Below are 56633 nucleotides of genomic sequence, written 5' to 3'. Positions count from 1 at the left end.
CGGTCCGGCCGGTCGTGTGCCTGCTGCGTCAGTCGTGCACCTAGGGCGATAGGGGCGGGAGTGGCGGCGGCGTGGTCGGACCGGACGTTGCGGGTCGGCGGGCATGCGGGCGGCCGGAGAGCACCCACAACCGGCAGTGGTGCGCTTTCTCGGCAAGCGGCTCAGTGGCGGAAAATGCGTCGATAAATGCGCTCGCGATTATCTCCGAATGCCCTGAATGCTCCCGTCGAGGCGGCCAGAATATGAGTGAGGGAAGCCGAAAACGGGGGGACTGAACATGACGTCTAGGCGGCGATTGACGCTGTTGGCGGTAACTGTCGCGGCCGCACCGCTCGTGTTGGGCGGGTGCACCATCGGTCGGGACCCGGTGGCCGGTCCGGCCAAGCGGCACGCCGCGCCGCCGGAACTCACCGTCACGCCGGGCGACAAGACCCGCGAGATCCCGGTCAGCGCCGAGGTCGGCACGGTGGTCAAGGGCGGACGGGTCACCGCTGTCCGACTCACCGACGACAAGGGCGCGCAGGTTAAGGCGGAGCCGCGTGAGGATGGCTCGGGTTGGGTGCCGAGCGCGCCGCTGCAGCCCCGGCGCACGTACACCGCGGAGGTGACGGCGACCGGCGACTCGGGTGCGACGACGACGCGGACCACCACGTTCACCACGATGGCCACGTCGACGAAGCCGCAGGTGACCAGCACGCTCTATTTCGTCGGCAACCGGACGTACGGTACTGCCATGCCGGTAACGGTGGCGTTCGACCCGGCAATTCCGAAAGAGGCCAGGGCGGATGTGCAGCGCCGGTTGTTCGTGAAGACGAATCCGCCGCAGCCGGGCACCTGGTCGTGGCTGGACGACGGGAGTCAGGTCTATTACCGGGCACCCGATTTCTGGCGACCCGGGACGACGATCAGCGTCCGGGCCGGTCTGCAGGGACTGCCGATCGGTAAGAAACTGATGGGGGACGCCGAGCGGACCGCCACCTCGAAGATCGGCAAGCAGGTCTCCTTGGAGATCGACAACGCCACGAAGCAGATGTCGGTGCTGCGCGACGGCAAGCTGGTCCGCCGGATCCCGGTCAGCCTGGGCAAGCCGAGTACGCCGAGTTCCAGCGGCAAGATGGTGATCATGGAGAAGCACGAGCGGACCACCTTCGACACCCGGGGTGAGCCGAACGGCGGCTACGTGGTCGACGTCGACGACGCCCAGCGGCTCACCTGGGGCGGCGAGTTCATCCACTCGGCGCCCTGGTCGGAGGGCGAGCAGGGCTACACCAACACCTCGCACGGCTGCGCGAACGTCTCCGCCACCGCCGCCGACTGGTTGATGGGCGTGACCCAGGTCGGCGACCTGGTCACCGTCAAGGGCACCGAGGTCGAGTTGCAGCCCGGCAACGGCTGGACGGCGTGGAACGTGAGCTGGGACGAGTTCGTCCGGGGCAGCGCGTTGCCGGTGCCTCCGGGGCTCAAGCCCGCGCCGGCCGCCCCGGCGCATCCGGGGGCGGTCGCCGGCGGGTCGCCCGCCCCGGCGCCCTCGGTGAGCGGCCGCTGACAGACACCCTTCGGGCCGGTCCACCCACGCGGTGGGCCGGCCCGCTCGCCTTCGCGGGGGCGGGGACCGCCGCCGTCGGGGCCGGCCGCCGCCCGGGGGCGTCGGGCGCGGGCCAGGCTCGTCACCCCAGGGGTACGCGGGCCACGCCGGACCCGGTGAGGCTGCCCAACCAGAGGTGGTCGCCGTGCTGTCGTACCCCGGTGATCATCGAGTAGTGCCCGGCCGGGCCGTGCAGCGTACGACGGACCGTGCCCTCGCCGTCGACGAGCGCGACCAGCCCGTAGCGGCGTGGCTGCGGCTGCATGGCGTCGGGCAGCAGCGCGGCGAGCTGGCGCAGCCGTGGGTGCGGCAGCAGCCGTTCGGCGAGGGGCACGCGGGGGCTGGGCAGGGCGATCCAGTACGTGCCGTCGCCCACGGCGCAGAGATTGTCCGGGTACGCGGGCAGGTCGGCGAGCACCCGCACCCCGCCGCTCAGCTCGACGCGCAGCAGCCGGTGGGTGGTGGTCTCCACCAGCATCAGCGCCGACTCGTCGGGCGTCAGGGCGATGCCGTTGGGAAAGTACAGCCCCTCGGCCACGACCTCGGTGCGCCCACTGCCCGGGTGGTGGGCCAGCACCCGGCCGTTGGGGCGGTGCTCCAGCAGGTCCCGTTTCCAGTGCGAGACCGGAAACCGGTCCGACGAGTCGGTGAAGTAGACGGTGCCGTCGCGGGCCACCGTCGCGTTGTTGGCCAGGTGCACGGGCGGCGCCGTCCCGGTCAGCTCGCGGACCGTTCCGTCCGGCGTGACCCTTAGCAACCCGCGGTACGCGTCGCAGACGACCAGGGCCTCCCCGGACGGGTCCAGCTCGATGCCGAGCGGCCGGCCGCCGGTCTCGGCCAGCAGCCGTCCCCGGGTGCCGGCCGGCGCGTCGACCGGCCACCACCAGAGGTTGCCGTCCTCGTCGCCGCTGACGACCCGACCGGACGGGTCCACGAGCACGTCCTCGGGCCCGACGGCGCCGTCGGGAAGGGGCAGGAGGTCGACCTGGTCGAGGCGGCGATCGGTGGCCGCCCACACGCCGCGAAGCGGAGGCGGAACGGTGGCCGGTTCGCGGACGGGCCGGATCAACCGTGGCGGCCGGGGGCGGGGGATCACCATCGCCCCATTCTCCGACGCTGATGCGGGGCGTGCCCGGTACGGCGCGCCACCTGGTCGTCCGGCCGACCCCGACGCCCCTGGCCTCCACCCTCGGGCGGATGAGGGGAAGTCTGGGGGATGACCCTGGACGTACCCGGAATCACTCCCCGGACGGGCGAAACTGTCGGTGGTGGGGGCTAGATTTCAGGGCATGGAAGAGCGCAGCGACCGGATCGACGTGCAGGTCAGCGTGGGTGACCAGGCGGTCCAGGTGCGGGTGGCCGGCGAGGTCGACATCGCCACCGTGGCCGTGTTCCGGTCCGCGCTGTGGTCCGCGCCGGCGCGTCCGGTCGTCCAGCTCGAGCTGTCCGGGCTCCGGTTGCTCTCCGCCGCCGGGGTGCGGGCCCTGCTGGCCGCGCATCTGCGCGTCCGGGCCCGGGGCGGCGAGCTGGTCGTGGTCGATCCGACGCCGGTGGTGGCCCGCGTGTTGCGCGCCACCGGCCTGCACCGGGTGATGCCGATCCTCGAGCCCGCCCGGGTGGTCGAGGCCGCCCGTCGTGCGGCGCCGGCCGATCTGGCCGTGCCCGTCCGCCGTCCGCCGGCCGCGCCCGGTGACCTGGTGCTGGCGGCCTGACCCTGACAGGGCCGAGGGCCGGGGACGCTGAGTCCTGTGGAGCGACGCTGACCTTCTGTGGCCGGGTCTGACGTGCGAAGGGGCCGCCCGGCGTCGAGCCGGACGACCCCCGCGAGGTGTCGGTCAGCGCACGCCGAGCAGGTCGACGATGAAGATCAGCGTCTCGCCCGGCTTGATGACGCCGGCGGCGCCACGGTCGCCGTACCCCAGGTGCGGCGGGATGGTGAGACGCCGCCGGCCGCCGACGCGCATGCCGGCCACGCCCTGGTCCCAGCCGGCGATGACCTGACCGCCGCCGAGCGGGAACTCGAACGCCTCGCCCCGGTTCCACGACGAGTCGAACTCGCCGCCCGTGGAGTGCGACACGCCGACGTAGTGGACGCTCACCAACTGGCCGGGCTCGGCCTGCGGGCCGTCGCCGACGGTGATGTCCTCGATCACGAGGTCGGCCGGCGGCGCACCCTCGATCGGACCCACCTCGGGCTTGCCCGATCGGGCGCCTGCTGCCTGGTTCATGCGGGATCTCCTGCCGTGTTGCGGTGATGTGTCCGGTCACCGTCGATCCTGCCGGATCGCCGACGGCCGATGTACGCCACACCCGTGAACCGACTGCGGATGATCGACACGGTTCCCCACGGGCCCACGGGCGCACGCGCACGTTCGCGGGCGTCACCCCGGAGGGTGACGCCCGCGTCGGAGGGGCTCACCGGAGCCAGGGCGCCTGCCGGACGATCGGCAGCTTCGCCCACACCTTCCCGAGGCCCCAGGTGTCGCCGGCGTTGACCAGCGCCAGGGCGGCCAGCACCGCGGCGTAGATCAGGTGGTCGTCCATGAAGAGGTTGTTCTCCGGGGGCAGGACGGCGGTCCACATGAGGACCAGCAGCAGTCCGCCGGCTACGGCCGCGACCCGCATGCCGACACCGAGCAGGAGCGCGACGCCGATCCCGGCGAGGCCGACCATGAACAGCCAGTCCGCCCAGGCGGCGCCGGCGATGTTCGTGTACATGTCCTTGAACGGACCGGCGACCCCGAAGGTGAGGAAGCCCTTGGTGGGGCTGCCCCCGTTGATCCAGGCGTTCTTCGACTCGGTCTCGTGGCCGAGGCCGAACAGCTTGTCGAGGAATGCCCAGAGGAAGATCCAGCCGAGCGCCATCCGGGTGCCCGCCAGGACGTACCGGGCGGCCTTTGCTCGGGTGGTGTCGGTCGCCGCAGCGGGGGTCCCGGCGGTGGTCCGGTCGATCGTCGTGGTCATGGTGTCCACGTCCCTTCTCAGCCTCGCACCGCGCTTCCCGGTGGCACCTCCAGTGGACGCCCTCGGCCCCTCGGGGCGGCAGGGCCGACCGGACCGCACCGGCCCGGGACCTTGGACCCCTGACGGCTGGGCCGGGTGGCACCGCGGCGGGGTGGTCGGCCGTCGGGCCGCGCGCTGACCCGTACGGACGCTCGGCTCACGGCCGGTCCGGCTCGATCCGGGCCGTCACGTCGAGGTGCGCGGGTGCGCAGCCGGCCGTCGTGGCGAACCGGCGGACGGCGGCGTGGACGTGCTCGCGGACCCGCGCGGCGGGGGCGTCGCTGCTCAGGTCCACCTGGACCCACACGTCGGGTCGCGGTGGCGGGCCGGTGAGCACGACCCGGGCGCGGCGTACCCCGGCCGCCCGGACCAGGTCCCGTTCCAGGGCGCGTACGAGCACCTCGGTGGCGAGCCGGGTGCGACCGGGACGGTTCCCGGCGTGGCTCAGCATGCCCCGCAGGGGCCGGTCGGGTCGGCGTACCGTCCGGTGCAGCAGGCGCTGGCCGGCGACGGCGGTCAGCAGCCCGGCCACCGCGGCGGCCAGGGTGCTCCAGGGCGTCGCCAGCCGCCACGCGTCGACCAGGCCGCCGCCGAGCAGGACCGGGTCGCCGCCCGACAGCGCGCCGGCGCCGATCGTCAGCGCGGTCGCCCCACCGGCCACCAGCAGCAGCGCGACGATCGTCCACAGCAGGCGATGTGCGGCGTCGGTCATGCCGGTCCCCGGGAGGGCAGCAGTCGGATCTCGACTCGGTCGACGCGCGGGCGGGCGAGCCGGCGCAGCTCCTGGCGCACGGCGAACTCGACCTCGGCGCGGGCCGCGGGGTCGCCGGTGGCGTGCAGCCGGGGGCGCCACCGGTCGCCGTGCCGTCGGACGCGCACTCTCGTCCGGCGTACGCCCGGCACGGTGTCCACCGCCTCGGTCAGTCGACGTTCCACACACCGTCGGCGCAGGTGCCAGCCGTCGCGTTCGTCGACCCGCAGCCGGACCGGCGTCCACCGACGCAGTTGAGCGGCCAGGACGACGAGGCCCAGCAGGACGGCCGCACCGGCCGCCACCCGCACGCCCGGATCGGCCCAGCGGGTGCTGGTCAGCGCCTCGTGCCAGCCGGGGCGGACGAGCAGCGGCGTCGGTACACCGAGCGTCACCAGCAGCGCCTGCGCGGCCAGCAGGGCGCCGCCGGCGAGCAGGACCACACCGAGCAGGAATGAGGCCGCCCGGTTGACGGTCGCCATGGTCAGCTCTCCCCGCGTGGTCGAGGGGCGGAGAGTGGCCTCGTCCGAGCCGGGCACCACGAGATCCCGCACCGTGATCGTCACCGCGACGACGGTGTGGCCGGTGTCGGCGTACACCCGGTCGGCGACCGCGCGCCGGACCGCGTCGGCGACGGCGGGCAGGTGGTGTCCGTACTCGGTGATGAGCTCGAGGTCGAGGCCCACGGTCCGGTCGTCCACGCGGACGGTGACCGGGCGGACGTCGCGGATGCCCGGCACCCGGCCGGCGGCGGCGACGGCGCTCCGACCGACCTGCGCTGCCGCGTCCGTGTCGCGGCGCGGTGGTTCGGCGCCAGGCAGCGCGTCGCCGGCCGGCGTGGCCCGGGTGGAGGTGGGCCGCCCGGGAAGCCGGTGGTGTCGTTCCGCCCGATCGGTGGTCGGTCGACGGCGGATGGTCGGCTCGCCGGCCGGTCGCGGGTGCCGGGGCCGGCGCGGATGCTCCCCCTCGCGTCGGCGGGGACGCGGCCCGCTCGCGGCGAGGGCGCCGAACCGCAGCTGTCGCGACATGCTCCGACCTCCCAGCCGATCCGCTTCGGGCGACCTCGCTGGATACACCCCGGCAGGTCGACTGGAACGCGACAGCAGTGTGATACAGGTCACAGTCGGCTGCCGACGTGGCGTGGTCCGTGTCCCCTTCACGCGCTTCTACCCGGTTGTAATACGCGTCTGAGGAGGCCGCCATGCGTGTACCCGGGCGCGGCCAGCGGCGGGGAAGGGCGTCGACGCCCTTCCCCGGGGTGGCGACGCAGCCCTGCGCGCCTTGACGTCCGACACCGGCCGGGGCGACGATTCCAGTGACGAATATCGATGACGGGGGTCGTTGATGAGAAATCGGGTTGTCTCGCTGGCTGTCGTGGCGCTCGTCGCCGTCACGGGTGCTCTCGCCGTGGTTCTCCCGGCCTCCGCCGCCAGCGGGTGCGCGGCGGAGCTCCTGGTCTACGCCCGGTACTCGTCGATGCTGCGTGGCGAACTCAGGGTGCACAGTTTCGGTCGGCCGCTCGCGGAGTGGACGCTGCGGTTCCCGCTGCGCTACCCGACCGAGCAGATCAAGAACGTCGAGGGCGTGCTCTGGGAACAGCACGGCGCGCAGGTCACGATCCGTAACCTGCCCGGTGTCACGCTGCCGGCCGACAAGACGGTGTCCTTTCCGTATGCCATGACGCACGGGGTGGTCTGGACCAGCCAGCCGCAGGAATTCACGCTCAACGGCGTCACCTGCACGACCTCCGTGCCCGCGCCTCCGCCCCCGTCGAGCCCACCGCCGACTTCGCCGAGTCCGCGGCCGAGCGGGTCGCCCAGCCCCACCCCCGACCCGAACCGTCCGTCCGTGCGGATCATCAAGCCCGAGGAGGGCGACCACTTCTTCGCCCCGGCCACCATCACCGTGGAAGCCGCCGCCACGGCCGCGCCCGGCCGACGGATCACCCGCGTCGAGTTCTTCGGCTGGGGCAGCTGGTCGGACAGGATCTCGCTCGGCACCGACACCACCGCGCCGTACACCGCACGGTGGCGTGATCTGCCGGCCGGCCTCTACACCGTGAATGCCCAGGTGTACGACGACCAGGGCGCGACGCTGAGCAGCGAGAGGAGCGTTTCCGTACGGGTGTTGACACCGGGCGAGGAGCGGCAGGCGCCGTACGTCAGCGTGGTGCGCGACCAGCTCTGGGGCATCTCCCCGGTCATCGACACGGCGGCGCCCCGACGCCTGACGCCGCTCGCGCGCACCGGAGCGGAGGCCCGTTGCGTGCAGGGGCGCGGCATCTGGGACGGCCCGGTCGACGCCACCGCCGTGGCCGGGCTCGCCGCACGCGGCGTGCAGGCGGTGTACATCCCCCTCAACGAGGCCTGTTGGCTGGGCCTGTCGTACGTCGACCCCCGCTACGGCGGGGAGCCGTACCGGCAGGAGATCGTGGCGTACACACAACGGTTGACGACCGCCGGCATCACGCCCATCGTCGCGCTCGCCTGGAGCCACGGCCGCTACACCGGGCCGGGGGCGACCTGCCGGGACGAACGCGCCGTCTGCGCCAAGCCGATGCCGGACGCCGCGTACGCGATCGAGTTCTGGCAGAGCGTCGGTCAGGCCATCTTCGATGAGACGGTGGTGTTCGACCTGTTCACGGCCCCGTACCCGGATCGGGCCATCGCCGACCCGGCACTGGCCTGGACGTGCTGGCGCTCGGGCGACCAGGCGTGCGCCGCGCTCGGCTATCCGACGGTCGGCATGCAGCAGTTGCTGGCCGCGCTCCGAAGCGGTTCCCGGAGCGTGGCGCTGGCCAGTGGCCTGAACGGCGGCAACGACCTGTCCCAATGGGCCGCGTACGTGCCGGACGACTGGTTCTACAACGTCGCGGCGGCGTGGCGGCCGACAACGCCCGGGGGCTGCCACCCGCCGACCCTGCCGCAGGCGCCCGTCGTCGTCACGGCCGTCTGCCGCTAGCGCGGCGGCCGGCGGGCCGCGCCACCGGAACGGGTGATCGACCGCCTAGACTCGGCGCGGTTCGACCGACCGGCGGATGGATCAGGCAGATGACGAGCACCGACGAGCGCGGCTGGCTGCGGGCGTTGCCCGCCGATGGTGGACGCGACGCGCTGTTCAGCCGCGCCGGCCACCGGGTGTACGGGACGCGTCGGCTCAGCGAACTGGTGCAGGGGCGTCCGCCGGGTGTGACCGGCAGCCAGTGGGGCTCGGCCAGCCGAACGGCGTTCGACCTCGTGGTCTGCGCGCCCGACACCCAGCGGCCGGTCGTCGCCGTGACGATCGGACCGGTCCCGCTGCCCGGGTCGGCCGAGCAGCGCGCCGAGCGGCTCGCCGACGCCGTGGGCGCGGCCGTCGGCCTGCCCGTGCTGCGCATCGGTTCGCCGACGTTGCGGGCCGCCGAGCATGGCCGGCGTCTGATCGAGTACGTGCTCGACGCGCGCGCCTACGCGGCGGGCGGCACCGGGGACGAGCCCGCCCCGGTGGGTTTCCGCGACATCCTCGGTCGGCTGCCCGACGGGCGGACCGGCCCGGTGAACGACCTCGGCGCGTTGACCCGGGCGGCGGCCGTCGAGGCGTACGTGGCCGGGCAGCTCGCCGACCCGATCGTGCGCGGGCTGCACGTGCGCTGGATCGAGGGTCCGGCGCAGGGATGGAGCTGGGTCCAGCCGCGCCTGGACGGCTGCCTCGTCGAGCGAGTGTCGATCACCGCGCAGCGATTCTCGTGCGGTGTCGACGAGGCCCGCCTGGCCGAGGACCTGGCGGCCGTCGCGATCGGTGAGCGGCTGCGCGTCGCCCGGTCGGCGGACCCGGGCCTGCTCGCGCGTGCGGACCTCACCGCCGAGATCGCCGCGCTGAGCCGCCGCCGCGACGAGCTGGTGGGCGGTTTCGCCTTCGATCACCTCTGCGTGGACTGACCGCGACTCTCCGCTGCCCAAGACCGCTCGGCTCCCGATCCGTTCGGGTGCCGAGCATTTTTCTGTGGGGTGGTTGAACCTTCCCCGTCGCCGTCCCGTACTCCTGCGCGAATGAAGAGGATCTCCCCAACCGCGTCGATCGGGCGCGGGCGACGGTGCGGAAAGGGCATCGTCGGCCGTCGACACGTTACCGGGTAGGTCGCGGTGGCCGCCACCGTGGCGTGCCATCTCACATCCGTCGGTCCGCCGAGGGCAGGAATCCACTACCGGATCGAGAAGGAGAGCAATTCGATGCGCAGGTCCACTCGGGCGCGCCGGTCACCCGGCATCGCGCGGAGCAAGCGTCTGCTGGCCGTTGTCGGCACGCTGGTGGTCTTCGGTGGAGTAGTCGCCGTCACCCAGATTTCGTCGGCCCAGGACCGGCGGACGAACAAGCCCCGGCCCGTCGCCGGGCAATGCGTGGAACCGAGCCCCGGCTCGACCGCGCCGAGCGGCACCTCGACCAGCCGTACGTGGCAGAACGGTCGGTGGGTGCGCAACCACTGGGGTGACGGTCAGGAGTCGGTCGCGGAGTGCGAGGACGGTAAGGACGGCACGGTCGGCACCGGCTCGGCCATCGCCTGTCCGGATGTTCTGTCCAAGCTGCCGCAGGTGCCGGAGCGGGCGCGTGCCGAGGTCGACCGTAACCTCGCGCAGTTGCAGACCCAGATCGCCGAGGCCGACCGCCGGCTCGCCGCCGAGGGCAACAAGGGTAAGGCGTTCATCGACAACGCGATTCTGCGGCCGTTGGCCGACAAGCGTAAGGCGGTGCTGGACCGCATCACGACCGCCATCGACCGGGTCGGGCCCCGCCCGCAGGGCCTGGCGCAACTCGCCCAGTGTCAGGTGCAGCCGACCGGTAACAACAACGGTGGCGGCAACAATGGTGGGAACACCGGCGGCGGTACCAACAACGGTGGGAACACCGGCGGTGGCAACAACGGCGGTGGGAACAACGGCGGTGGGAACACCGGCGGTGGCAACAACGGCGGCAACGCTCCCGGCGCTGGCCTCGGTGTGCTGGCCAACAACTGCGACGAGAGCAAGTTGGAGCCGCACAACGGTTTCCAGCTCGGCAACCGTTGCGTGAGCACCGAGTTCGGTGAGGTCGGCGCCGCCGCCAACAACCCGTCGCTGCTGATCACCCAGTTCCCGCAGCAGGTCGGCCGCAACCAGCCCTTCACCCTGCGGGTCAGCACCAAGAACCTGGTCCGGGACCGGTTCCTGGCGGCCGGCCAGGGTGGCTACTACGTGGAGAGCTCGCTGCTCAACGCCCAGGGCCTGGTCCGGGGTCACTTCCACACCGCCTGCCGGATGCTGGACAGCCTGACCGCGCCGCCCGAGCCGCAGGAGGTGCCGGCGTTCTTCGTCGCCACCGAGGACGGCCGCGGTGGCGCCCAGCCGGACGAGGTGACCATCCAGATCCCGGGTCTGCCGGAGTCGGGCACCGCGCAGTGCTCGGTCTGGGCCGGTGACGGCTCGCACCGTCTGCCCATGATGGAGCGGGCCAACCAGACCCCGGCGTTCGACTCGATCCGCGTCACCGTCAACTGACCGGTCGATGAGCGGCCGGCCACCCGGGTGGACAGCACCCCGGGTGGCCGGCCGCGCACACAGCGACGGGGTCCCGCCGTTTTGGCGGGACCCCGTCGCTGTGCCGTGCGTCAGCGGTTCTTGTACGCCTCGACGACCTCGACCGGGATCCGGCCCCGCTCGGAAATCTTGTAGCCGTTCTTGACGGCCCATTCCCGGATCGCCCGGTTTTGTTCGCGGTCCATTCCCGCGCCGGTGGGTCGCCCCGGCCGCCGAACTGCCCGCGCGTTCTCCGCCGGGCCTCGGCCGATCCGCCGGCCCGCATTGATGTATGGGTCCAGCGCCTTACGCAGGACACCCGCATTCTCGTCCGAGACGTCGATGGTGTACGCGACGCCGTCGAGACTGAACTCGACCGTCCGATCGGCCTTCCCGCCGTCGAGGTCGTCGGTCAGCACCGTGATTACTTTTCTCGCCATTGCCGATTACTCCCTGTGTGTGGCGGGATGTTTCCAAAGTCTGACCTATCACCCGGGGAATCCGCAACAATGTGCGTGCCATTCATTTCGGCGCGTCGCGATTGAGTGGGCCACAAAACAGCGAACTGGCCGTAATCGCAGGTCCCGGTGCGGTGTCAATCGGTGAGCAGACCGGCGTGGCCGGCGACCGCCGCCGCCTCCGCCCGGTTGGCGACCCGCAGCTTGCGCAGCAGAGCGGCGGTCATTCGTTTCACCGTCCGTTCCGACACGTGCAGTTCCTCGGCGATGTCGACGGTGCTGCGCCCGATCGCGATCGCCCGCAGCAGACGGCGCTCCTCGGCGTCGAGGTCGACGGACGCCGTCCGGGCGGGTCCGAGGAGGGCGCGCAGCAGTTCCGCCGGCAGGACTGCCCAGCCGTCGAGGATGGCCAGCAGCGGGGGTAGCAGCTCCTCCGGTTCGCTGGTCTTCGGCAGAAATCCCTCCGCGCCGGCCCGCAGCGCCTCCAGTGCGGGCGCTGGGTCGGTCGAGCCGGACATGGCGACCACCCGTACGCGGGGGGTGGTCCGCCGGATGGCGGCCACCGCCCGGACGCCGCCGGGTGGTGGCATGTGCAGGTCGACCAGCGCGAGGTCGGGATGGCAACGACTGATCATGCCCGCCGCCGCGGCGGCGTCGCCGGTCGAGCCGACCACCTCGGCGCGTCCGTCGGTGGTCACCGGAAGCAGCAGCTCCAAGCCACGGACGAACAGGGGGTGATCGTCCACGACAGCGAGTCTGAGGTTGGGGGCGTCCGGCATGTCTGGGCCGTTCCCCAGCGGGTACCGATCATGCGGGTATGCACCGATCGGGGGGAGTCGGATGGATGCGCGCACGCCAGGTGTGGCAGGGCCGGTTGCGAGGATTGCGACGCGCCGGGTCCGGACCGGGCATCCCACCGGAGGTCGACGCGGACCTGCTGCTGCGGGTGTTGTGTCACGAGTTCCGTACCCCGGTCAGCGCGCTGACGTCGTTGACCCGGGCGCTGGCCGATGACCACCGGCCGCTGACCGGCGCGGACCGGCGGGCGGTCATCGCGCTGGCCCGCGACCAGGCCGTCCATCTGCAGGGCCTGCTCCGCGACGCGACGGCCGGCGCCGGCGCGCTGACGCCGGTGGCCCAACCGGAAGCGACCGTGCCCCTGGCCGGCCTCCTGCGTGAGGCGGCCGCGTTCGTGCCGGCGGGCCGGCGTCGGGTCCGCGCCACCCGACGGGCGGCCTGCTGGCCGGTACCGGCCGGCCGCACCCGGCAGGTGCTGGGAAACCTGGTGGAGAACGCGCTGCGGCACGGGCCGGCGAACGGGCGGGTCGGGCTCTACGCCGCGCTGCGCGGCCCCGGCCTGAGCATCGTGGTCACCAATGAGGGGCGGGTGGACGACGGGCTGCTGGTGGCGCTGCGCCGTCCGGCCCCCGTGGTCGGCATGTCCGGGCTGGGGTTGTGGATCGTGCGGCACCTGGTGGCCGCCGACGGGGGAGCGCTGCGGGCGCACCGGTTGCGCCCGCGGGGCGTGGCGCTGGAGGTGCTGCTGCCGGCGGTCGGACCGCTGCGCTGACCCGTGCGGGACACGCATTGGCCCGGCCGGGTCAGCGGGATGGGAATCGTCCTTGGCGCCAGCAACCCGGTGCCGAGGAGGTCGGATGTTCAGCCACGTCAAGGACCTGCAGTTCGAGGCCAAGCCGGACGCTCCGGACGCCGCGTTCGCCCGCCGTCTGCAGGAGGTGCTGGGTGGCAAGTGGGGCGAGATGACCGTCGCCAACCAGTACCTCTTCCAGGGCTGGAACTGCCGACTCCCCGGTAAGTACAAGGACCTGCTGCTCGACGTCGGCACCGAGGAGGTCGGCCACGTCGAGATGATCGTGACAATGATCAGCCGGTTGCTGGACAGCGCCCCGCTGGCGCTGTCGGAGGCCGTCGCGGACAACCCCGGGGGCGGGGCGGTCTACGCCGGGTCAAACCCGGCGCACTTCATCCACGGCGGGGGCGGGGCGCTGCCCGTCGACGCCAGCGGGGTGCCCTGGAACGGCTCGTACGTCACCGCGAGCGGCAACCTCCTGGCCGACTTCCAGCTCAACGTCACCGCCGAGGCGCAGGGCCGGTTGCAGGTCGCCCGGCTGCTCAACATGACCGACGATCCCGGGGTCAAGCAGATGCTGCGCTTCCTGCTGGCCCGCGACACCATGCACCAGAACATCTGGCTGGCGGCCATCGAGCAGCTCAAGGAGGACGGCCTGGAGGAGATGCCGGTGCCGGAGGCCTTTCCGGACTCGGCGGAGTTCACCGACGAGTTCGGCTACACCTACCTGGGCTTCTCCTCGGGCGTCGACGCCGCCCAGCGGCGGTGGGCGTCCGGGCCCGCGCCGGACGGCAGGGGCGAGTTCCGGTACGACGACAACCCGCGCGCGAACGCCCCCGAGCCGGTGCTGCCGCCCGGTGACCCGCGGCTCTACGGCACCAACCCGGACCCGGCCGGCGGCGTCGTGAACACCGTCAAGAGCAGGCTCACCTGAGCTTGTCCCGTCGGGTCGTCCGGGTCCCGCACGGGCGGCCCGACGAGACCGCCCGCTCACCGGAGAAGACGAGGAGAAGCGCATGTCTGTCGTCGCGCCCGCCCGCGAGTCCGCAGCGGTCCCGCTGTCGCGTACCCGGGTGGAGTTGGCCGTCTGCACAGTGCTGACCGCGCTCGCCGTCGGAGTCGGACTGCCTGCCCGGGTGGTCCTCGCGCTGGCGCTGACCAGCCTGGCCATCCCCGTGGCCGTAGCGCTGGCCGGGGGCGGCCGGGCGGTTCGCGAGCTGCTGCTGCCGGCTCGCCGCCGGGCTCCGGACAGTGGCCTGGGTCACACGCCGGAACAAGGGGAACGCTTTGTTACTTGAGTGAGACACGCTCAACTCAATGGATAGCAGGTGTTCGATGGCAACTCTTCCGGTACTGCCCCTGACCGACGCCGTGCTGCTGCCCGGCATGGTCATCCCGGTGACCCTCGACCCGACCACCCAGGCCGCCATCGACGCGGCGCGGACAACCGGCGACCGCAAGCTGCTGGCCGTCCCGCGGATCGACGGCGAGTACGGCCCGATCGGCGTGGTCGCCACCATCGAGAAGGTCGGCCGGCTCCCCGACGGTGAGCCCGCCGCCGTCGTCCGTGGCCTGTCCCGCGCGCGCATCGGCTCCGGCGTGCCCGGTCCCGGCGCGGCGCTCTGGGTCGAGGCGACCGAACTCGACGAACCCGCTCCCGCCGGCCGCGCACGTGAGCTCGCCCGCGAGTACCGCGCCCTGGTCACCTCCGTGCTCCAGCAGCGGGGCGCCTGGCAGGTCATCGACGCCGTGGAGCGGATGACCGACCTCTCCGAGCTGGCCGACTCGGCGGGCTACGCGCCGTGGTTGACCCTGGAGCAGAAGACCGAACTGCTCGCCGCGCCGGACGTCACCGCCCGGCTGGAGCTGCTGGTCGGCTGGGTGAAGGACTACCTGGCCGAGCAGGAGGTCACCGAGCAGATCAACAGCGACGTCCGCGAGGGCCTGGAGAAGTCGCAGCGGGAGTTCCTGCTGCGCCAGCAGCTCGCCGCGATCCGCAAGGAACTGGGCGAGGACGAGCCGGACGGCTCCGCCGACTACCGCTCCCGGGTGGAGAGCGCCGAGCTGCCCGACAAGGTCCGCGAGGCGGCCCTGCGCGAGGTCGGCAAGCTCGAGCGGGCCAGTGACGCCTCCCCGGAGGCGGGCTGGATCCGTACCTGGCTGGACACCGTGCTCGAGATGCCGTGGAGCACGCGTACCCAGGACAACACCGACCTGGCCGCGGCCCGGGAGGTGCTCGACGCCGACCACGCCGGTCTGTCCGACGTGAAGGACCGCATCCTGGAGTACCTGGCCGTGCGGAACCGGCGTGCCGAGCGCAACCTCGGCGTGGTCGGCGGTCGAGGCTCCGGCGCGGTGCTCGCCCTCGCCGGCCCTCCCGGGGTCGGCAAGACCAGCCTCGGCGAGTCCGTGGCGCGGGCCCTCGGGCGTAACTTCGTCCGGGTGTCGCTCGGCGGCGTCCGCGACGAGGCGGAGATCCGCGGTCACCGGCGCACCTACGTGGGCGCGCTGCCCGGTCGGATCGTCCGGGCCCTGCGCGAAGCCGGCTCGATGAACCCGGTCGTGCTCCTCGACGAGGTGGACAAGCTGGCCGCCGGCTACGCCGGTGATCCGGCCGCCGCCCTGCTGGAGGTGCTCGACCCGGCCCAGAACCACACCTTCCGGGACCACTACCTGGAAGTCGACCTGGACCTGTCCGACGTGCTCTTCCTCGCCACCGCCAACGTGGTGGAGTCCATCCCCGGCCCGCTGCTGGACCGGATGGAGTTGGTCATGCTGGACGGGTACACCGAGGACGAGAAGGTCTCCATCGCCCGCGACCACCTGCTGCCCCGGCAGCGGGAGCGGGCCGGGCTGACCGACGACGAGGTGACCGTCGCCGACGCGGCGCTCGCGCTGATCGCGGGGGAGTACACCCGCGAGGCCGGTGTCCGGCAGCTCGAACGGGCCCTGGCCAAGATCCTGCGCAAGGTGACGGTGACGCTGGCGACCGACCCGTCGCCGGTACGCGTCGACACCGACAACCTCAGCGGCTATCTGGGGCGGCCGAAGTTCACCCCGGAGTCGGCCGAGCGTACGGCGGTTCCCGGTGTCGCCACCGGGCTCGCGGTGACCGGCGCCGGCGGCGACGTCCTCTTCATCGAGGCGACGAGCATGGAGGGCGAGCCGGGACTGACCCTGACCGGTCAACTCGGTGACGTGATGAAGGAGTCGGCGCAGATCGCGCTGTCGTACCTGCGCTCCAACGGGCGACGGCTCGGCATCGACCCGAACGCCCTGGCCGGGCGGCGGATCCACGTCCACTTCCCGGCGGGCGCGGTGCCCAAGGACGGCCCGAGCGCCGGCATCACCATGGTGACGGCCCTGGCGTCGCTGGTCACCGGCCGCCCGGTCCGTCCCGAGTTCGGGATGACCGGTGAGGTGACCCTCTCCGGTCGGGTGCTGCCGATCGGCGGGGTGAAGCAGAAGCTGCTCGCCGCGCACCGGGCCGGCCTCACCGAGGTGATCATCCCGGCGCGCAACGAGCCGGACCTGGACGACCTGCCGGCCGAGGTGCGCGAGGCGCTGACCGTGCACACCCTGGCCGACGTGGCCGACGTGCTCGCGCTGGCGCTGCGCCCGGCCGACGTCCAGGCGCTGGACGGACCGGCGCTCTTCACGGTCTGACAGTCCACCACGGTGACCCCCGCCGTCCGTCGACGGCGGGGGTCATCGGCGTCCACGCATCGAAGGCTAGTGTTCCGCTCGAAGCGTCGACCACCTCTCCGCCGCGAGGCGGTGCCCCCGGAGGTAACCCCGTGAATCTCGTGCTCGGGATCATCCAGATCCTGCTCGCTGTCGTCTTCGCCGGCGCCGGCCTGGCCAAGCTGACCCAACCGAAGGACAAGCTGCGCGAGATGATGCGGTGGGTGGACCCGGTCCCGCCGTCGCAGGTCAAGGCCCTCGGCGCGGTCGAGGTGGCCGCCGCCCTCGGGCTCGTGCTGCCCGCGTTCACCGGCATCGCCACCGTCCTCACGCCGCTGGCCGCCGTCGGGCTGGTCATCGTCATGATCGGCGGCATCCTCGTGCACCTGCGCGACCGGAAGAAGCGCGACACGGCGGCCGAGCGTCGGCTGGAGATCCAGGGCGCGATCACCTGCGCGGTGCTGCTCGTCCTCGCCGCCGTGGTGGCGTGGGGACGCTTCGGCCCGTACTCCTTGTGAGGGCCCGTCGGCGACCGCCGTACCCAGGCGGTCGCCGACGGCTCAGCTCAGCGCTCGTCGCGTCCGCGGTCGCGGCGCACGGTCGCCTTGCGGCCCTTGATCGTGCTCTGGCGCAACCCGGAGATCACCTCATCGGCGACGCCCTGCGGCACCTCGACCAGGGAGAACCGGTCCGCGATCTCGATCGAGCCGATGTCCCGGCCCCGGATGCCGGTCTCGCCGGTGATGGCGCCGACCAGGTCCTGGGGGCGTACGCCGGCCCGCCGGCCCAGGCCGACGAAGACCTGGACGGTGTTGCCGCCGACGCGCGGCCGGCCGCCACCGCGCCGATCGCCGCCCCGCCCACCGAACTCCGGGCGACCCTCGCGCGGGGCGCGGACCGGAACCTGCGGAATCTCCTCCTCGTCGTCGGAGCCCGGCGACGTCACCTCGTGGGCCAGCTTCACGGCGGCGAGGGCGACCTCCATCAGGTCGAACTCGTCGGTCAGCGTCTCCACGATCACCCGGTACGGGTCGAGGTCGTCCTCCAGCAGGCTCTCGCGCAGCGCCGCCTGCGTCAGCTCCAGCCGGCGGGTCCGCATGTCCGCCACGGTCGGGATCTTGTCGATGGTGATCCGCTGGCCGGTCACCCGCTCGATGGTCTTGAGCATCCGGTGCTCGCGCGGCTCGGCGAGGGTGATCGCCACGCCCTCGCGTCCGGCCCGACCCACCCGACCGATGCGGTGCACGTACGACTCGGGCGCCGACGGCACGTCGTAGTTGACCACGTGGGTGAGCTGTTCGACGTCCAGCCCACGGGCCGCCACGTCGGTCGCCACCAGCAGATCCGCCGTGCCGGCCCGCAGCCGGCCCATCACCCGGTCCCGCTGTTCCTGGCTCATCCCACCGTGCAGCGCCTCGGAGCGGTAACCCCGGCCGTTCATCGTCTCGGTGAGCCGGTCCACCTCCTCGCGGCTGCGGCAGAACACGATCGCCGCCGTGGGCGACTCCACGTCGAGGACCCGGCCCAGCGCGGCCGGCTTGTGCGCGCGGGTCACGATGTACGCGCTCTGCCGGACCCGGGGCGCCTCGCCCGCCACCGGCTGCTCCCGGCCGATCTCGATGCGTACCGGCTCGGTCAGGTGCTGGCGCGCCATCCCGTCGATCCGCGACGGCATGGTGGCCGAGAAGAGCACCGTCTGCCGCTCGGCGGGTGCGTGCTCCAGGATCGCCTCGATGTCCTCGGCGAAGCCCATGTCGAGCATCTCGTCGGCTTCGTCCAGCACGACGGTGGCCAGGCCGCTCAGGCGCAGGGTGCCCCGGGCGATGTGGTCCAGCGCGCGCCCGGGGGTGGCCACGACCACGTCGACGCCGCTGTCGAGCGCCCGCAACTGCCGGCCGATCGGCTGCCCGCCGTAGATCGGCAGCACCCGTGCGCCCAGGTCCTTGCCGTACCGGTGGAACGCCTCGGACACCTGCACCGCCAGTTCCCGGGTCGGCACCAGCACCAGCGCCACCGGGTCCCCGCCGTCGCGGTGGGCCGGCATCCGGTGCAGCAGCGGCAGCGCGAACGCCGCCGTCTTGCCGGTGCCGGTGGCGGCCTGACCCAGCAGGTCCCGACCCTCGATCAGCGGTGGGATGGCCTCCCGCTGGATGGGCGTCGGCTCCTCGTAGCCGAGGGCGGACAACGCGCCCAGCAGTTCGTCGCGTAGCCCCAGGTCCGTGAACGCGGTCACGTCGGGCTCGCTGGCGGTCGGTGCGTCGTGCTGTGCAGGTGCGGAACTCATGTGCCAAGCCTTTCATCACCCCGTCGGTGCCGCTGCGCCGACCGGCACAACACGCCCGGCGCCCCGTGCGCGTCAGGCACCCGTGGTGAGGATGGCCAGGATCATGACGCCGGCCAGCACCACGTCGAGCACCCCGCAGAACTCGGCGTACCCCCGTGGCACCACCCGCCCGGTGCGGTGGTGGATGACGTCCCAGCCGGCGTGTGCCAGCCACCCCAGCGCCACGAGCCACGCCGCGGTCCGCCCCCCGACGGCGACCGCCGCCAGCGTCAGCGCGACCCAGACGGCCAGGCCGGCCAGTTGGGTGGCGAGCACACCCGGCCCGCGCAGCGTCCGCCGGGCCAGGCCGATCAGCAGGTACCCGCCGGGCAGCACCAGCATCGTCCACGGGCTGAGCACGCCCGGGTCGACCCACATGTCGACGGTCACCAGCAGCGCGAGGCCGGCCGGCCAGCGTCGGGCGAGCGCCACCACGGCCGGGTGGTGGCGTACCGCCGTCGGTGTGTGGTGCTGGTGGCGCAGCGCCACCAGCACCATGGCCGGCACCATCAGCAGGTGTCCGCCGCGCATCAGTGCGTCACCGTCCAGCAGACCGGTCCAGAAGGGGACGAACAGCAGCAGGAACGGGACGTACATCGCGGCGGCCATCTCGACGCATGCGGGCCAGTGGTGTCCTCGGTAGCGCATCCACACGGTCATGCCGATGGTCATGTTGGTGGCCATCACCAGCGCGGCGACCTCCGGGCGGCCCAGCGTCGCGCCGATCCCGAGCACGGTGCCGGCCGCGTCCCAGAGCGGGCCGAGCAGCAGCATCCCGACGAACATGGCGACCGCCATCTCGCCGAGGTGCCACAGCCATCCCCGGCCGCCCCCGGTCGCCGTCGGGACCGGGGGCGCCGGCGGGGTGGCCGGCAGCGGCTCGGGCAGCGGTACGACGGGTGCGGTGTTCGCGTACATCTGTGTCTCTTCCATGCCTCGACCCTGCCGTCGGCGCGGCGCAGGGGGCAGGTGTGTCCGTCACCGGAAGTTCGTGCGGGCCGCACGGTCCGACCGTGACATCTCGCAGGGGTGGACCGTGCGCGGGGCGGTCCTAGGATCGACGCGTGGTGAGCGAGGCAGACACAGTCCGGGCGGACCGCCGGCTGCGCCGTGCCCGCCGGGCGACGCTGCTGTCGCTCGTCACCGGCGTCTGGGCGAGTGTCCTGCTGCCCGCGGTCGGCCTCGCCCGTGAGCCCGATCCGGGTCGGGCGGCGCTCGGCGCGGCCGGCGTCCTCGCCTTCGTGTTCGCCCAGACCGCGGTGCTGTACGCGGCCGTGACACCGTGGCTCGACCCGCGCCGGCGTCGCCGCTTCCACCTGGCTCTGGCCGGGGCGGCCGTGCTGACCGTTCCGCTGGTGGGGCCGGTGGCGGCCGGCGCCTGGCCGACGTGGGCCTGGCTCGGGGCGGCGCTGATCGGTATGGCGCCGCTGCTCGTCCGGCCGCGGGCCGCGTTCGCGGTGGCCGCCGCCGTCCTGCTGGTGTCGGTGGCCGTCGCCGAATGGACCGGCGGTTCAGTCGCGCGCCACCTCGCGGTGACCGGTGGGGTCGGGGTGGGCATCGCCGCTCTCAACGGCTTCCAGGTCTGGTTCTGGGATCTCCTGGTGGACGCGCGGCAGGGCCAGGCCGCCCAGGCCCGGCTGGCCGCCGCCGAGGAACGGCTGCGCTTCGCCCGCGACGTGCACGACGTCCTGGGACACCGCCTCACGGTGATCGCCCTGAAGGCCGAACTCGCCGCCCGCCTCGCCCCGATCGACCCGGAGCGGGCCGGTCGGGAGGCCGCCGAGGCCCAGCGACTCGCCGCGTCCGCGCTGACCGAGGTACGCGAGACCGTGCACGGCTACCGCGTCGTCGACCTCGACGAACAGCTCACCGCGATCGTGGGGGTGCTGCGGTCCTGCGGCGTACGGTGCACCGTCCTGCCGCCGCCGGCGGACCTGCCGCAGTCCGTCGCCACCGAACTGGCGGCGGTGCTGCGCGAGGCCGGCACGAACGTGCTGCGGCACAGCCGGGCCGACTGGTGCCGGATCCGTATCGGCCGAGAGGGCGACGTGGCCAGGATGACGGTGGTCAACGACGGTGCCGACGACCGGGGCCCGGACGCGCACAGCCATGGCCTGCGCGGCCTGGCCGACCGGCTCGCCGCTGCCGGAGGCGAACTGCGGGTACGCCGCGAGGACACCGTTTTCACCCTCGAGGCCACCGTGCCGGTGCCGACGTGATCCGCGTCCTGCTCGCCGACGACGAGGATCTCATCCGCGTCGCGGTCGGCGCGCTGCTCGACCTGGAGCCGGACATCGAGGTGGTGGCACACGCCCCCGATGGGCCGACAGCGGTCACCGCGACGCTCGCCCACCGCCCGGACGTGGCCGTGGTCGACCTGGAGATGCCCGGCCTGGACGGCATCGCGGTGGCCGCCGAGCTGTCCCGCGTCCGGCCCGAGTGCGCCGTGGTGCTTCTCACCGGACACGGCCGGCCCGGTCACCTGCGGCAGGCGCTGACCGCCGGTGCCCGGGGCTTCCTGCCCAAGGGCTCGCCCGGTGGCGCGCTCGCCGACGTGATCCGCCGGGTACATGCCGGCGGCCGGTACGTCGACCCGTCCCTGGCCGCCGACGCGTTGACGCTGCCGGCGTGCCCGCTGACGCCCCGCGAACTGGAGACACTGCGGCTGGCCGAGTTCGGCGCGCCGGTCGCCGTGATCGCCCGCCGGGTGCACCTGTCCACCGGCACCGTGCGCAACCACCTCTCCGCCGCCGTGCAGAAGCTCGGCGCGACCGACCGCGCGGAGGCGGTACGGACCGCCCGGGACAACGGCTGGCTCTGACCTGTCGTCAGCCCTTGCTCTGCTTCACCCCACGCAACACTGGGCCGTCACCGTGCCGTCGAAGGGCTCGGCTGCCGGCAACGCGCCCCGGCGACGAACCACATCGACGGGCAGGCCCAGGCGCACATAACCGAACAGCAGTCAGAAATTGTTTCTCCTGACCGGCGATGGGAGCGCATCCGCGGGGAAGCTCTCTCCCGTGGACAGTCCTTAGACCTGCTCAGGGAAGCGGGATCCTCATGGACCTAACCGACGCGCTGTGGCGCAAGAGCACCAAGGGTGGCAACAACGGAGGGGCGTGTGTGGAGGTCGCTGAGAACCTTCGGGGCGTCGTCCTCGTTTGGGACACGAAGGACCGTGACGGTGGGACGCTGACGTTCGCGCCGGAGGCGTGGCGAGACTTCGTCGGCTTCGCGCGGGGCCAGCGCAGAGTCTCGTCTCGCGACTCGGCTTGGCCATGCCGTCTTCGCGAAATCGTCGATCATGGAGCATGAGCCTGCCACGTGCCCACGACAGCTCCAAGACGCTGTGCACCGGGCAGCCATCGGCGATCTGCTCTCGAAGTGTTTGAAGGGGATCGGCGGCGGGGCACAACGGTCTGCACCCCCCGGACATGGAGGTTCTGATGCGCTGGCTGCTCATCCTTGTGATCGTCCTGCTGGTGATCGGCGGGATCTGGCTGCCCCGCCGAGCGCGGGGAGCGGGCAGGTCTTTGCGAAACCGGTTCGACGAGCGACGCTGATCCGCGCGTCCTGCCTACTCCCCGGCCGATGAGGCCAGTCGCGCCCTCATGTCCGGAATGGCTTCAATGATGGCGTGGTGCCCAGGAAGACGATGGCGGGTCCGGTAAACCGGTACGCTCCAGCGCCGTCGGACTGTTCTTCGACCTGGCCGTCCGGCCCGGCTCGGAGGCGGAATCAGCCCCGCTGTCCGTGGCGGGGCCGGCCATCCGCCCCGCTCGGTCATTGACGGGCGTGGCGCCCGCTAGCGTGGGCCTCGTGCGTACCGTGGAACTGGTCTGCTCGGCCGGGTTGGACGCCGAGGTCCGGGCCGCCTGGGATCGCCTGGCGGCGGCCGGGTTGCCGAGCCTGGCCCGCAACACCCACCAGACCAACCGGCCGCACCTGACCCTCGCCGCCGTGGACGAGTTCGGGCCGGGTGTCGAGCACCGGCTGGCCGACCTGTTCGACGCCGCGCTGCCGGTGCCGGTCACGCTCGACCGCGTGGTGGTGCTCGACGGCAGCGCCCCGCTGGTCTGGCTCGTGCGGCCCACGCCGGCGTTGACCACGCTGCACGCCGCCGTCTGGGATGTCCTCGAGAAGGCCGACGGACACCGCCCCTGGCACGCGCCGGGAGCGTGGGTGCCGCACCTCAGCCTGGCGTTGCGGTTCCGCGACGCGGACCTGCGGATGGCCCGCGCGTTGACCGGCGGGCAGCGCCCGACGGGCGCGTTCGACGCGGCCCGCAGCTACGACGGTACGGACCGGACGGTGACCCCGCTGACGGAACCGTCCCGACCCTGACTCGGGCCGGGACGGATCAGCGGGGGGTCAGAAGGTGGCGACGTTGAGCAGCTTCTCCTGGATGCCGTCCGGGTCGCCGGCCGGCCAGCTGTAATTCGTGGTGCCGGCCGCCTGGAGGGCCGACTTGACCGCGCTCGGGGTGGCGGTGGGGTGGGTGGCCTTGTAGAGCGCGGCCCCGCCCGCGACGTGCGGGCTGGCCATCGAGGTGCCGGAGATGGTGTTGTAGGCGGCGCCCTTCCAGGTCGAGTAGATGCAGACGCCCGGCGCCGTCCGACTCGCGCAGTACCGCGCTCTCACCCGGCTCCGCGCCCTCGTGGGCGACACCCTCGCCGGGGTGATCCTGTGACCGCGTCCGAGCCGGTGCCGACGCCGCCGGACCCCATCGTGCAGGCTGACCAACTGCTCGACGCGATCAGCCGTGGCGAGCGTCCGCCGCCGGGTCACCCGGACGACGACGCCGTCATCGCCCTCCTGGCCGACTGGCACGCGGACGTGGTGCGGCGGTCGGAGGAGTTCGAGGCGACCGCGGAACCGGCAGCGCCGGCAGCAGCCCCACGCGCGGCTCAGCCGGACGTGGTGACAGTGGCGCACCGGCCCGCTTCGAGCCGACCACCGTGGACGGGCCGCCGCCGGCGTTCCCGCACCGGTGCCCCGACCGGCGTCGCGCGCCGCCGTGGCAGGCGACCCACGTACGCTGCCGCCGCGCTGGCCCTGGTCACCGTCGTCGGCGGTCTCTGGTTCGGCGCCGGCCGCGCGGAGCCGGGCGGCCTGTTGTGGCCGGTCACCGAGTTGGTCTACGCCGAACGGGCGCAGTCCATGGTCGCCGAACGTGAGGTCGGACGGATGCTGGAGCAGGCCCGGCAGGATCTTGCCGACGGGCGCCACGACGACGCGCGCCGACAGTTGGAGCGCGCCGAGGGCCTGTTGAGCACCATGGGCGCGGACACGACCGCGGTTCGCCTGCGCAGGGAGGTCGAGGAGTTGCGGCTGCTGCTCCCGCCCGCCCCTGCGGCCGAACCGTCGTCCCCCGCCGGGGACATCGCCACCAGCGCCACGCCGGTGCCCTCCAGGACCGGGCCGGCCACCTCCACGAGCCAGGGATCCCCGGCGGCTGTCGCCAAGCCGAGCCGTAACCCGGCCGGGTCGAGATCGACTACGCCGGCCACGACGAGGCATCCCACCGGGCCGCCCGCTGGCGTGCCGGCCGCCCGGCCGAGCGCACCGACCGCGCGTGCGAAACAGCGTCCGCCGACCCCCGGTGGCCGTCCGGGCGGCGTACCCGCCGATCAGGGCGGCGCACCGTCCCGCCAGGATGGCGCGCAGTCGCACCGGGACAGGTCGGTGACGACGCCCGGACACCCCGCAAGCCTGCGGCCGAGCCAGTAACACCAGTCGTCGTGGCGCGGCCCGCGGGCGCCTCACCTGCGCCCGCGGCTTCTTTGGGTGAGATCGGAGGATTGTTCGGTCTACGTCGGTCTCGATGATTACGGTGTTTTTCAGGGTGATTGACCCAGCGACGTGGCCGGAGAAGGGAACCCGTCATGCGAGTGCCCAGCCGTAGTCCGGGACAGCAACCCGCGTCGCCCACCGCTCCACCTCGCCGCCGACCCCCCGGCGCCGCCACCCGACGCCCGACCAGCGCCGCCCCCGACCTCGCCGCCTACCGGGCGGCCGTGGCCGACCTGCTCGTCGAGGTGGGGGCCCTGGCCGACGCCACCAGCACCCGGGCACGTCAGGTGCTCATCGACGAGCGGCTGCGCGAACCGGCCCTGGCGGCCGTGCTCGACGCCACCCCGCAGGGCCTGCTCGGGGCGCGCGAGACGCTGCTGCTGGAGATGGCCCGCTACCAGCCGAACGAGCGCACCTCGGCACGCGACCTCACCGCGCTGGTCCGGATCTACCTGCTCTCCCGCATCGACGTGCTGTGGTGGCAGGACGCCCCCGTGTTCCACACCGACGACCAGGTCAACGGCAGCGCGGAACTGGTCGACCTGGAGTGGCTGCGCCGCCGGGACCTGCTGCGCTTTCGCTACCAGGAGCAACCCGCGACCGTGCTGGGCCGGGCCGCGCGCGGACTACGCCGGCGGCTGCGCCCCGACGTGACCCCGCGCACCGCCGGTCTGCTGTTCCGTCGCGCCCGCCGGGAGGTGGTGGCGCTACTCAACGAACTGGGCCGGGAGTTCGCCGCCGCCGCGCCCGCGGGCACCCCGCCGCTGTGGGTGACGAGCCTGGTCCGGAGCACCGAGCACCAGTACCGGCTACGCCGCCTGGGTTACGCGGCGATGCTGCCCAGCGGCCACTGCCTCGGCTACTCGGCCGACGTCGAGCTGGCCTGGTTCACCCGGTTCGGCGCGCGCGACGCCCTCGCGGAGCTGCTGCTGGCCCGCCAGGAGGCCGGCGACCTGAACGTGATCGACGAGGGGCAGGCCTGGCACCTGTGCCTCGCGCCCACCGCCCGGCATCGCCTGCGCCGGGCGTACGAGGCCGAGATGGGGGTCTGAGCCCGTGTGCGGCATAGCGCTCAGCCTCGGCCCCGAGGCCGACCCGGCGACATTCCGACGGATGCTCGCCGTCCTCGCCCCGCGCGGCGAGGTCACCGAGACCCGCTGTGAGACCGGACTACTCGCCGGCACCCGCCGGCTTCGGGTCGTCGACCGCGACCGGGCCGTGCAGCCCTGGACCTCGACCGACGAGCGGTGGCTGCTCTGTTTCAACGGCGAGATCTTCAACCACCGGGAGCTGCGCGCGCAGCTCACCCGCCTCGGGCAGGTGTTCCGCACCGAGAGCGACACCGAGGTGCTGTTGGCGGCCTTCCAACAGTGGGGCGAGTCGGCGGTGACCCGGCTGCGCGGCGAGTACGCCTTCGCGGTCGTCGAACGCGCCACCGGCCGGGCGTACCTGGCCCGCGACCCGCTCGGGGTGAAACCGCTGTACTGGTCCCGGCGGCCCGGCTGCCTGTACCTCGCCTCCGAGGTCAAGGCGCTCGTCGGGCATCATGCCCCGGTCACCGAGGTGCCTCCCGGTCACCACGGCTGGGCCGAGCCGGACGGACCGGTGCGGCTGCGCCCGTACGTCGACCTGCTCGCCATCGGCGAGGGCCTGCCGGTCATCGACGACCCGGACGAGGCCACCCTGCTCGTCCGGGCCGCCCTGACCGACGCCATCCGGATGCGGGTGGAGACCGACCTGACCGTCGGCGTCGTCCTCTCCGGCGGGCTGGACAGCTCGTTGACGCTGCGGCAGGTACGCGACCTCCACCCGGACTGCGTGGCGGTGACGGTCGGCGTGCCGGACAGTCCCGACGTCGCGTACGCCCGTCGGCTCGCCGCCGACCTCGACGTGCCGCACGTCGTGGTCGAGCTGCGCCCGCGCGACATCCGGCTGGCCGACGTCCGGGAGGCCATCCGGATCTCCGAGCTGACCGAGTACGGCGACATCATCAACGCCGTCGTGTCGGTGCCGATCTTCCGTCGGCTGCGCGACCTGGGCGTCAAGGTGGTGCTCACCGGCGACGGCTCCGACGAGCTGTTCGGCGGGTACCCGATGTACCGCCAGGTCGACCCGATCGCGTCCCGCCGGCTGTTTCTGCACCGGATCCGCAACCTCTGCCGTACCGAGTTGCAGCGCGTCGACCGGGCCGCCATGGCTCACGGGGTGGAGGCGCGGGTGCCGTTCCTCGACCTCAGCGTGGTGGAGCTGGCGATGCGTCTGCCCCTGAACCTGAAGGTGCGCGACGGCCAGGAGAAGTGGATCGTGCGGCGGGCGTTCGCCGACGTGCTGCCCGACTACGTCGTGCGGCGGCCGAAGCACCCCATGTCGTACTCCTCCGGTCTGCACGAGCGGGTGCGGCTCTACAAGCCGCTGTTCGCCCGGATGCACCGGTCGTTCGGCTACGACCTGCTGGAGCCGGTCCGCCGCGACTTCGACACCGTGCTCAGCGGGTGCGGCAACGACCTGGACCGGGCCATCGCCGACGGGATGAACCGACCCGACTACACCGTCCTGGAGCACGCTCGTGACCTGGTCGGGGCGGCGAAGTGGAACGCCGCGCCGATGGTCCGCCGGCTGGTCGGCCCGCGCCCGCCCCGGCGCTCACCGGTGGGCTGACCCCGGCCCGACGCTTGACTCTGACACCGTGTCAGGGACCAGCGTGAGGGGATCATGTTCACCATCGGAGACTTCGCCCGACTGGGCCGCGTGTCGGTGCGGATGCTGCGCCACTACGACAGCATCGGTCTGCTGCGGCCGGCCAGCGTCGATCCGCACACCGGCTACCGCTTCTACCAGGCCGAGCAGTTGCGTCGGCTCAACCGGGTGATCGCCCTCAAGGACCTGGGGCTCACCCTGGAGCAGGTGCGCGCGATCCTGGACGAGACCGTCGGCACCGCCGAGCTGCGCGGCATGTTGCGGCTGCGTCGCAGCGAGCTGGCCACCCGGCTGGCCGCCGACACGGCCCGGCTCGCGGCGGTCGAGGCGAGGCTCCGAATGATCGAATCGGAGGGTCGGATGACCAACCAGGACGTCGTACTCAAGCAGATCGCGCCGGTGCGCGTGGCGGAGCTGACCGCCGTCGCGCCCAGCTACGAGAGTCAGGACATCGGTCCGGTGATCCAGCCGCTCTACCCGGAGCTGTTCCGCCGGCTCGACGCCGCCGGGATCACCCCGTCCGGGCCGGCCATCGCCTGGTACGAACCGGCCGAGGACGAGGGCGAGGCGGTGGTGGTGCACGCCGGGGTGAGCGTCGGCGGTGGGGTCACGGCGATTCCCGACGTGACGGTGCGGGACCTGCCGGCGGTCGGGACGGCCGCGACGATCGTGCACCACGGCTCGATGGACGACGCCGACCGCAGCGTCCAGGCGCTCGCCCGGTGGATCGAGGAGAACGGGTACCGCCCGGACGGGTTCGCCCGCGAGGTGTACCTGGACTATCGCCAGGACTCCCCGGAAGGCGGCGTGACCGAGCTTCAGCTCGCCGTCGACCGCGCCTGACAGCGCTCGCCCTCGCGCCGGCGGCTGGTCCCGAGCGCCAGGTCCGATCACCGCCAGCACCCGCACCGGCACCGGGGCAGGCTGGACGCATGACGACCACCGCCACCTTCCTCATCCACGCCGTGCCGGCCGCGGTGCTGGAGCTCGTCCGTCGGACCGGCCGAGACGCCGCCGGCCATCGCGTCGAAGGGCGCCTGGCCGGCGGCGGGGAGCCGCTGCGGTGCTGCCTACGCGACGCGGAGGTGGGGGAGGCGGTGCTGCTCTTCGGGTACGCCCCGCCGATCGCCGCCGCCGCGTACCGGGAGATCGGGCCGGTCTTCGCGCACGCCGCCGCCTGCCCCGGCCCGGACCACGGCGGCGGCCACCCGCCGGGCTGGCGGGGACGGGCCCAGGTCCTGCGGGCGTACGACCGGCAGGGACGGATCTGCGGCGGCCGGCTGCACGACGGCACGGACCCGGAGGCGGTGATCGCGGAGCTGTTCGCCGATCCGCCGGTACACCGACTGCACAGCCGCAACGTGATCTACGGCTGCTTCATGTTCGTGGTGGAGCGGGCCGCCGGGTGACGGCCCTCAGCCGACCAGGAGCAGCGCGCCGACCGCCGCCAGCGTGCCCACGACGGCGAGCAGGGCGCTGGTCAGCACGAACCGTCGCACCGGCACCGCCACCCCGGCCGCCCGGCACCGCTCGAACCACAGCAGGGTGGCCAGCGACGCCCAGGGCGCGGCCAGCGGGCCGACGTTCGTGCCGATCAGCAGGGCCAGCAGGCGGGTGTGGTCGACGGTCGGCAGCACCGACTCGCCGGCCAGGTACGCCGGTAGGTTGTTGACCGCGTTCGCCAGCAGCGCACCCGTGCCGCCGGCACGCAACGCGCCGACCGCTCCGCCGTCGGCGCCGACCAGACCGGCGACCAGGTCGTCGAGCCCGTGCCGGCCGAGGGTCTGCACTACCAGGAACAGGCCGACGACGAAGAGCAGCAGTCGTACCGGCACCAGTTGGGCGCGCAGCGTCGCGGGGGAGCGGATCACGAAGCCGACCAGCACCAGCGCGAGGGCGACGGTGGAGGCGAGCCCGATCTCCACCCCGGCGAGGATGCCGGCGACGAAGAGCAGGCAGCCGGCGAGGGCGGTGCGGTGCAGCACCGGGTCGGCCGGCACGTGCGGGGCCGGCGGGATGAAGCGTCCGCCGTCCGGTCGTTCCCGCCGCCACCAGGCGTACCAGAGCAGCGCCATGGTGGCCGTCACGGCGGCGAGCTGCGGCAGCGCCATGCGCTCGGCGTACGCCAGTGGGGTGAGGCCGACCCGGTCGGCGGCCAGCAGATTCGTCAGGTTCGACACCGGCAGCAGCAGGCTGGCGGTGTTCGCCAGCCAGACCGTGGTGACCGCGAGCGGCCCGGCGGGGACGCGCAGGCTGCGGGCCAGGGCGAGCAGCACCGGGGTGAGCAGCACGGCGGTGGTGTCGAGGTTGAGCACGAGGGTGGTCACCGTGGCCAGGCCGCCGCAGAGCAGGAACAGCGCCGCCCAGCGGCCCCGGGACGCGATGGCCAGCCGACTGGCGAGCACGTCGAAAACGCCCGCGACGGCGGTCAGCTCGGCCAGCACGATCACGGTGCCGAGGAAGAGCAGCAGCGGCAGGATGCGGTGCAGGGTGCCCGTGGTCTCGGCGCGGGGCAGCAGCCCGGTCAGCGCGCAGACCGCGCCGGCCACCGCGAGCACGACGGCCACCAGGTCGAGCGGGTGGGGACGCCAGCGCGCGGTCGGCTCGGGCGGGGCCGGCGGCGCGCCGGCGGCAGACTTCACAGGTGAACACGTTGACACAGCGCCCGGTCAGGCGCTCGTCAACCCGGGCCCGGGTGACCAGGCCCACCTGACGTGGCCGGGCCCGGCCTCTCGAGGAGCGGCCGGGCCCGGGTCGGACGTCGGTTCTACCAGCTCAGGTAACCGGGCTGGGTCTGCACGTTCAACTCCTTGAACCGGGTCAGGTTCGCCGACCAGGTCCGCCAGTCGTTCAGCTCCAGGACGTCCAGACCCTTCTGGATGTCGTTGGAGTAGATGTTGCCGTTGTAGTAGTACGTCGACCAGGCGCCGCCGGTGACGGCCTGGGTGGCGGACAGCGGGCCCCGCTCCCAGTAGGCGATCTCCTTGGGGTGGCGCGAGTCGGTGAAGTCCCAGACCGAGATGCCGCCCTGGTACCACGCCTGCACCATGATGTCCCGCCCGAGCACCGGGACCAGCGAGCCGTTGTGCGCCACGCAGTTCTCGGTGTCGCCGTTGGTCCGGGGGATCTTGTAGTAGCTGCGGAACTCCAGCTTCCGCGCGTTGCCGCGGCCGGTGATGTCGTAGACGGCGTCCGCGCCCCGGTCGGGGCCGACCGTCTCGTTGCAGGTGGCCGCGCCGCCGCCGCCCAGTTCGTCGGTGAAGACGACCTTGGTGCCGGCGTTGTTGAAGGTGGCCGAGTGCCAGAACGCGAAGTTGACGGTGTCCCGGACCTGGGTGATCAGCCGGGGCGCTTCGCGGTTCTTGATGTCGAGCAGGATGCCGTCACCCATGCAGGCGCCGGCGGCGATGTCCTTCGCCGGGTACGCGGTGATGTCGTGGCAGCCGGTGGTCGCCGAGCCGGTCTCGCTGCCCGGGAAACCGCCGTCCGGGAAGAGGTTCGGCGTCGAGATGACGGCCGCCTCGGTCGGCTTCTTCACCGGCACCTTGACGATGGAGATGGAGTCGTGCGGCGGCTGGCAGTCGGGGAACTCGGCCCGCGGGCTGTACGACGAGACGTACAGGTAGACGTTCTTGCGGTCCTTGCCCGGCACCAGCGTGTGGGTGTGCGACCCGCAGGCGGTCTCGACGGACTTGATGTAGCGCGGGTTGGCCTTGTCGCTGATGTCGAAGACCTTGATGCCCTCCCACGACTCCTTGACCGACGCCGGCTGCGCGACGCTCGCACACGAGTCGTCGCTGCGCGACGAGTCGGTGGAGACGAACAGCAGGTTGCCGTAGACGGAGATGTCGTTCTGCGAGCCCGGGCAGTTGACCTGCGCGGTGATCGTGGGCGCGCTGGGCCGGGAGATGTCGTAGATGACGAACCCGTTGTAGTTGCCGGCGAAGGCGTACTTGCCCTGGAACGCCATGTCGCTGTTGAGCGCGGCCGTCGTGTCGAACGGCGCCTGCTTGGGGAGGTTGGCGATCTGCCGCAGGTTGGGGCTGCTGCGGATCTCGTCGACGCCCGGGATGTCGCTGGCGGCCGCCGGTGCGGCCGGTGCGGCCTCCTGTGCGCTGCTCGGTGTCGCCAGGGCGACGCTGGTCAGCAGCAGGCCGGTCGCGGCCAGGCTGACGATGCGGAGTTGTCGGAGCCGTGCGGTGGCCAACTTGATCATTGGCGGCGCCCTTCGAAAGGGGGGATGACGTTGTCGGTACCTTACCGAGCCTCGGAGATCATCGATGTGATCCGGGTCACATCTACGTCGACTCGTCAATGGATAGGATCGCTGCGACCTCGACCTGAGGGGAGTGCGGCATGACTGTCCGACGTGGTCGGTTACTCGCCGTCGTCATAGCGGCGACCATCGTCGCGGCGCTGGTGGCGCTGGCCATCCGCGCCGCCGGTGAACCCGGCCCGCCGGCCGCCGCGCCCGCCTCGGCGACGCCCACGCCGACGACCGGCCCGACCGGTCCACCGCCGCCGCCGGTCCTCGTGCCCGGCCGCCCCGGCGAGCCCGCCGTCGCCCGGTCCGCGCACGAGCTGCGCGACGACAGCCCACCCCGCTACAACGGCCTGGACACCGTCTACGTCCAGATGATGATCCCGCACCACGAGCAGGCGCTGGAGATGAGCACACTGGCGACGGACCACGCTGCGGATCCGCGGATCCGCGCGTACGCCGACCGGATCCGCGCCGGCCAGGGCCCCGAGATCAAGGTCCTGCGCGGCTGGCTCTCCACCCGCGGGCTGCCCGAGACGGCGCCCGGCCACGACCACGCCGGCATGCGCGGCATGCAGTCCCCCGAGGCGATGCGGCGACTGGCCGCCGCCCGGGGCGTCGAGTTCGACAGGCTCTTCATCACGATGATGACCGATCACCATCAGGGCGCCGTGACCATGGCGACCGACCTGCTGTCGGTCGGGGTCGACGCGACCCTCAACGAGCTGGCCACCTCACTCGCCACCGAGCAGGCCATCGAGATCAACCGCCTGCGCGAGCTGACGCCGCCCTGACCGTCGACGACCCGTACGCTGGGTGACCGTGAGACGCACGCTGTTCGGCCGCCCCCTGCGCGGCGTCGCCTTCGACGTGGCCGTCTCCGTCGTGGTCGCGTTCGTCGGTCTCACCTCGGCGGTGTCGCAACCCGGCGGTTGGGCCGCCGTCGGCGTCGGCGTGGGCATGGCGGTGGCGCTGCTGTTCCGCCGCACCCACCCGAGCGCGGTGACCGTCGTCGTGGCGGCGCTCGCCCTGGTCCAGGTGATCACCCGGTGGGGTCCGCAGGCGTTCGACGTCGCCGTCCTGATCGCGCTCTACAGCGTCGTGAAATACGGCCGGCGGCTGCGCGACGGTGTGCTGGCCGGCGCGGTCGCCGCCGTGGGCGTGCTGCTCGCCGCCGCGCAGACCCCCGGCGTCATCGTGTGGTGGGTGACCGCGCTGTGGTACGCGCTGGTCACCGGCGCGGTCTGGCTCGTCGCGCTGAACGTGCGGACCCGCCGCCTCTACGTGCTGAGCCTCGAAGAGCGCGCCGCCACCCTCGAACGTGAGCGGGAGGCCGAGTCGCGGGCGGCGGTCGCCGAGGAGCGCACCCGCATCGCCCGCGAACTGCACGACGTGGTGGCGCACAGCATGGCGGTGATGATCGTCCAGGCGGACGGTGCCCGCTTCATGCTCGACCGCGACCCCGAGCAGGCGCGCGCCGCCGTGAAGGTGGTCGCCGACACCGGCCGCTCCGCGCTGGAGGAGATGCGGCGGCTCGTCGGGGTCCTGCGCGACTCGGGCCCCGCCGGGGCGGACGTCGTGGCCGCCGACCCGGAGCACCGCCGGTTGGCCCTGGCCGAGCTGCCCGACCTGCTGGCCCGCTTCCGCGACGCCGGGCTGTTTGTCCGGGACGCCGTCAGCGGCGAGCCCCCGGCCCTGCCGCCGGGCCTGGAGCTGACCGTCTACCGCGTGGTGCAGGAGGCGCTGACCAACGCGCTCAAGCACGCCGGCGTCGGCGCCACTGTCGACCTGCGGATGACGTACTCCGCCGACGCCGTCGAGGTCCGGGTCGTCGACGACGGTCGGGGCCGCCCGGTCGTCAGTCCAGCGCCGCCCGGCGGTCACGGTCTGCTCGGCATGCGCGAGCGCGTGGCGGTGTACGACGGCAGCCTCACCGCCGGCCCCCGGCCGACCGGGGGCTGGCAGGTGCGGGTACGGCTCCCGCTACCGTCGGAGCCCTCAGCGGAGGTGATCGCGGCATGACGGTCCGGGTGGTGATCGTGGACGACCAGGCGCTGGTGCGCGCCGGATTCAGGATGGTGCTGGACTCGCAGCCCGACCTGACGGTGGTCGGGGAGGCCATCGACGGCGCCGACGCCCTGCGCGTGCTGGCCCGCACCGAGGCGGACGTCGTGGTGATGGACATCCGGATGCCGACCATGGACGGGGTGGAGGCCACCCGCCGGATCTGCGCCGACCGGCCGTCGGGTCCGCCTCGGGTGCTGGTGTTGACCACCTTCGACACCGAGGCCGACGCGTTCGCCGCGCTGCGGGCCGGCGCGAGCGGTTTTCTGCTCAAGAACGTTCCGCCGGAGGAGCTGCTGGACGCCATCCGCGTGGTCGCGCGGGGCGACTCGGTGGTCGCCCCGTCGATCACGCGGCGGCTGCTGGACCGCTTCGCCGGCCAACTCGGCGTCACCCCGACCGCCGACCCCCGGCTGGCCCAGCTCACCGAGCGGGAGCGGGAGGTGCTGTTGCTGGTCGCGCAGGGGCTGTCCAACGCCGAGATCGCCGCCAAGGCGCACGTGGCCGAGGCGACGGTGAAGACCCACGTCGGGCGGATCCTGGCGAAGCTGCACCTGCGCGACCGGGTGCAGGCGGTCGTGCTGGCGTACGAGAGCGGCCTGGTCACACCCGGGCGCTGACCCGCCGTACGACCGCGGTCGTACGGCCGGCGCGTCCGTGCGCCACCTGCGGGGTACGCGGGTCGAGAGCGCAGGTGGAGATCGATCCGACCGGACCGGCCATAGCGTCGGAGGGGTCCGATCCGCGCCGGCACCGGGAGCCCGCACATGATCCGCCTGACCCTGCGTACGCTGCGCGCCGAGGCGCTGCGCATGCTGCTGTCCGCGCTCGCCGTCGTACTCGGTGTCGCCTTCGTCGCCGGCACGCTGATCGTCGTGGACGGGATGCGCGCGGGCGCGTACCAGCGGGCCGGCGCCTTCGACCGGCACACCGACCTCGGCGTCTACCCCGACGGCCCCCGGCCGCTGCCGGCGAGGCTGGTCGACGACGTCCGTACGGTCGACGGGGTGGCCGCCGCGGCCGGTGAGCTGCTCGGCTCCGGTGGACTCCTCGGCGCTGACGGGCGACCGGTGCTCGGCTACGCAGTGCTCGCCGCCATCCCCACCGAGACGGCCCTGCGCTCGTACGACGTGGTCGCCGGTCGCCTCCCCGACCGCGCGGGCGAGGTGGTGCTCGACGCGCCGACGGTGGCGAAGGAGGGCTTCACCCTCGGCGCTCCGGTTCTCGTCGGCGGGACCGGCGGGGCGGCCCGTCCGTACACCCTGGTCGGCACGGTCGACGTGGCGGGCAGCGTCCGCGACGTCGGCGGCCCGTTCATCGGCCTGGTCGGCGCGGACGCGCTCGCGGTCAGCGGCGGGCGTGGCTACGACCGGATCATGGTGGCGGCCCGGCCGGGAACAGCCCAGGCGGCGTTGGCCGACCGGCTACGCGCCGCCGTCGGGAGCGCCGACGTCGACGTGAAGGGCCGCCAGCAGATCCTCGATGAGGCCGTCGAGGACGCCGTCCGCAATCTGAACCAGTTCCTGCTGCTGCTGCTCATCTTCGTCGGGGTCGCGGTGGTGGTGGCCGGCTTCGTGATCGCCAACACCTTCGCGATCGTGCTGGCGCAGCGCACCCGCCGGACCGCGCTGCTGCGCCTGGTGGGTGCGACCCGGGGGCAGGTGTTCCGGGCGGCGCTGCTGGAGTCGGCGCTGCTCGGCCTCGTCGCCTCCGCCCTCGGCGTCGTGCTCGGGGTGGCTCTCGCCGGCGGACTCCGGCTGCTGATGTCTCGACTGGACGTGCCGCTCTCCGGCGGGTTGACCGTCGCCGGCTCGACCGTGCTGACCAGCCTGCTGCTCGGTACCGGGCTCACCGTCGCCGCGGCCCTGCTGCCGGCCTGGCGGGGCACCCGGGTCGCCCCGGTGGCCGTGCTGACCGACGCCGCCGTGCAGCCCGCTCGGGGAGCGGGCCGGGTGCGGCTGGCCCTCGGCGCGGTGGTGCTGGGCGCGGGAGTCGCGGCGCTGGCCGGCGCGGCCGACGCCGGTCAGGTGCTCCTCGTGGCCGTGGGCGGTGTGCTGGCCTTCTTCGGCATCGTGCTGTTTGGCCCGGTGCTCGTCCCGGCGCTGGTCCGGCTGATCGGCTGGCCGGCCCGCCGGGTGTTCGGGATGACCGTCGGTCTGGCGGTGGCGAACGCGGTTCGCAACCCGCGTCGGATCGCCGCGACGGCGACCGCCCTGGTCATCGGGATCGGCTTGGTGTCGGCGTTCGTGGTGGGCGCGCGCAGCACCAAGGACGGCATCGAACGCAGCGTCGACGCCGAGATCGGGACGGACTTCGTGGTCAGCGGCATCGGCCAGAATCTGCCCGCCGCGCTCGCCGGTGAGCTGGCCGCGCGCCCCGAACTGGGCGTGGTGCACGAGCAGCGCAGCGTCGTGACCGGCGACATCGAGGTCCGGGCCGCCCACCCGGCGCTGGTCGGCCGGACGTTGTCCGGCGTGGTGGCCGGCGACGTCGACCGACTCGGGCCGGGGCAGGTGCTGGTGCACCAGGAGCTGGCGCGGGCGCACGGCTGGCAGGTCGGTTCCGCCGTCACCATCGAGGGGCGGGCGTTCCGGGTGGCCGCGGTGGTGGCCGACGACGCGCCGGCCATGGTCTCCAGCGCCGCGCCCGAGGGACACGTCATCGAGCTGGACGACCGGGACTTCGCGGTGCTCTTTCCCCGCGAACGCGGTTTCCTCGCCGAGATCGACCCGGCTGACGGCGTGAGCGCCGAACGGGCCCGCGCCGCGATCGAGGCCGTGCTCGCCCGCTACCCGACGGCGAACCTGATGGACCAGGGCGCGTACAAGAAGATGCTCACCGGCACGGTGGACATGCTGCTGGCCTCCGTCACCGCGCTGCTCGGCCTGGCCGTCGTGATCGCCCTCGTCGGCGTGGCCAACACGCTGAGCCTGTCGGTGGTCGAGCGCACCCGGGAGAACGGCGTCCTGCGGGCGGTCGGGCTGTCCCGCGGCCGGATGCGGGCCATGCTCGCGGTCGAGGCGATCCTCATGACGCTGGTCGGCGCGATCCTCGGTATCGGGCTGGGCACCGGCGTCAGCGCCGCCGGGATGGCGCTGCTGGCCCGCCTCGGCGGGGACTTCCACGTGGTGCTGCCACTCGGCCAGCTCTCCTCGATCCTTGGCGTGGCGGTGCTGGCCGCTCTGCTCGCCTCGGTGCTTCCGGCCCGCCGGGCACTGTCGCGGCCCGTCGTCGAGGCGCTCGCCGACCAGTGAGCGTGTCGTCCACGGGTGCCCGAAGCGACATCCGCCGGCCGGCCCCGCCGCCTTCCCCGGCGGCGGGACCGGCCAGCGGTGCCGGGTCCGGGGCACGCCCTACAGGCGCTCGACCACCTCGCCGGAGCACCGGTTGCGGGTGTCGAAGACGTAGCGGGCGTGCCGGACCACCAGGTCGTAGTCGAAGCAGTCGTGGTCGGTGACCACCACGACCGCGTCCGCGGCCCGCACCTCCCGCTCGGTGAGCCCGACGACCGCGACCCCGGCGGGGATCTGGTGGGCCTCCGCGTACGGCTCGACCGCGTGCACCTCGGCGCCGAGTGCCTGCAGACGGCGGGCCACGTCGACGGCGGGGGAGTCCCGCATGTCACCGGTGTTCCGCTTGTACGCGAGCCCGAGCAGCAGCAGTCGCGCGCCGCTGACCGCCCGGCCGGTGCGGTTGAGCCCTGCCATGATCCGCTGGGTGACGTGCTCGGGCATCTCGTGGTTGATGTCGTTGGCCAGCTCGATGAACCGGAACTGCCGGCCGAGGCGTCGCTTGACCTGCCAGGACAGGTAGCACGGATCGATCGGCAGGCAGTGCCCGCCGACACCCGGGCCGGGCCGGAACGGCAGGAACCCGAAAGGCTTGGTCGCGGCGGCGTCGATCGCCTGCCAGACGTCGATGTCGAGGTGGTGCGAGAGCATCGTGAGCTCGTTGATCAGCGCGATGTTGACCTGGCGGAACGTGTTCTCGATCAGCTTGGTCAACTCGGCCACCCGGGTGGAGTCGACGGCGACGGTGCGCTCCACGAGCCGCTGGTAGAAGCCCTGCACCCGGTCCAGCGACGCCGCGTCGATGCCGGAGACCACCTTCGGGGTGTTCTCCAGTCGCCACGTCGGGTTGCCCGGGTCGATCCGCTCCGGGCTGTAGCCGAGGTGGAAGTCGCCGGGGCTGGTCAGCCCGCTGGCCGACTCCAACAGCGGCCGAAGCAGCTCCTCGGTGGTGCCGGGGTAGGTGGTCGACTCCAGGATGACCGTGCAGCCCGGCCGCACGTACGGGCCGACGCGGATACCGGCCTGCTCGACGAAGCTCAGGTCCGGGGTGCCGTCGCGCAGCGGGGTGGGCACGGTGATGACGCAGACGTCGAAACCCTCGGCGTCGGTGTAGTCGGTGCTGGGGCGGTACCGGCCGCTGCCCAGCGCCCGGCCCAGCCGGTCGGTGGGGATGTCCTCGACGAACGACTCACCCGACGCGAGCCGCTTCACCCGGTCGGCGTCGACGTCCAGGCCGACGACGTCCAGGCCCGCCTCAACGGCACGCATGGCCAGCGGCAGTCCGACGTACCCCTGGCCGATCACGACCAGCTTCTCAGCGCTCACCCGGGCTCCCGCAGACGGTGGAAATGACCTGCGGAGAGCCTAGAGCGGTTTTCAGCGACGTAAGTCCGTTTTGGGGATATCGGTGCTGGTGGGGCGGCTGGTCAGCCGCCTACGTCACCGGAGCCGGTCGACGGTTCGGTGGAGGGGCTCGGGTCGGTCGCCGGCGAGTTGCTCGGCGACGACGGGGTCTTCGGCGGGTCGCTCGGCGGCGGCGCGGTGGTCGCGCTCGGCGTCGGCGATGGAGAGTTGGCCGACTGGCTGGGCTGGACGCTCGGCGTGGCGCTGACCGACGCGGACGTCGTGGTGTCCGGGACGGTCGGCCGGTTCGGCCGGCCCGGGTCGTTGGTCATCTGCTCGTTCGCCGCCGGCAACTCCACCTGCTCGGTCGGCCCCGGCGTCGGCGCGACCGTCGGCAGCTTGACGGCCGGATCGTTGCCGGTGTTGCGCGCCGCGCCCAGGGCCGCGCCGAGGCCGACCAGGGCGACCAGCATGGCCACCGCGGCACCGACCAGCGGCCCGCGGCGTCGCGGGCGTGCCGGGTCGGTCGTGCCCGCCACCGCCGCGCCGACCGGCACGTCGGTGCGGGTGCCCGGACCCGCCTCGCGCAGCGGCACCGATGACGCCAGCGCCGTCGGTGGTTCGCCGCCGGTCACCGCGGTACGGGCCGCCTCCGCCATCGCCGAGCCGCTCGTGAAGCGGTCCAGCGGGTCCTTCGCGAGGGCCCGCGACACCAGGGCGCGGACCGCCTCCGGGATGTCGTGCGGCAGCTCCGGGGGCTCGTCGTCGAGGTGCCGGACGGCGACCTGGAGGGGGTTGTCACCGGTGAACGGCGGGCCGCCGGTGAGGCAGCAGTAGGCGACCGCGCCGAGGGCGTAGATGTCGGTGGCGCCGCTGACCGGCCGGCCGGCGGCCTGCTCGGGCGCCATGTAGAGGGCGGTGCCGGGCACCGCGTTGGTGCTGGTGATGCTGGTCACGTTGGTGGAGCGGGCGACGCCGAAGTCGACCAGGACGACCGTGCCGTCCTCCTGCACCAGAAGGTTGCTGGGCTTGACGTCGCGGTGCACGATGCCGCCGCGGTGCGCCGCGCCCAGCGCGTGCCCCGCCTGGGCGACGATCGACATCGTCTCGGCCACGTCGAGGCGACCGGCGGCCTCGATCCGCTTGGACAGCGGTTCGCCCTCGACGAACTCCATGACCAGATAGTCGGCTCGACCGCCGTCGGGCAGGTCGTCCTCCCCGCAGTCGTACACCTGCACGATGCCGGGGTGCCGCAAGGCCGCCATGATCCGCGCCTCGGCACGGAAGCGGGCGATGAAGTCCGGGTCGGAGACCAGCGCCGGCAGCAGGACCTTGACCGCGACCTGCCGGCCGAGGACGAGGTCGGAGGCACGCCAGACGTCGCCCATGCCGCCCGTGGCGACACGTTCGTCCAGGCGGTACCGACCGCTGAGCACGACCTCCGATGACAACACAGCATTACCGTACCCAGAGTGGCGGCCAACGGCTCGCTGCGGTGGACCCGGTGCGGGGTCGCCCCCGTCGGTCCGCCCGGGGCGACCTCCGGCGGCCGGGCCGGTGTGTGACGCTTCGATGACGCCAGGTCACAAAAGCCGACACATGTCGGCGTACGCCAGCCCGGTCGCCGCCGCAGACGCTCACCTGAGCCGGGGAGCGCCCGAGGGGCGTCGTCCGTTACGCCGGCACGCCGGTCGGACGGTTTGATAATTGTCACTCTTCTGTAATGCGATCCCAACTTGTCGCAGGAAACGTCCCCTTCTACCGTTAGCCCGGCTCGGGGCGCAGACGGGCAGCCCGTTCCGGGCCATCGCCGGGTGTGGACACCCCGGCCGGTGCCCGGACGGGGCCCGAATCGAAATCGGCGGGGGCGGTGCGGGTGCGGGAGCGGGTGAGGCCGGCGGTTCGCCGTGCGCGCACGACGCCGACGCGTGTCGCGCCGATCCGCTCCGGGCGGCCCGTGGGCCGCCGATGACGGGCGAACTGTCCGAGGCGGTCACCGCCGCGCAGTCCGGGGACGAGGACGCCTTCCGCTTCCTGTACCGCAGCCTCCAGCCGGGACTGCTGCGGTACCTGACCGCCCTGGTCGGCGCGGACGCCGAGGACGTCGCGTCGGAGACCTGGTTACAGATCTCCCGCGACCTGCCCACCTTCACCGGCGGCGAGTTCCGCGCCTGGACCGTCACCATCGCCCGCAACCGCGCGATGGACCACCTGCGGCGGCTGCGGCGACGACCGTCGCTGCCGGTACCGGTGCAGGCGCTCACCGAGCTGGCCGGCGACGGCGACACCGCCGAGCGGGCCGACGAGACGATCAGCACCGAGGCTGCGCTGGCGTTGATCGCCACGCTGCCACCCCGCGAGGCCGAGGCGGTGCTGCTGCGGGCCGTGATCGGGCTCGACGCGGAGTCCGCCGGCCGGGTGCTCGGTCGCCGGGCCGGCACCGTCCGGACCGCCGCGCACCGCGGTCTGCGGCGACTCGCCACCCTGCTGGACCGGCAGGCCGTACCGACGCCGTCGGTCGACGGCGACGCCACCGCCCCGCTGCGCGCGCCCGACACGTCGAGCGCGCCGGCCGACGGCGGCCCACCGGCGGTCGGCGCCGAGGTGGTTCCGCCCCCTCGTCGCCGGATCGGGCGTTCCCGGCAGACCTCACACGCCGAGCAGGCGGAGGGCTGACGTGAAGGGATTCCGGATGAACCCGCACCGGCGTGCCGGCCGCGCCGAGACCGAACGGCTGCTCGACGCCGCCCGCATCGACACCGCCCCCCCGCCTGACATCGCCGACCCGGGCGCGGCGGGCGTCCGGCAGTCCGGGGCTTCGCCGGACTCCGGGGCCGAGCCGCTGGCCCGGCTGCTCGCCGCCGCCGCTGGCCCGGCCCGACCTGCGGAGCTGGCGGGCGAGGAGGCCGCGTTGGCCGCGTTCCGAGCCGCCCGCGCCGTCCCGGCGCCCGCCGTGGCCCGACGGCCACGCCGTCTGCGGCTCAGGACCGGCGCGGTGGCCTGGATCGGGGCGTTGGCGGCCACCGCCACCGCTGGCGTCGCGTTCGCCGCGGCCGGGTTGGAGAAGGCACCCGAACCGCCGCCGGCACCGAGTAGCGCGCCACCCACTGCCAGCGCGCAGGTGAGCACCGGGCCCGTCGCGCCGAGCGGATCGACGCCGCCCGGCCGTCCCTCCCTGTCCGTCTCGCCGTCGGTCGGCACGACCCCCGGCGGTCAGCTGCACGGGCTGTGCCAGGCCTGGCGGTCCAAGAAGCCCGAGCAGCGGGAGAAGGCGCTGCGAACGCCGGCCTTCGAGCGGTTGGTGACGGCCGCCGGTGGGGTCGGCGCGGTCGAGGAGTACTGCCAGCGGCTGGTGCCCGAGGCGAAGCCCAGCCCGTCGCCGCTGTCCCCGTCTCCGTCCGCTCCGCCGCCGCCGTCGCCGCCTGCGGAGCAGTCCGCGCGGGCGACGCCACCCGGTCAGGCGAAGGTCAAGCCCTCGCACCCGGCCGGCCCGGCCGGCGACTGAGCGTACGGGCGCGCGGTTCGTTCTGCCCTGCACCGGGAAACGCGTCTGTTAGACAGGGATTGGTGGTCCGTCGACGCTCGGAAAGGGGAGTGTCGGTGGCCGGGTCTACGGTGGCACCCGTGCTCCGGAGCTGACGCACGGCGCACGCGGTCGTCGCACGACGAGGGAGGCTGCACCGATGGTGACGTCGCCGGAGCTGGACCAGAGCGAGATCCTGCGCGAGTCCGCCGCCGCGGGCCGACACCTCGCGCGCATCTGCTTCAAGACCGGTCCTCCCACGTACACCGGCGTCGAACTGGAATGGACCGTGCACGACGCCGCCGACCCCACCCGAGGAGTCGACCTGGCGCGGCTGCGGACGGCGCTGGGGCGGCACAGCCCCGTCACGCTGGATCCGGCGAGCCCCGCCGAGCCGCTGCGACACGGCGGCACGGTGACCCTCGAACCGGGCGGCCAGCTGGAGATCTCCACCCCGCCGCGTACCTCGGCCGGCGCGTTGATCCAGGCCACCGAGGCCGACATCGCCCAGGTCGCCGGTCTGCTGGCCGCCGCCGGGCTGACCCTGGGGCGCAGCGGCATCGACCCGCACCGGCGGCCCCGCCCGGTGTTGGACACTCCCCGCTACCGCGCCATGCGCCGCGTGTTCGACCGGCGCGGCCCGGCCGGCCGGACGATGATGTACAGCACCGCCGGCCTGCAGGTGTGCCTCGACATCGGCGAACCGGACCAGGTCGCCCCGCGCTGGGCGGCGGCCCACGCCGTCGGCCCACCGTTGCTCGCGGCGTTCGCCTCGTCGAGTCGGCACGCCGGCCGGCGTACCGGTTGGGCATCCGCGCGGATGGCCGCCTGGCTGGCGATCGATCCGGCGCGTACCCGCCCGGTGTGGGCGCCCGAGCGCGCGGACGACGACCCGCCGGCCGCCTGGGCGCGCTACGTGCTCGCCGCCCCGCTGCTGTGTCTGCGCCGGCCCGGCCCGGACTGGGCCCCGCCGCCGGGTGTCACCTTCGCCGACTGGCTGGACGGCGCGCTGCCCCGCCCGCCCACCACCGACGACCTCGACTACCACGTCAGCACCCTTTTCCCGCCGGTGCGCCCGCGCGGTTACCTGGAGCTGCGGTATCTGGACGCCCAGCCCGACCGGGACTGGCGGCTACCGCTGGCGGTGCTGAGCGCGCTGTTCACCGACGCGGGCACCGTCCGCGCGGCGTACACGATCGGCGCGCCGGTGGCGCACCGCTGGTCGGCCGCCGCCCGGCGCGGCCTCGCCGACCCGGCGCTGGCCGTCGCGGCGGCCGCGCTGCTCGACCTGGCCCTGGCCGCCCTACCGCGGCTGGGCCTGCCGGCCGGCACCGAGGACGACATCCACGACGGTATACGGCGGCGGCTCGCCGCCATCGCAAGGGTCGACCGGTGAGCGCGCGAGAGCGAGCCTCGAACGAAAGGTGCGACGGGTGAGCGCGAGGAGTGAGCCGGGTCTGCGAGCCCCGCAGTCGCGAACGAAAGGTGCGACGGGTGAGCGCGAGGAGTGAGCCGGGTCTGCGAGCCCCGCAGTCGCGAACGAAAGGTGCGACGGTGAGCGCGAGTACGACGGAGCATGCCGACGGTGAGCTGTTGCGGGGGCGGATCGCACAGGAGTTGGCGCGCGCCCGCTCCCGCACGGCCCTGCTGACCGAGGCGGTCGACGACGGCGACCTGATGCGCCAGCACTCTCCGCTGATGTCGCCGTTGGTCTGGGATCTGGCGCACGTCGGCAACCAGGAGGAGTTGTGGCTGGTGCGCGACGTGGGCGGCCGTGAGCCGGTCCGCTGCGACATCGACGACCTGTACGACGCGTTCAAGCAGCCCCGCCGGGACCGACCGCGGCTGCCCCTGTTGCCACCGGCGGAGGCGCGCGCCTACGTGGGCGCGGTCCGCGACAAGGTGTACGACCTGCTCGACGCGGTGCGCTTCACCGACCGGCCGTTGGTCGCCGACGGGTTCGCCTTCGGCATGATCGTGCAGCACGAGCAGCAGCACGACGAGACGATGCTCGCGACCCACCAGCTGCGCGCGGGCGCGGCGGTCCTGCACGCCCCGCCGCCGCCCGAGCCGGCCGTCCGGGCCGGCGGGGAGGTGCTGGTGCCGGCCGGAGAGTTCACGATGGGCACCGACACCGATCCCTGGGCCCTGGACAACGAACGGCCCGCGCACCAGGTCCACCTGCCCGCGTACGTCATCGACGCCGCACCGGTGACCAACGGCGCGTACGAGGCGTTCATCGCCGACGGCGGCTACTCCGACCGGCGGTGGTGGAGTGCGGCCGGCTGGGAACACCGGGTGCGCGAGCGACTGGTCGCGCCGCTGCACTGGCGTCGCGACGGTGACGGTTGGGCGTACCGGCGGTTCGGCCGCTGGGACCCGGTACGCCCCGACGAGCCGGTGGTGCACGTGTGTTTCCACGAGGCGCAGGCGTACGCGACGTGGGCCGGTAAGCGTCTGCCGACCGAGGCGGAGTGGGAGAAGGCGGCGCGGTGGGACCCGGCGACCGGGCGGTCCCGCCGCTACCCGTGGGGCGACGACGACCCGACCGAGGCGCACGCCAACCTCGACCAACGTCACCTGCGGCCGGCGCCGGTGGGCGCGTACCCGGCCGGCGTCTCGCCGCTCGGTGTGCACCAGCTCATCGGGGACGTCTGGGAGTGGACGTCGACCACGTTCACCGGTCATCCCGGCTTCGTCGCGTTCCCGTACCGCGAGTACTCCGAGGTGTTCTTCGGCGACGACCACCGGGTGCTGCGCGGTGGCTCGTTCGGCACGGACCGGTCGGCGTGCCGGGGGACGTTCCGCAACTGGGACTATCCGATCCGCCGGCAGATCTTCAGTGGCTTCCGGTGCGCCCGCGACGCCGGTCCGGACGAGTCGCCGCGGTGAGGCGCCCGACGCCACGCGGGGTGCGCTGATGTGCCGTCATCTGGTCTACCTCGGCCCGCCGGTCACGTTGGCCGCGTTGCTGTTCGAGCCGGCGTACGCGCTGGTCCGTCAGTCCTGGGCGCCGCGTGACATGCGCGGCGGCGGCACGATCAACGCCGACGGGTTCGGTGTCGGCTGGTATCCGGACGACGGTCCTCCGGTGCGGTACCGGCGTGCCCAGCCGATCTGGAGCGACCCGACGATCGCCGAGCTGGCGGCGGTGACACGTGCCGGCGCGGTGCTCGCCGCGGTCCGGTCGGCCACCGTGGGGATGGCGGTGGTCGACGGCGCGGCGGCGCCGTTCGCGGAGGGCCGGTGGCTGTTCAGCCACAACGGTGTGATCCGGGGCTGGCCCGATTCGATGGTGCCGCTCGCCGCCGGCCTGCCGGTGCGGGACCTGCTGACCCTGGACGCGGCCACCGACTCGGCGTTGCTGTGGGCGCTGGTGCGGCATCGGCTGCGCGCGGGCGATGACCCGGCGGAGGCGGTCGGCCGGACGGTGGTCGAGGTCGCCGCCGCCGCTCCGGGGTCGCGGCTGAATCTGCTGCTCACCGACGGACGGCGGGCGGTGGCTACGGCGGTCGGTCACGCGCTGTCGGTGCGCGCGGGCGCGGGCTCGGTGGTGGTGGCGTCCGAGCCGCACGACGACGACGCCGGGTGGCGGCCGGTGCCGCAGCAGCGCCTGGTCACCGCCACGACGGACGAGGTGCGGGTGTGCGGGCTGCCGGCCGGATGAGCGTTGCCGGCCGGGCTACGCGAGGTGTCTGACGACCACGATAGGGGCGGGGGCCATGAGCGCGGAACCGTTGGAGATCTACCTTGAGCCGCAGGACCTGGAGCGTGGCCTGCGGGCGGACGTCCGGGCGGGGCTGACGGCCGAGGCGAAGTGGCTGCCGCCGAAGTGGTTCTACGACTCGCGGGGCAGCGAGCTGTTCGAGGAGATCACCCGGCTGCCCGAGTACTACCCGACCCGGGCCGAGCGCGCGGTGCTCGCCGCGCACGCCGCCGACGTGGCGGCGCTGACCGGCGCGAAGACCCTGATCGAGCTGGGCTCCGGTTCGTCGGAGAAGACCCGGCTGCTGCTGGACGCGTTCACCCGCCGGGGAGGGCTGGGCACGTTCGTCCCGCTCGACGTCTCGGTCAGCGCCCTGCTCGGGTCGACGGCGCAGATCGCCGCCGACTATCCGGGGCTGCGGGTGCGGGGGATCGTGGGCGACTTCACCCGCCAGCTCGACCGGCTGCCGACCGGCGGGCGGCGGCTGGTGGTGTTCCTGGGCGGCACGATCGGCAACCTGTTGCCGGCCGAGCGGGCCGGGTTCCTGACCGCGATGCGCGCCGCGCTGGAGGTCGGCGACTGGTTGCTGCTCGGCACCGACCTGGTGAAGGACCCGTCGGTGATCGTGCCCGCCTACGACGACGCGGCCGGGGTCACGGCCGAGTTCAACCGCAACGTGCTGTATGTGATCAACCGGGAGTTGGGGGCCGACTTCGACCCGGAGGCGTTCGCGCATGTCGCCCGGTGGGACCCGGAGCGGGAGTGGATCGAGATGCGTCTGCGAGCGACGCGATCGATGCGGGTCCGGGTGCTGGACCTCTCGGTGGCGTTCGACGAGGGGGAGGAGCTGCGGACGGAGGTGTCGGCGAAGTTCCGCCCGGAGGGGGTGGCCGCCGAACTGGGCGCGGCGGGCTTCGCGGCGTCGCACTTCTGGACGGACCCGCGCGGGCTGTTCGGGGTGACGCTGGCGCGGGCGTGGTGAGCCTGTTCACCCGCGCCGTCCGGCCCGCTCGCTGATCGGTTAAGCTGGTCGCGCGAAGGGGAGTAGCCCCCAATGTCGTGGTCGACATACTGGTGCGTTCCGCATCCGGCCACGCGGCCCCGGTTCTCCGGGGCGGGCGAGACCTTCGACTCAGGCTGTCGCAGCCGGGTCGAGGGCGCCCCCGCACCTCCTCCCGGTCTGAACGGGAAGGATGTCATGGAGGGATTCCTCGCCGCGCTGGTCGTCAGCTTCGGCGTCATCTTCGTCGCCGAGCTGGGAGACAAGTCCCAGTTGATGGCGCTGACGTTCGCCACGCGGTTCAAGCCGCTTCCGGTGCTGATCGGCATCACCGTCGCCACGGCGGTGGTGCACCTGGCGTCGGTCGCCATCGGTTCGGGTCTCGGCGCCGTGCTGCCCACCGAATGGATCTCGCTGGTGGCCGGCGTGGCCTTCCTCGGCTTCGGCGCGTGGACCCTGCGCGGTGACAAACTCACCGAGGAGGAGAAGCGTAAGGCCGAGAAGACCAGCAAGACCGCGATCGTGGCGGTGTCGGTGGCGTTCTTCCTGGCCGAGCTGGGCGACAAGACGATGCTCGCGACGATCACCCTGGCCACCAAGTACGGCTGGTTCGGCACCTGGCTCGGCTCCACGGTGGGCATGGTGGCCGCGGACGCGCTGGCCATCCTGGTCGGCCGGATGCTCGGCCGCCGGCTGCCGGAGAGGACCATCAGGTGCGGCGCCGCGGTGCTGTTCGCCATCAGTGGCCTCTGGCTGATCCTGGAGGCCGTGAACGAGCTGACCTGAGCGCCGACTAGCCGCCCCGGTGGCGGGTAACGCCTCCGGGTGGAGCCGGCGGAGCTGCTGCGCCACGGCGACCAGGTGCTGGTCGCCGTGGTGGAGGTGGCCGGCGCCCTGGTGATCGTCGTGGGCGCGCTCTGGGCGGCGGTGCGGTTCGTGGCCGAGGGGCTACGGCACCGCACCGCCGCCGTCTTCACCCCGATCCGCCTGTCGCTGGGCCGGTTCCTGACGCTCGGTCTGGAGTTCCAACTCGCGGCCGACGTGTTGCGGACCGCGGTGTCGCCGTCGTTCACGCAGATCGGCCAGTTGGCGGCGATCGCCACGATCCGGACGGCGCTGAACTACTTCCTGGGCCGGGAGATCCGGCAGGAGCAACGGCAGGTCACCGACGGGCGGCAGGGGACGTGATCGGCGGGCTGGTCGAGGCGGTGACCGCGCTGGCCCTGGTCACCGGGGTCGTCGCGGCGGTGTGCACCGGCGACGTGCGGGTCGCCGTACGCGTGCTGTTGGACCTTTTGACGGCGGCCGGCCTGCTGCGGCTCGCCGGGGATCCGGCGTGGGGTGGCCTGGCCTCCACCGCCGCGATCGTCGCGCTGCGGCAACTGCTCGCGGCGGCGTTGAGTCTCCCGCCGCCGTGGTCGCGGCGACAATCCCCGCCGCGCTGCGGGGGCGACGATCACCGCCTACCGTGGGCGGTACCAGAGAAACCGGGAAAAGCGGGAGGATAACCACATGAGCCGGCACGACGAACCGAACGAGTACGGATACGCCGGCGGCGCCACCGCTCCCGAGCCGCAGCCCGGCGGCAAGCCCGACGAGCAGGACCTCGCGGAGGAGGTGGCGGTGCCCGCCGACGACCTCACCGCCCCCACGACCGACGCCCTCGCGGACGAGACCGAGGAGCGGGCGCCGCACGACCGCCAGCGCTGAGCATGGCGGGTCGCGGGCCGGGCCGGTCACTCCCGTCCGGGCCGCTGGTAGACGTCGGGCACCCCGTCGCCGTCGGCGTCGAGGCGGTCCTTCTCGGCCACCCGCCGGTACGCGGCGTTGCGGCGGGCGAGCACGGCGGCGGCGAGCGCCGCGGAGATCACCGACCCGACGAGGACCGCCGCCTTGACCCGCTCGTCGGCCGTACTGCCCGCGCCGAACGCCAGGTCGCCGATGAGCAGCGAGACGGTGAACCCGACCCCGGCCAACAGGGCGATGCCGAACAGGTCGGACCAGGTGATGTCCTCGTCCAACTCGGCGCGCGTGAACCGGGCCAGCAGGTAGGTCGAGCCGAAGATCCCGATGCTCTTGCCGAACACCAGGCCGGCCACCACGGCGATCACCAGCGGGTCGGTCAGCAGGGTCCCGAGATCGGTGCCCCGGAGTGTCACGCCGGCCGCGAAGAGGGCGAAGACCGGCACGGCGAAGCCGGCGGACACGGGTCGCCACCGGTGTTCCAGGTGCGCGGCGAGACCGCCCGCGTCCGCCCCACCCGACTCCGCCCGGTCGGCCGTCGCGGCGGTGCCGCCCGGGGCGCGGCTCAGCACCGGCACGGTGAAGCCGAGCAGTACGCCGGCGACCGTGGCGTGCACGCCCGAGGCGTGCACCAGCGCCCAGGTGGCGGCCGCGAGCGGGACGAGGGCCCACCACCAGGTCCGGCCTCGCCGTACCAGCCACGCGAAGAGCCCGATCGGGGCGAGCGCGGCGAACAGCGGCAGCGGGTGGAAGTCGGCGGTGTAGAAGACCGCGATGATGGTGATCGCGAACAGGTCGTCGACCACGGCCAGGGTGAGCAGGAAGGCGCGCAGACCCTGGGGAAGGTGTGAGCTGACCACCGCGAGGACGGCCAGCGCGAAGGCGATGTCGGTGGCGGTCGGGATGGCCCAGCCCCGCAGTCCCTCGCCGCCCGTGCCGAGGAGCACGGCCACGTAGACCAATGCGGGCAGCGCCATTCCACCCAGGGCGGCCACCACCGGCAGTGCCGCGCGGCGTGGGTCGCGCAGATCGCCGGCGACGAACTCACGCTTGAGTTCCAGGCCCACCACGAAGAAGAAGATGGCGAGCAGGCCGTCGGCGGCCCAGGTGGCGAGGCTCAGGTCGAGGTGCCAGCGCTCGCCGCCCGGCCAGGGCACCCAGGCCCCGAGCCGGACGTACGCCTCGCTCCATGGCGAGTTCGCCCAGACCAGCGCGAGGACGGCGCCGAGCAGCAGCAGGGCGCCACCCACCGTTTCGGTGCGCAGCACGTCGGCCAGGTGCCGGGCCTCCGGCCAGGACGACCGCGCGAAGAGTCGGTCGCGGTGGGGGGTGCGGTCGGTCAAAGGGCTCACCTCTGGTGTCGGGACGGCAAAGATCCAATCGCCGACCAGACTTCCCGGCACACCGTTGTCGAGCCTATCCGCTCGGCGGTACGTCGTGATCGTGCGCGGCGCGGCGCGGCGATCGAGATCGGCCCGTGGAATCGGTCGCCGACTTTTCCGGACGTCGCCGCTGCCGAATGGCCCTTTGTCGGGTTGGTCATGCGGGACGGCGCGGTTACCGACGCCGAAAATGCATAACTCCGGACATAAGTCCTATGAGGGGCTTTAATGGTTTCACGAGTTGACAGACGACCTTGGGGGTTTTCGTGAAGTTCTTTGGCGTAACCGGACCGGTCCGGAGGCAAGCCTGATGGACCTGCTTCGCCAATTGCGCCACGTGCGTCGGCACTGGTGGGTCGTGCTGCTCACGATCATGGTGTCCCTGGGCGTCTCGGCGTTTCTGACCGTACGGGCCCAGCCCCGGTACGTCGCCTCGGTGACCTTCTTCGTCACCACCCCCAACCAGGGCGTCTCCGATGCCTACCAGGGCGGGCTGTTCCTCCAGCAGCGCGTCAAGTCGTACGCCGACCTGCTCAGCAGCGACCGCCTGGCACAGAGTGTCGCGGCCGAGACGCCGGTCGGGCTCACCGCGGACGAGGTGCAGCGCCGGGTGACCACCTCCACCGAGACGGGCACCGTCCTGCTGCGCGCCTCGATCACCGACACCGACCAGGCCCGCGCCCTGCGGGTGAGCGAGACCCTCGCCGCGAAGTTCGTCGAACTCGTCCAGAAGGTCGAGACGCCACCCGAGGGCAAGTCACCCATCAAGATCGAGGTGGTCAGCGGCCCACGGGTCAGCGCGAGCCCCGTCTCGCCGAAGCCGCTGCGTAACCTCGTACTCGGCGGTCTGCTCGGCCTCGTCCTCGGCGTCGGCCTGGCGATCCTGCGCGGCGTCGCCGACGTCCGCCTGCGCGACGCCGCCGGCCTGCAACGCGCCACCGGAAGCCCGCTGCTCGGTGAGATCCCGTTCGAGAGCGCCGCCCGCACGTCCCCGCTGATCGTCGGCGACGCCGCGACGTCGGCCCGTGCCGAGGCGGTCCGCAAGCTGCGGACCAACCTGCGCTTCGTGGACGTGCACGAGCCGGCCCGGGTCATCGCCGTGACCAGCGCGTTGCAGGGCGAGGGCAAGACGACGATGTCGTGCAACCTGGCCATCGCGCTGGCCGAGGCGGGCTGGCGGGTGCTGCTGGTCGACGCCGACCTGCGACGCCCGAAGGTCGACGACTACCTGGGCCTGGACGCCGGTGTCGGCCTCACCGACGTGTTGGTCGGCGACGTCCAGGTCGGTGACGTGGTGCAGCGGTGGGGCGACAAGTCCCTGCTGGTGCTGCCCAGTGGCTCCGCGCCGCCCAACCCGAGCGAGTTGCTCGGCTCCAAGGCGATGGCGGACCTGCTGCTCGCGTTGCGCGAGTCCGCGGACATCGTGATCATCGATACCGCGCCGCTGCTCGCGGTGACCGACGGCGTCGTGGTGGCTGTCCAGGCCGACGGCGCGCTGCTGGTGAGCCAGCAGGGTCGGACGTCGCGTACCCAGGTGGCCGCGGCGGCCCGCGCGCTGCACTCGGTCTCGGTGCGGCTGCTCGGCTGCGTGCTCAACATGGCGAAGGTGGCCAAGGCCGAGGCGTACCAGTACGAGGCCTACCGGGTGGTCGCCTCGACGGCCACGCCGTCGGTACCGACCGACCGGGCCCCCGCCGCCCGGCACAGTGAGGACGCCGGGGTCAACGGTGTCAGCGACCGTACCCAGGAACTCACCCGGCTGCCCCGATGAGCGCGGCGAGGGGTCGTAGCGAGCGTTCGATCTCCTCGGCGCAGCGACGGAAGTCGGCGACGGTACCGCCGATCGGGTCCCGAAGGTCGTCCGCGTCCGCAGCGGCGGGTTGCAGCCGCCCGCGGGCGCTGGCGGCGGCGGCGATGGCGGCCCCCAGCGGATCGTCGGTCGATCCGACGGGCGGTTCGGCCGCCGCCGCCAGCCGGCCGAACTGGCGCAGGGTGAACGTCCGGTGCAGCGCGCCGGGCGCGAGCGAGGTGCACACCGACCGCTGCCGCCGCGTCGCGGTCAGCACCAGCGTCGCCTCGGTCAGCTGTTCGGCACGCAGCGTACGGCTGCTGAACGCCGTCGGGTCGCCGCCCTCCTCGGCCACGACCTCCGCCGCGTACGGGTGCATGGCCATCCCGTCCATCGCGTCGGTGCCGGCGCTGGACACCAGCACGGGACGGTCGGCCAACAGCCGTCGGGCCAGGTGCTCGGCCATCGGCGAGCGACACAGGTTGGCGTGGCAGACGAACAGCACGCGGTCGGCCATCGGGAGCCCTCTCGTGGATGCGGACACGGGTCGCCGCACCGCGAGGGTGATGCGTCGACGCCGCTGGGCGCGCGGGGAGGGGTTGCCAGCATCCTACGCGGGCCGCCCCGTCGGACGCGGTGCCGCGCCGGCCGAGCCCGGTCCGCGCCCACCGGCGGTGCCGCGGTGAAGATCGGCATCCTGTCGTACCACTTCCCGCCCGAGCCGGCGTTCATCCCCGGCAGCCTCGCCGAGGAGTTGGCCGCGCGCGGGCACGAGGTCCGCGTCCTCACCGGATTCCCCGACTACCCGGGCGGCCACGTCTATCCAGGGTGGCGGCAGCGGTGGCACCACGAGACGCACAGCGACCGGCTGTCGGTCCGCCGGGTGCCGCGGGTCTCCGGCGGGGCCACCACCACCCGGGCGCGGATGGCCAGCTACCTGTCGTTCGCCGGGAGCGCGTCGCTGGCGGCCCGCCGGTTCCTGGGTGACGTGGACGCGCTCTACGTCTTTCAACTGCCGGCCACCACGTTCGCCACCGCCGCCGTCCTGCGGCTCCTCGCGAGGGTGCCGACGGTGCTGCACGTACAGGATGTCTGGGCTCGCGACGGCGTCGACGCGTCCGGCGGCGGCCGCTGGTTGGCGCGGATGGACGCCGCGATGACCCGCGTCTACCGGTCGGCCGCGCGGGTCGCCGTGGCCGCGCCGTCGATGCGCGACCTGGTGGTCGCGGCCGGCGCCGACCCCGGCCGGGTTCGTCTGGTCCTCAACTGGACGGACGAGCGCATCTTCTACCCGGCGACACCCGGCGCGGCGGCCCGGCAGATGGTCCGCCGGGATCGCCGGTGTGTGGTCATGCACGCCGGGACCATCGGACCCCGCCAGGGGCTGGAGACGGCGGTACGGGCCGCGGCCGCGCTGGACCGGACGATGGACCTGGTCCTGGTCGGCTCGGGCGCGGACGAGCGGCGGGTGCGGGGGCTCGCCGCCGACCTCAAGGCGGAGAACGTCCGCTTCCTCGAACGGCGGTCACCTGTCGACATGCCCGAGCTGTACGCCGCCGCCGACTACCAGTTGATCATGCTGCGCGACCTGCCCGAGCTTCGCGGCATGGTGCCGGGCAAGCTGCAGGCCGCGCTCTCGTGCGCCGCGCCGGTCGTCGCGTCGGCCGGCGGGGACACCGTCGAGCTGGTCGAACGCGCCCGAGCCGGGCTGTCCTGCCCACCCGAGGACTGGGCCGCGTTGGCCGACCGGTTCTGGCTGGCCGCCACCATCCCGCCGCCCGCGCGCACCGAGATGGGCCGGCGGGGGCGGCAGACGTACCTGCGGGAGATGTCGCTGCCGGCCGGTGTCGACCGGATCGAACGGCTGCTGCACGAGGCCGCCGGCCGCGTCCCGCAGGGAGCCACGGCGTCGCGAGGAAAACTCGCGTAAAGGACCAGAAATGCCATAACGGTACGAGAGTCCTCGTAACGTGCTAAGAACGTCAGGGAATTCGACAGACTGTCCGATTCCTGGATCGGAGTGTGGTGTGACGGAGAGCGAACGACCGGGTCGACGACGAAGCCGGTCCCGGCGTCGCCGGCGCGCGCGACTGCGCCGGGCCCTGCTCGGCGCGCTCGTGGTCGGATCGCTGGTGCTGGCCGCGGGTGGGTGGATCGGTTTTCGTGGTTGGCAGGCGCGCGCGCACCTGCTCAATGCCGCCGGCCTGGCCCGGGAGTTGAGCGCTCAGGTCGTCGGCGGGGACACCGACCGGGCCCTGCGCACCCTCTCCGCCCTGCAGGAGCAGTCCGGCGCGGCCCGGACCGCCACGTCCGACCCGAGCTGGAGGCTCGGTCGGCACACCCCGGCGGCCGGTGACGATCTCGACGCGGTCCGGCTGATCGCCATCGCCATCGACGACCTGGCCCGGCAGGCGTTCCCCAGCCTGCTGCGCACGGACCTGACCAGCCTAGTGCCGGCCGGCGGCCGGTTGGACCTGGCCCGGCTCACGTCGGTCTCCGGCGAGCTGACCCGGGTCAACGACTCGGTGCAGGGCACCCGTCGGGACCTGGCCGCCGTGCCGGCCGACAAGCTGGTCAGCCAGGTCCGCCAGGCGCTGACCGATCTCCGCGGCGAGATCGACCGGTTGGCCAGCCTCACCGCTGCGGCCGACCAGGGCGCTCGGCTGCTGCCGCCGCTGCTCGGCGCCAGCGGCTCTCGGCGCTACCTGCTCGTCTCGCAGAACCTGGCCGAGCTGCGCGCGACCGGCGGCATGTTCGGCGCGTACGCGATGATCGAGGCCGAGGGCGGGCGGGTCCAGATGGGCCGGCAGGGCAGCAGCGCGTCCCTGGGTCGGTTCACCCCGGCGTTGAAGCTGCCCGCCGAGACCCGGGCGATCTGGACCGACCTGCCCGGCATCTACCCCGCCGACGTGAACCTGACCCCGCACTTCCCGACCGCCGCCGCCCTGTACCGGGAGATGTACCGGCGCAAGACCGGTACCACTGTCGACGGTGTGCTCGCCGTGGATCCGGTGGTGCTGTCCTACCTGCTCAAGGCGACCGGCCCGGTGCTGGTGCCCGGCGGGGCGCCGCTGGCCAGCGAGAAGGCCGTGCAGACCCTGCTCAACGAGACCTACCAGCGACTGGACACCACGCAGCAGGACGCCTACTTCGCATCCTCGGCGGCTGCGGTGTTTGACGCCTTCTTCACGAAGAATGTCAACCCCAGGGTGTTGTTGTCCGCATTTGACCGTGCTATCACGGAACGCCGGATATTGTTCTGGAGTGCTCACCCGGAAGAACAACGGACGTTCGGCAACAGCCGGATGGCCGGGACGCTCCCGGAACAGGACACCGTGCCGACGGTCGGCGTGTTTCTCAACGACGGCAGCGGCGCGAAGCTCGGCTACTACCTGCGGCCGACGGCGAGCCTCACGGTCGGCGAATGCCGGCCCGACGGCCGCCGCGAGCTCCGACTGCGGGTGACTCTGCGCTCGACGGCGCCGAAGTCAGGGCTCAGCAAGTCGATCCTTGGCCTCGGTCTGGCTGGCGACCCGTACACCGTGCGCACGCTGGTGTCGATCTTCAGCCCGGCGGGCGGCTCCGTGCTCGACGCCCGGCTCGACGGGGCCGAGACGGCACTGGGCAGCGGCACCGAACGCCGCCGCCAGGTGGCGACGGCCAACGTCGACATCGGCCCCGGCGTCGAGAGGGCGCTGGAGGTCACCGTCCTGACGGCCAAGACCGGCGTCGGGCAGGCCGAGCTGTGGCTGACCCCCACCGCCAGCCCTTGGACCACCCAAGTTCATTCCGCACGAAGCTGTGACCAGTAGGAGGGAACCAATCATGCGGCTATCCCGCATCATCATGGCGCTCACGGTCGGCCTGGCCGTGGTGGCCGTGCCGACGGCAGCGGGGGCGGCACAGCCGCAGCCGACGCCCAGCGGCACGCCTCAACCGCCGCCGTACCCGCCGGCCGCCGCGTCCCTGACCGTCAACCGGCCGACGATCTTCCTGGGCGAGACGGTCATCCTGACCGGCACCAATTTCGGCCCCAACGAGACCGTCGACATCTCGGTGACGGTAACCCCCCTCGCTGCCCCGGCCGCCGGCAACGCGCCGGCCCGCCGCAGCGACGGCACCACCGTGGCCATGGCGCCGGTGGCGTACCAGGCGAGCGCGCCGCTCAACTTCACGGCGTACACCGACGCCCAGGGGCACTTCACCAAGAGCTACAAGCCGTCGGTGACCGGTCTGCTGACCTTCACCGCAACGGGCCGCGAGTCCGGCCGGACCGCGAGCACCGAGCTGCGGGTGCTGCACCGCAAGCAGCCGCTGCCCGTCACCGGTGACAGCATCGGTACGCCCATGAAGCTCGGTGGCGGTCTCGTCGGCGCCGGCGCGATCATGCTGCTGCTGACCCTGGCCTGGCGTCGCCGCCAGCGCTTCGGCGGAGCCGCGCACTAACCGGCACCACAGCCGGGGCAGTGCCCCGGACGTACCTCGAACTGGCGCCCGTCGGATTGTCCCGGCGGGCGCCAGGTCACGTCGTGGGGCGGTGTGGCGTTCGCCCGGTCCACACCGCCTCGGCGTGATCGACTCCCGACCGCCAGTCGCGGGGGTGTCGACGACCCGGGACGCCCGCTTGGCGTCCGTCGGCGGCGGGCTCCTGCCACGCCGCCCCGATCGCCCCGATCGCCCCGATCGCCGTGATCGCCGTGATCGCCGTGATCGCCGTGATCGCCGTGATCGCCGTGATCGACACGAGGTCGCCGATATGGGGGCATCGACCGGTCCGGGATGCCCCGAGTTCGGCGATCCGGAGTCGATCACCCAGGCCGACCACCGTGCGTGGGTGGTGTGTCCGGTTGTGGGGCCGGTGTGGTGACCGGTTGCACCCGTGGGCCGGAATCGTGGCGGGCCGGGGGTCGTTACACCTCCGGACGATCGCAGGACCACGGCCGAGCCCCCCGCCCCGGGGGAGCCAAGCCCCCGGGAATGGCCCCGCCCCCCGGGTCGTTACACCCGGACCGGCCGCCACGAGCCCCCGCTCGCAGGCCGCCCCCCAGACTTTGAGCGCCCGGACGAGGTGCTGACACCCCCGTCACCTGATCCCCCGAACGGTGACAGGTGGGTGTT

The 56633-nt window shown here is 73.1% G+C and carries 53 protein-coding genes and 1 pseudogene; 38 read left to right on the top strand and 16 right to left on the bottom strand.

Annotated elements, in window-relative coordinates; all coding sequences use genetic code 11:
- Positions 1-277: 277 nt before the first annotated feature.
- The gene (locus tag ACIBTX_RS26310; protein ID WP_357118988.1) at positions 278-1546 is read left to right on the top strand and encodes an Ig-like domain-containing protein; all 1269 of its coding nucleotides are present in this window, start codon (positions 278-280) and stop codon (positions 1544-1546) included.
- A gap of 121 nt (positions 1547-1667) precedes the next feature.
- Here the strand turns inward: ACIBTX_RS26310 and ACIBTX_RS26305 are convergent, their stop codons facing one another.
- Positions 1668-2684: an SMP-30/gluconolactonase/LRE family protein gene (locus tag ACIBTX_RS26305; protein ID WP_396833128.1), complete on the bottom strand. Its 1017-nt coding sequence runs from the start codon at positions 2682-2684 to the stop codon at positions 1668-1670.
- Positions 2685-2874: 190 nt separating this feature from the next.
- Here ACIBTX_RS26305 and ACIBTX_RS26300 point away from each other — a divergent pair, with 190 nt between their 5' ends.
- On the top strand, positions 2875-3297 hold the full coding sequence (locus tag ACIBTX_RS26300) for an STAS domain-containing protein (RefSeq protein WP_396833127.1): 423 nt from the start codon (positions 2875-2877) through the stop codon (positions 3295-3297).
- 123 nt (positions 3298-3420) lie between these two features.
- On the opposite strand, the gene ACIBTX_RS26295 is transcribed toward ACIBTX_RS26300, so the two are convergent.
- From ACIBTX_RS26295 to ACIBTX_RS26280, 4 genes are all read right to left on the bottom strand, one after another.
- Positions 3421-3813, bottom strand: coding sequence for an FKBP-type peptidyl-prolyl cis-trans isomerase (locus ACIBTX_RS26295; protein WP_357118979.1), 393 nt, complete (start codon positions 3811-3813; stop codon positions 3421-3423).
- Positions 3814-4000: 187 nt separating this feature from the next.
- On the bottom strand, positions 4001-4549 hold the full coding sequence (locus ACIBTX_RS26290; RefSeq protein ID WP_357118976.1) for a hypothetical protein: 549 nt from the start codon (positions 4547-4549) through the stop codon (positions 4001-4003).
- Positions 4550-4745: 196 nt separating this feature from the next.
- Positions 4746-5300, bottom strand: a complete 555-nt coding sequence (locus tag ACIBTX_RS26285; protein WP_357170453.1) for a hypothetical protein — start codon at positions 5298-5300, stop codon at positions 4746-4748.
- Positions 5297-6367: an Asp23/Gls24 family envelope stress response protein gene (locus ACIBTX_RS26280; RefSeq protein WP_396833126.1), complete on the bottom strand. Its 1071-nt coding sequence runs from the start codon at positions 6365-6367 to the stop codon at positions 5297-5299. Before ACIBTX_RS26280 ends, ACIBTX_RS26285 begins: the two co-directional genes overlap by 4 nt.
- 316 nt (positions 6368-6683) lie before the next feature.
- Between ACIBTX_RS26280 and ACIBTX_RS26275 the strand changes: the two genes are divergently transcribed.
- From ACIBTX_RS26275 to ACIBTX_RS26265, 3 genes are all read left to right on the top strand, one after another.
- Positions 6684-8300, top strand: a complete 1617-nt coding sequence (locus tag ACIBTX_RS26275) for an Ig-like domain-containing protein (RefSeq protein WP_357170460.1) — start codon at positions 6684-6686, stop codon at positions 8298-8300.
- Positions 8301-8389: 89 nt separating this feature from the next.
- Positions 8390-9256, top strand: coding sequence for a hypothetical protein (locus ACIBTX_RS26270; RefSeq protein ID WP_357118964.1), 867 nt, complete (start codon positions 8390-8392; stop codon positions 9254-9256).
- Positions 9257-9547: 291 nt separating this feature from the next.
- Positions 9548-10849 carry a hypothetical protein gene (locus ACIBTX_RS26265; RefSeq protein ID WP_357170463.1) on the top strand — a complete coding sequence of 434 codons (1302 nt, stop codon included), beginning with the start codon at positions 9548-9550 and terminating at the stop codon, positions 10847-10849.
- A 110-nt stretch (positions 10850-10959) separates the two neighbouring features.
- Here ACIBTX_RS26265 and ACIBTX_RS26260 read toward each other — a convergent pair whose 3' ends face one another.
- A complete protein-coding gene (locus ACIBTX_RS26260; RefSeq protein ID WP_357118958.1) occupies positions 10960-11307 on the bottom strand; it encodes an Lsr2 family protein in 348 nt (115 codons plus the stop codon).
- Positions 11308-11462: 155 nt separating this feature from the next.
- Entirely contained in the window at positions 11463-12071 is a 609-nt protein-coding gene (locus tag ACIBTX_RS26255; protein ID WP_357118955.1) for a response regulator transcription factor, read from the bottom strand.
- Positions 12072-12169: 98 nt separating this feature from the next.
- On the opposite strand from ACIBTX_RS26255, the gene ACIBTX_RS26250 reads away from it, so the two are divergent.
- From ACIBTX_RS26250 to ACIBTX_RS26230, 5 genes are all read left to right on the top strand, one after another.
- Positions 12170-12895: a HAMP domain-containing sensor histidine kinase gene (locus tag ACIBTX_RS26250; protein WP_357170466.1), complete on the top strand. Its 726-nt coding sequence runs from the start codon at positions 12170-12172 to the stop codon at positions 12893-12895.
- Between the two features lie 85 nt (positions 12896-12980).
- A complete protein-coding gene (locus ACIBTX_RS26245; protein WP_396833125.1) occupies positions 12981-13850 on the top strand; it encodes a manganese catalase family protein in 870 nt (289 codons plus the stop codon).
- 82 nt (positions 13851-13932) lie between these two features.
- Positions 13933-14214, top strand: a complete 282-nt coding sequence (locus ACIBTX_RS26240; RefSeq protein ID WP_396833124.1) for a hypothetical protein — start codon at positions 13933-13935, stop codon at positions 14212-14214.
- A gap of 37 nt (positions 14215-14251) precedes the next feature.
- Positions 14252-16582, top strand: a complete 2331-nt coding sequence (lon, locus tag ACIBTX_RS26235) for an endopeptidase La (protein ID WP_357170476.1) — start codon at positions 14252-14254, stop codon at positions 16580-16582.
- Positions 16583-16713: 131 nt separating this feature from the next.
- Complete coding sequence (locus ACIBTX_RS26230; protein WP_357118941.1) at positions 16714-17118, top strand: DoxX family protein; 405 nt, start codon at positions 16714-16716, stop codon at positions 17116-17118.
- Positions 17119-17165: 47 nt separating this feature from the next.
- On the opposite strand, the gene ACIBTX_RS26225 is transcribed toward ACIBTX_RS26230, so the two are convergent.
- Both ACIBTX_RS26225 and ACIBTX_RS26220 read right to left on the bottom strand, forming a co-directional pair.
- Positions 17166-18884 carry a DEAD/DEAH box helicase gene (locus ACIBTX_RS26225; protein WP_357118938.1) on the bottom strand — a complete coding sequence of 573 codons (1719 nt, stop codon included), beginning with the start codon at positions 18882-18884 and terminating at the stop codon, positions 17166-17168.
- 72 nt (positions 18885-18956) lie between these two features.
- Entirely contained in the window at positions 18957-19856 is a 900-nt protein-coding gene (locus tag ACIBTX_RS26220; protein ID WP_357170479.1) for a DUF6010 family protein, read from the bottom strand.
- A gap of 134 nt (positions 19857-19990) precedes the next feature.
- On the opposite strand from ACIBTX_RS26220, the gene ACIBTX_RS26215 reads away from it, so the two are divergent.
- The 5 genes and pseudogenes from ACIBTX_RS26215 (at position 19991) to ACIBTX_RS26195 (ending at position 23267) form a co-directional block, all read left to right on the top strand.
- Positions 19991-21142 (top strand): sensor histidine kinase, encoded by a 1152-nt coding sequence (locus ACIBTX_RS26215; RefSeq protein ID WP_396833123.1) that lies wholly within the window; start codon positions 19991-19993, stop codon positions 21140-21142.
- A complete protein-coding gene (locus ACIBTX_RS26210) occupies positions 21139-21744 on the top strand; it encodes a response regulator transcription factor (RefSeq protein ID WP_357118929.1) in 606 nt (201 codons plus the stop codon). The genes ACIBTX_RS26215 and ACIBTX_RS26210 overlap by 4 nt, the downstream gene beginning before the upstream one ends.
- A 239-nt stretch (positions 21745-21983) precedes the next feature.
- Positions 21984-22163, top strand: a pseudogene (locus tag ACIBTX_RS26205) (DUF397 domain-containing protein); the annotation flags it as partial.
- Positions 22164-22369: 206 nt separating this feature from the next.
- Positions 22370-22486 (top strand): twin-arginine translocase TatA/TatE family subunit, encoded by a 117-nt coding sequence (locus ACIBTX_RS26200; protein WP_357118926.1) that lies wholly within the window; start codon positions 22370-22372, stop codon positions 22484-22486.
- Positions 22487-22742: 256 nt separating this feature from the next.
- Positions 22743-23267 (top strand): 2'-5' RNA ligase family protein, encoded by a 525-nt coding sequence (locus ACIBTX_RS26195; RefSeq protein ID WP_357170485.1) that lies wholly within the window; start codon positions 22743-22745, stop codon positions 23265-23267.
- 27 nt (positions 23268-23294) lie between these two features.
- Here the strand turns inward: ACIBTX_RS26195 and ACIBTX_RS26190 are convergent, their stop codons facing one another.
- Positions 23295-23564 (bottom strand): S8 family serine peptidase, encoded by a 270-nt coding sequence (locus tag ACIBTX_RS26190; RefSeq protein WP_396833122.1) that lies wholly within the window; start codon positions 23562-23564, stop codon positions 23295-23297.
- A gap of 45 nt (positions 23565-23609) precedes the next feature.
- On the opposite strand from ACIBTX_RS26190, the gene ACIBTX_RS26185 reads away from it, so the two are divergent.
- The 5 genes from ACIBTX_RS26185 (at position 23610) to ACIBTX_RS26165 (ending at position 28822) form a co-directional block, all read left to right on the top strand.
- Positions 23610-24653 carry an anti-sigma-D factor RsdA gene (locus ACIBTX_RS26185; RefSeq protein ID WP_363661339.1) on the top strand — a complete coding sequence of 348 codons (1044 nt, stop codon included), beginning with the start codon at positions 23610-23612 and terminating at the stop codon, positions 24651-24653.
- Positions 24654-24808: 155 nt separating this feature from the next.
- Positions 24809-25768, top strand: a complete 960-nt coding sequence (locus tag ACIBTX_RS26180; protein ID WP_357118917.1) for a DUF5715 family protein — start codon at positions 24809-24811, stop codon at positions 25766-25768.
- Positions 25769-25772: 4 nt separating this feature from the next.
- Entirely contained in the window at positions 25773-27374 is a 1602-nt protein-coding gene (locus tag ACIBTX_RS26175) for an asparagine synthase-related protein (RefSeq protein WP_357118914.1), read from the top strand.
- 54 nt (positions 27375-27428) lie between these two features.
- Positions 27429-28256, top strand: a complete 828-nt coding sequence (locus tag ACIBTX_RS26170) for a MerR family transcriptional regulator (RefSeq protein WP_357170492.1) — start codon at positions 27429-27431, stop codon at positions 28254-28256.
- Positions 28257-28345: 89 nt separating this feature from the next.
- Positions 28346-28822, top strand: a complete 477-nt coding sequence (locus ACIBTX_RS26165) for a DUF1203 domain-containing protein (RefSeq protein WP_357170495.1) — start codon at positions 28346-28348, stop codon at positions 28820-28822.
- Between the two features lie 6 nt (positions 28823-28828).
- Here ACIBTX_RS26165 and ACIBTX_RS26160 read toward each other — a convergent pair whose 3' ends face one another.
- Positions 28829-30055, bottom strand: a complete 1227-nt coding sequence (locus tag ACIBTX_RS26160; protein ID WP_357170498.1) for an SLC13 family permease — start codon at positions 30053-30055, stop codon at positions 28829-28831.
- Positions 30056-30180: 125 nt separating this feature from the next.
- Complete coding sequence (locus tag ACIBTX_RS26155) at positions 30181-31629, bottom strand: hypothetical protein (RefSeq protein ID WP_357118902.1); 1449 nt, start codon at positions 31627-31629, stop codon at positions 30181-30183.
- A gap of 140 nt (positions 31630-31769) precedes the next feature.
- Between ACIBTX_RS26155 and ACIBTX_RS26150 the strand changes: the two genes are divergently transcribed.
- From ACIBTX_RS26150 to ACIBTX_RS26135, 4 genes are all read left to right on the top strand, one after another.
- Positions 31770-32468: a DUF305 domain-containing protein gene (locus ACIBTX_RS26150; protein WP_357170500.1), complete on the top strand. Its 699-nt coding sequence runs from the start codon at positions 31770-31772 to the stop codon at positions 32466-32468.
- Between the two features lie 22 nt (positions 32469-32490).
- Complete coding sequence (locus tag ACIBTX_RS26145; protein WP_357118896.1) at positions 32491-33696, top strand: sensor histidine kinase; 1206 nt, start codon at positions 32491-32493, stop codon at positions 33694-33696.
- Positions 33693-34358: a response regulator transcription factor gene (locus ACIBTX_RS26140; RefSeq protein WP_357397441.1), complete on the top strand. Its 666-nt coding sequence runs from the start codon at positions 33693-33695 to the stop codon at positions 34356-34358. The genes ACIBTX_RS26145 and ACIBTX_RS26140 overlap by 4 nt, the downstream gene beginning before the upstream one ends.
- A gap of 147 nt (positions 34359-34505) precedes the next feature.
- On the top strand, positions 34506-36992 hold the full coding sequence (locus tag ACIBTX_RS26135; protein WP_396833121.1) for an ABC transporter permease: 2487 nt from the start codon (positions 34506-34508) through the stop codon (positions 36990-36992).
- 99 nt (positions 36993-37091) lie between these two features.
- On the opposite strand, the gene ACIBTX_RS26130 is transcribed toward ACIBTX_RS26135, so the two are convergent.
- The gene (locus ACIBTX_RS26130) at positions 37092-38354 is read right to left on the bottom strand and encodes a nucleotide sugar dehydrogenase (protein WP_357118887.1); all 1263 of its coding nucleotides are present in this window, start codon (positions 38352-38354) and stop codon (positions 37092-37094) included.
- A 101-nt stretch (positions 38355-38455) separates the two neighbouring features.
- A complete protein-coding gene (locus ACIBTX_RS26125) occupies positions 38456-39826 on the bottom strand; it encodes a protein kinase (protein ID WP_357118884.1) in 1371 nt (456 codons plus the stop codon).
- A gap of 514 nt (positions 39827-40340) precedes the next feature.
- On the opposite strand from ACIBTX_RS26125, the gene ACIBTX_RS26120 reads away from it, so the two are divergent.
- The 10 genes from ACIBTX_RS26120 to ACIBTX_RS26075 all read left to right on the top strand — a co-directional run bounded on the left by ACIBTX_RS26120 (position 40341) and on the right by ACIBTX_RS26075 (position 48311).
- A complete protein-coding gene (locus tag ACIBTX_RS26120; protein WP_357397433.1) occupies positions 40341-41048 on the top strand; it encodes an RNA polymerase sigma factor in 708 nt (235 codons plus the stop codon).
- A gap of 1 nt (position 41049) precedes the next feature.
- The gene (locus tag ACIBTX_RS26115; protein WP_357397430.1) at positions 41050-41877 is read left to right on the top strand and encodes a hypothetical protein; all 828 of its coding nucleotides are present in this window, start codon (positions 41050-41052) and stop codon (positions 41875-41877) included.
- 178 nt (positions 41878-42055) lie between these two features.
- Positions 42056-43291 (top strand): ergothioneine biosynthesis glutamate--cysteine ligase EgtA, encoded by a 1236-nt coding sequence (egtA, locus tag ACIBTX_RS26110; protein ID WP_396833120.1) that lies wholly within the window; start codon positions 42056-42058, stop codon positions 43289-43291.
- Positions 43292-43449: 158 nt separating this feature from the next.
- Entirely contained in the window at positions 43450-44787 is a 1338-nt protein-coding gene (egtB, locus tag ACIBTX_RS26105; protein ID WP_357118872.1) for an ergothioneine biosynthesis protein EgtB, read from the top strand.
- Between the two features lie 28 nt (positions 44788-44815).
- Positions 44816-45562, top strand: coding sequence for an ergothioneine biosynthesis protein EgtC (gene egtC / locus ACIBTX_RS26100; protein ID WP_357118869.1), 747 nt, complete (start codon positions 44816-44818; stop codon positions 45560-45562).
- Between the two features lie 55 nt (positions 45563-45617).
- Positions 45618-46583 carry an L-histidine N(alpha)-methyltransferase gene (gene egtD / locus ACIBTX_RS26095; RefSeq protein WP_357118866.1) on the top strand — a complete coding sequence of 322 codons (966 nt, stop codon included), beginning with the start codon at positions 45618-45620 and terminating at the stop codon, positions 46581-46583.
- 216 nt (positions 46584-46799) lie between these two features.
- Positions 46800-47387 carry a TMEM165/GDT1 family protein gene (locus ACIBTX_RS26090; protein WP_396833119.1) on the top strand — a complete coding sequence of 196 codons (588 nt, stop codon included), beginning with the start codon at positions 46800-46802 and terminating at the stop codon, positions 47385-47387.
- 39 nt (positions 47388-47426) lie between these two features.
- Positions 47427-47789, top strand: coding sequence for a DUF1622 domain-containing protein (locus ACIBTX_RS26085; RefSeq protein ID WP_357118860.1), 363 nt, complete (start codon positions 47427-47429; stop codon positions 47787-47789).
- Positions 47786-48109, top strand: coding sequence for a hypothetical protein (locus ACIBTX_RS26080; protein WP_357118857.1), 324 nt, complete (start codon positions 47786-47788; stop codon positions 48107-48109). Before ACIBTX_RS26085 ends, ACIBTX_RS26080 begins: the two co-directional genes overlap by 4 nt.
- Positions 48110-48113: 4 nt before the next feature.
- Positions 48114-48311 (top strand): hypothetical protein, encoded by a 198-nt coding sequence (locus ACIBTX_RS26075; protein WP_357170530.1) that lies wholly within the window; start codon positions 48114-48116, stop codon positions 48309-48311.
- Positions 48312-48337: 26 nt separating this feature from the next.
- On the opposite strand, the gene nhaA is transcribed toward ACIBTX_RS26075, so the two are convergent.
- On the bottom strand, positions 48338-49687 hold the full coding sequence (gene nhaA / locus ACIBTX_RS26070) for a Na+/H+ antiporter NhaA (protein WP_357397420.1): 1350 nt from the start codon (positions 49685-49687) through the stop codon (positions 48338-48340).
- A 349-nt stretch (positions 49688-50036) separates the two neighbouring features.
- Between nhaA and ACIBTX_RS26065 the strand changes: the two genes are divergently transcribed.
- Positions 50037-51497: a polysaccharide biosynthesis tyrosine autokinase gene (locus ACIBTX_RS26065; RefSeq protein WP_357118848.1), complete on the top strand. Its 1461-nt coding sequence runs from the start codon at positions 50037-50039 to the stop codon at positions 51495-51497.
- Here the strand turns inward: ACIBTX_RS26065 and ACIBTX_RS26060 are convergent.
- Positions 51478-52032 carry a low molecular weight phosphatase family protein gene (locus ACIBTX_RS26060; protein ID WP_357118845.1) on the bottom strand — a complete coding sequence of 185 codons (555 nt, stop codon included), beginning with the start codon at positions 52030-52032 and terminating at the stop codon, positions 51478-51480. The genes ACIBTX_RS26065 and ACIBTX_RS26060 overlap by 20 nt on opposite strands.
- A 165-nt stretch (positions 52033-52197) precedes the next feature.
- Here ACIBTX_RS26060 and ACIBTX_RS26055 point away from each other — a divergent pair, with 165 nt between their 5' ends.
- From ACIBTX_RS26055 to ACIBTX_RS26045, 3 genes are all read left to right on the top strand, one after another.
- The gene (locus ACIBTX_RS26055; RefSeq protein ID WP_396833118.1) at positions 52198-53445 is read left to right on the top strand and encodes a glycosyltransferase family 4 protein; all 1248 of its coding nucleotides are present in this window, start codon (positions 52198-52200) and stop codon (positions 53443-53445) included.
- Between the two features lie 97 nt (positions 53446-53542).
- Complete coding sequence (locus ACIBTX_RS26050) at positions 53543-55327, top strand: DUF4012 domain-containing protein (protein ID WP_357118839.1); 1785 nt, start codon at positions 53543-53545, stop codon at positions 55325-55327.
- A gap of 13 nt (positions 55328-55340) precedes the next feature.
- Positions 55341-55961: a hypothetical protein gene (locus ACIBTX_RS26045; protein ID WP_357118836.1), complete on the top strand. Its 621-nt coding sequence runs from the start codon at positions 55341-55343 to the stop codon at positions 55959-55961.
- Positions 55962-56633 lie beyond the last annotated feature (672 nt).

The organism is Micromonospora sp. NPDC049359, assembly GCF_044466585.1.
GTDB lineage: Bacteria > Actinomycetota > Actinomycetes > Mycobacteriales > Micromonosporaceae > Micromonospora.
Note: the sequence above shows the minus strand (reverse complement) of the source record. Positions and strands in the feature narration are given on the sequence as shown.

Coding starts and splice junctions, on each gene's coding strand:
- ACIBTX_RS26135 (WP_396833121.1), top strand. CDS start 34,506: ATGATCCGCCTGACCCTGCGTACGCTGCGCGCCGAGGCGCTGCGCATG.
- ACIBTX_RS26225 (WP_357118938.1), bottom strand. CDS start 18,884: ATGAGTTCCGCACCTGCACAGCACGACGCACCGACCGCCAGCGAGCCC.
- ACIBTX_RS26120 (WP_357397433.1), top strand. CDS start 40,341: ATGACGGGCGAACTGTCCGAGGCGGTCACCGCCGCGCAGTCCGGGGAC.
- ACIBTX_RS26250 (WP_357170466.1), top strand. CDS start 12,170: ATGCGCGCACGCCAGGTGTGGCAGGGCCGGTTGCGAGGATTGCGACGC.
- ACIBTX_RS26270 (WP_357118964.1), top strand. CDS start 8,390: ATGACGAGCACCGACGAGCGCGGCTGGCTGCGGGCGTTGCCCGCCGAT.
- ACIBTX_RS26150 (WP_357170500.1), top strand. CDS start 31,770: ATGACTGTCCGACGTGGTCGGTTACTCGCCGTCGTCATAGCGGCGACC.
- egtD (WP_357118866.1), top strand. CDS start 45,618: ATGAGCGCGGAACCGTTGGAGATCTACCTTGAGCCGCAGGACCTGGAG.
- ACIBTX_RS26245 (WP_396833125.1), top strand. CDS start 12,981: ATGTTCAGCCACGTCAAGGACCTGCAGTTCGAGGCCAAGCCGGACGCT.
- ACIBTX_RS26290 (WP_357118976.1), bottom strand. CDS start 4,549: ATGACCACGACGATCGACCGGACCACCGCCGGGACCCCCGCTGCGGCG.
- ACIBTX_RS26045 (WP_357118836.1), top strand. CDS start 55,341: ATGCGGCTATCCCGCATCATCATGGCGCTCACGGTCGGCCTGGCCGTG.
- ACIBTX_RS26275 (WP_357170460.1), top strand. CDS start 6,684: ATGAGAAATCGGGTTGTCTCGCTGGCTGTCGTGGCGCTCGTCGCCGTC.
- ACIBTX_RS26065 (WP_357118848.1), top strand. CDS start 50,037: ATGGACCTGCTTCGCCAATTGCGCCACGTGCGTCGGCACTGGTGGGTC.
- egtA (WP_396833120.1), top strand. CDS start 42,056: ATGGTGACGTCGCCGGAGCTGGACCAGAGCGAGATCCTGCGCGAGTCC.
- ACIBTX_RS26280 (WP_396833126.1), bottom strand. CDS start 6,367: ATGTCGCGACAGCTGCGGTTCGGCGCCCTCGCCGCGAGCGGGCCGCGT.
- ACIBTX_RS26165 (WP_357170495.1), top strand. CDS start 28,346: ATGACGACCACCGCCACCTTCCTCATCCACGCCGTGCCGGCCGCGGTG.
- egtC (WP_357118869.1), top strand. CDS start 44,816: ATGTGCCGTCATCTGGTCTACCTCGGCCCGCCGGTCACGTTGGCCGCG.
- ACIBTX_RS26075 (WP_357170530.1), top strand. CDS start 48,114: ATGAGCCGGCACGACGAACCGAACGAGTACGGATACGCCGGCGGCGCC.
- ACIBTX_RS26180 (WP_357118917.1), top strand. CDS start 24,809: ATGCGAGTGCCCAGCCGTAGTCCGGGACAGCAACCCGCGTCGCCCACC.
- ACIBTX_RS26220 (WP_357170479.1), bottom strand. CDS start 19,856: ATGGAAGAGACACAGATGTACGCGAACACCGCACCCGTCGTACCGCTG.
- ACIBTX_RS26200 (WP_357118926.1), top strand. CDS start 22,370: ATGCGCTGGCTGCTCATCCTTGTGATCGTCCTGCTGGTGATCGGCGGG.
- ACIBTX_RS26060 (WP_357118845.1), bottom strand. CDS start 52,032: ATGGCCGACCGCGTGCTGTTCGTCTGCCACGCCAACCTGTGTCGCTCG.
- ACIBTX_RS26285 (WP_357170453.1), bottom strand. CDS start 5,300: ATGACCGACGCCGCACATCGCCTGCTGTGGACGATCGTCGCGCTGCTG.
- lon (WP_357170476.1), top strand. CDS start 14,252: ATGGCAACTCTTCCGGTACTGCCCCTGACCGACGCCGTGCTGCTGCCC.
- ACIBTX_RS26240 (WP_396833124.1), top strand. CDS start 13,933: ATGTCTGTCGTCGCGCCCGCCCGCGAGTCCGCAGCGGTCCCGCTGTCG.
- ACIBTX_RS26140 (WP_357397441.1), top strand. CDS start 33,693: ATGACGGTCCGGGTGGTGATCGTGGACGACCAGGCGCTGGTGCGCGCC.
- ACIBTX_RS26265 (WP_357170463.1), top strand. CDS start 9,548: ATGCGCAGGTCCACTCGGGCGCGCCGGTCACCCGGCATCGCGCGGAGC.
- ACIBTX_RS26170 (WP_357170492.1), top strand. CDS start 27,429: ATGTTCACCATCGGAGACTTCGCCCGACTGGGCCGCGTGTCGGTGCGG.
- ACIBTX_RS26090 (WP_396833119.1), top strand. CDS start 46,800: ATGGAGGGATTCCTCGCCGCGCTGGTCGTCAGCTTCGGCGTCATCTTC.
- ACIBTX_RS26260 (WP_357118958.1), bottom strand. CDS start 11,307: ATGGCGAGAAAAGTAATCACGGTGCTGACCGACGACCTCGACGGCGGG.
- ACIBTX_RS26310 (WP_357118988.1), top strand. CDS start 278: ATGACGTCTAGGCGGCGATTGACGCTGTTGGCGGTAACTGTCGCGGCC.
- ACIBTX_RS26155 (WP_357118902.1), bottom strand. CDS start 31,629: ATGATCAAGTTGGCCACCGCACGGCTCCGACAACTCCGCATCGTCAGC.
- ACIBTX_RS26300 (WP_396833127.1), top strand. CDS start 2,875: ATGGAAGAGCGCAGCGACCGGATCGACGTGCAGGTCAGCGTGGGTGAC.
- ACIBTX_RS26295 (WP_357118979.1), bottom strand. CDS start 3,813: ATGAACCAGGCAGCAGGCGCCCGATCGGGCAAGCCCGAGGTGGGTCCG.
- ACIBTX_RS26305 (WP_396833128.1), bottom strand. CDS start 2,684: ATGGTGATCCCCCGCCCCCGGCCGCCACGGTTGATCCGGCCCGTCCGC.